The sequence below is a fragment of the Pseudonocardia sp. D17 genome (genome assembly GCF_036984265.1).
GTDB lineage: Bacteria > Actinomycetota > Actinomycetes > Mycobacteriales > Pseudonocardiaceae > Pseudonocardia > Pseudonocardia benzenivorans.
In genome coordinates, this window is the sequence record NZ_BPRG01000107.1 from 1 (window position 1) to 56,920 (window position 56,920).

Annotated in this window: 53 protein-coding genes and 1 tRNA gene (1 of these 54 cut by a window edge); 31 read left to right on the plus strand and 23 right to left on the minus strand. The window is 74.3% G+C overall.

The window, feature by feature from the left end:
* The 3 genes from PSD17_RS17455 to PSD17_RS17465 all read right to left on the minus strand — a co-directional run.
* Window positions 1-403: hypothetical protein (locus PSD17_RS17455; protein ID WP_339123543.1), on the minus strand; the 403-nt coding region annotated here is incomplete at its 3' end.
* 173 nt (window positions 404-576) lie between these two features.
* Complete coding sequence (locus PSD17_RS17460) at window positions 577-1,233, minus strand: class I SAM-dependent DNA methyltransferase (RefSeq protein WP_103384380.1); 657 nt, start codon at window positions 1,231-1,233, stop codon at window positions 577-579.
* Between the two features lie 13 nt (window positions 1,234-1,246).
* Window positions 1,247-2,401, minus strand: coding sequence for a metallophosphoesterase (locus PSD17_RS17465; protein ID WP_339123545.1), 1,155 nt, complete (start codon window positions 2,399-2,401; stop codon window positions 1,247-1,249).
* A gap of 66 nt (window positions 2,402-2,467) precedes the next feature.
* Here PSD17_RS17465 and PSD17_RS17470 point away from each other — a divergent pair, with 66 nt between their 5' ends.
* The 5 genes from PSD17_RS17470 (at window position 2,468) to PSD17_RS17490 (ending at window position 8,142) form a co-directional block, all read left to right on the plus strand.
* Window positions 2,468-3,361, plus strand: a complete 894-nt coding sequence (locus PSD17_RS17470) for an NAD(P)-dependent oxidoreductase (protein WP_339123547.1) — start codon at window positions 2,468-2,470, stop codon at window positions 3,359-3,361.
* A gap of 51 nt (window positions 3,362-3,412) precedes the next feature.
* Window positions 3,413-4,114 (plus strand): response regulator transcription factor, encoded by a 702-nt coding sequence (locus PSD17_RS17475; RefSeq protein ID WP_013672983.1) that lies wholly within the window; start codon window positions 3,413-3,415, stop codon window positions 4,112-4,114.
* Window positions 4,115-4,167: 53 nt separating this feature from the next.
* Window positions 4,168-5,574: a HAMP domain-containing sensor histidine kinase gene (locus PSD17_RS17480; protein ID WP_103384383.1), complete on the plus strand. Its 1,407-nt coding sequence runs from the start codon at window positions 4,168-4,170 to the stop codon at window positions 5,572-5,574.
* Window positions 5,575-6,400: 826 nt separating this feature from the next.
* Window positions 6,401-7,564: a S1C family serine protease gene (locus PSD17_RS17485; protein WP_339123549.1), complete on the plus strand. Its 1,164-nt coding sequence runs from the start codon at window positions 6,401-6,403 to the stop codon at window positions 7,562-7,564.
* Between the two features lie 83 nt (window positions 7,565-7,647).
* Window positions 7,648-8,142 carry a MogA/MoaB family molybdenum cofactor biosynthesis protein gene (locus PSD17_RS17490; RefSeq protein ID WP_373866048.1) on the plus strand — a complete coding sequence of 165 codons (495 nt, stop codon included), beginning with the start codon at window positions 7,648-7,650 and terminating at the stop codon, window positions 8,140-8,142.
* A gap of 187 nt (window positions 8,143-8,329) precedes the next feature.
* On the opposite strand, the gene PSD17_RS17495 is transcribed toward PSD17_RS17490, so the two are convergent.
* Both PSD17_RS17495 and PSD17_RS17500 read right to left on the minus strand, forming a co-directional pair.
* A complete protein-coding gene (locus tag PSD17_RS17495) occupies window positions 8,330-9,340 on the minus strand; it encodes an NADP-dependent oxidoreductase (RefSeq protein WP_339123554.1) in 1,011 nt (336 codons plus the stop codon).
* 706 nt (window positions 9,341-10,046) lie between these two features.
* Window positions 10,047-10,685 carry an Rv0909 family putative TA system antitoxin gene (locus PSD17_RS17500; protein WP_339123556.1) on the minus strand — a complete coding sequence of 213 codons (639 nt, stop codon included), beginning with the start codon at window positions 10,683-10,685 and terminating at the stop codon, window positions 10,047-10,049.
* Between the two features lie 118 nt (window positions 10,686-10,803).
* Between PSD17_RS17500 and PSD17_RS17505 the strand changes: the two genes are divergently transcribed.
* Both PSD17_RS17505 and PSD17_RS17510 read left to right on the plus strand, forming a co-directional pair.
* Window positions 10,804-10,968, plus strand: a complete 165-nt coding sequence (locus PSD17_RS17505; RefSeq protein ID WP_013672989.1) for a hypothetical protein — start codon at window positions 10,804-10,806, stop codon at window positions 10,966-10,968.
* Window positions 10,969-11,161: 193 nt separating this feature from the next.
* Entirely contained in the window at window positions 11,162-11,311 is a 150-nt protein-coding gene (locus PSD17_RS17510) for a hypothetical protein (RefSeq protein WP_339123558.1), read from the plus strand.
* 156 nt (window positions 11,312-11,467) lie between these two features.
* Here PSD17_RS17510 and PSD17_RS17515 read toward each other — a convergent pair whose 3' ends face one another.
* Window positions 11,468-12,373 (minus strand): LysR family transcriptional regulator, encoded by a 906-nt coding sequence (locus PSD17_RS17515; protein WP_339123560.1) that lies wholly within the window; start codon window positions 12,371-12,373, stop codon window positions 11,468-11,470.
* 70 nt (window positions 12,374-12,443) lie between these two features.
* On the opposite strand from PSD17_RS17515, the gene PSD17_RS17520 reads away from it, so the two are divergent.
* Complete coding sequence (locus PSD17_RS17520; protein WP_339123562.1) at window positions 12,444-13,310, plus strand: SDR family NAD(P)-dependent oxidoreductase; 867 nt, start codon at window positions 12,444-12,446, stop codon at window positions 13,308-13,310.
* A gap of 6 nt (window positions 13,311-13,316) precedes the next feature.
* Here PSD17_RS17520 and mscL read toward each other — a convergent pair whose 3' ends face one another.
* The 4 genes from mscL to PSD17_RS17540 form a co-directional block, all read right to left on the minus strand.
* Window positions 13,317-13,745 (minus strand): large-conductance mechanosensitive channel protein MscL, encoded by a 429-nt coding sequence (gene mscL, locus PSD17_RS17525; RefSeq protein ID WP_013672992.1) that lies wholly within the window; start codon window positions 13,743-13,745, stop codon window positions 13,317-13,319.
* A 17-nt stretch (window positions 13,746-13,762) separates the two neighbouring features.
* A complete protein-coding gene (cpaB, locus tag PSD17_RS17530) occupies window positions 13,763-14,437 on the minus strand; it encodes a Flp pilus assembly protein CpaB (RefSeq protein ID WP_013672993.1) in 675 nt (224 codons plus the stop codon).
* Window positions 14,438-14,547: 110 nt separating this feature from the next.
* The gene (locus tag PSD17_RS17535) at window positions 14,548-14,919 is read right to left on the minus strand and encodes an FmdB family zinc ribbon protein (protein WP_339123564.1); all 372 of its coding nucleotides are present in this window, start codon (window positions 14,917-14,919) and stop codon (window positions 14,548-14,550) included.
* 79 nt (window positions 14,920-14,998) lie between these two features.
* Window positions 14,999-15,601: a 5-formyltetrahydrofolate cyclo-ligase gene (locus tag PSD17_RS17540; protein ID WP_013672995.1), complete on the minus strand. Its 603-nt coding sequence runs from the start codon at window positions 15,599-15,601 to the stop codon at window positions 14,999-15,001.
* A 36-nt stretch (window positions 15,602-15,637) separates the two neighbouring features.
* Between PSD17_RS17540 and PSD17_RS17545 the strand changes: the two genes are divergently transcribed.
* From PSD17_RS17545 to PSD17_RS17575, 7 genes are all read left to right on the plus strand, one after another.
* Window positions 15,638-16,534 carry a UTP--glucose-1-phosphate uridylyltransferase gene (locus PSD17_RS17545; RefSeq protein ID WP_013672996.1) on the plus strand — a complete coding sequence of 299 codons (897 nt, stop codon included), beginning with the start codon at window positions 15,638-15,640 and terminating at the stop codon, window positions 16,532-16,534.
* A gap of 6 nt (window positions 16,535-16,540) precedes the next feature.
* Window positions 16,541-17,767, plus strand: a complete 1,227-nt coding sequence (gene glp / locus PSD17_RS17550) for a molybdotransferase-like divisome protein Glp (protein ID WP_103383338.1) — start codon at window positions 16,541-16,543, stop codon at window positions 17,765-17,767.
* A 9-nt stretch (window positions 17,768-17,776) separates the two neighbouring features.
* Window positions 17,777-18,445, plus strand: coding sequence for a GNAT family N-acetyltransferase (locus PSD17_RS17555; RefSeq protein ID WP_339123568.1), 669 nt, complete (start codon window positions 17,777-17,779; stop codon window positions 18,443-18,445).
* 217 nt (window positions 18,446-18,662) lie between these two features.
* Entirely contained in the window at window positions 18,663-19,871 is a 1,209-nt protein-coding gene (gene sepX, locus PSD17_RS17560) for a divisome protein SepX/GlpR (protein WP_339123570.1), read from the plus strand.
* 42 nt (window positions 19,872-19,913) lie between these two features.
* Window positions 19,914-19,986 (plus strand) — tRNA-Ala (locus PSD17_RS17565).
* 760 nt (window positions 19,987-20,746) lie between these two features.
* Complete coding sequence (locus PSD17_RS17570) at window positions 20,747-21,328, plus strand: hypothetical protein (protein ID WP_339123572.1); 582 nt, start codon at window positions 20,747-20,749, stop codon at window positions 21,326-21,328.
* A gap of 107 nt (window positions 21,329-21,435) precedes the next feature.
* Window positions 21,436-22,401, plus strand: a complete 966-nt coding sequence (locus tag PSD17_RS17575; protein ID WP_339123574.1) for an Lrp/AsnC family transcriptional regulator — start codon at window positions 21,436-21,438, stop codon at window positions 22,399-22,401.
* Between the two features lie 15 nt (window positions 22,402-22,416).
* Here PSD17_RS17575 and PSD17_RS17580 read toward each other — a convergent pair whose 3' ends face one another.
* Entirely contained in the window at window positions 22,417-24,000 is a 1,584-nt protein-coding gene (locus PSD17_RS17580; protein WP_445261018.1) for a dolichyl-phosphate-mannose--protein mannosyltransferase, read from the minus strand.
* A 24-nt stretch (window positions 24,001-24,024) separates the two neighbouring features.
* On the opposite strand from PSD17_RS17580, the gene rsmI reads away from it, so the two are divergent.
* Entirely contained in the window at window positions 24,025-24,873 is an 849-nt protein-coding gene (gene rsmI / locus PSD17_RS17585) for a 16S rRNA (cytidine(1402)-2'-O)-methyltransferase (protein ID WP_103383331.1), read from the plus strand.
* Between the two features lie 18 nt (window positions 24,874-24,891).
* Here the strand turns inward: rsmI and PSD17_RS17590 are convergent, their stop codons facing one another.
* Genes PSD17_RS17590 through PSD17_RS17605 form a run of 4 tightly spaced genes read right to left on the minus strand, consistent with a single transcriptional unit; the run spans window position 24,892 to window position 28,337 of the window.
* The gene (locus tag PSD17_RS17590; protein WP_339123577.1) at window positions 24,892-26,196 is read right to left on the minus strand and encodes a cation:proton antiporter; all 1,305 of its coding nucleotides are present in this window, start codon (window positions 26,194-26,196) and stop codon (window positions 24,892-24,894) included.
* Window positions 26,196-26,678: a cation:proton antiporter regulatory subunit gene (locus tag PSD17_RS17595; protein ID WP_013673025.1), complete on the minus strand. Its 483-nt coding sequence runs from the start codon at window positions 26,676-26,678 to the stop codon at window positions 26,196-26,198. The genes PSD17_RS17590 and PSD17_RS17595 overlap by 1 nt, the downstream gene beginning before the upstream one ends.
* Window positions 26,679-26,729: 51 nt before the next feature.
* Window positions 26,730-27,335, minus strand: a complete 606-nt coding sequence (locus tag PSD17_RS17600; RefSeq protein ID WP_339123580.1) for a chorismate mutase — start codon at window positions 27,333-27,335, stop codon at window positions 26,730-26,732.
* Between the two features lie 12 nt (window positions 27,336-27,347).
* Window positions 27,348-28,337: a methyltransferase gene (locus PSD17_RS17605; protein WP_339123582.1), complete on the minus strand. Its 990-nt coding sequence runs from the start codon at window positions 28,335-28,337 to the stop codon at window positions 27,348-27,350.
* 119 nt (window positions 28,338-28,456) lie between these two features.
* On the opposite strand from PSD17_RS17605, the gene PSD17_RS17610 reads away from it, so the two are divergent.
* The 10 genes from PSD17_RS17610 to PSD17_RS17655 all read left to right on the plus strand — a co-directional run bounded on the left by PSD17_RS17610 (window position 28,457) and on the right by PSD17_RS17655 (window position 40,942).
* Entirely contained in the window at window positions 28,457-29,176 is a 720-nt protein-coding gene (locus PSD17_RS17610) for a response regulator transcription factor (protein WP_013673028.1), read from the plus strand.
* 94 nt (window positions 29,177-29,270) lie between these two features.
* The gene (gene metG / locus PSD17_RS17615; RefSeq protein ID WP_013673029.1) at window positions 29,271-31,064 is read left to right on the plus strand and encodes a methionine--tRNA ligase; all 1,794 of its coding nucleotides are present in this window, start codon (window positions 29,271-29,273) and stop codon (window positions 31,062-31,064) included.
* Between the two features lie 43 nt (window positions 31,065-31,107).
* Window positions 31,108-31,992 carry a TatD family hydrolase gene (locus PSD17_RS17620; RefSeq protein WP_165965673.1) on the plus strand — a complete coding sequence of 295 codons (885 nt, stop codon included), beginning with the start codon at window positions 31,108-31,110 and terminating at the stop codon, window positions 31,990-31,992.
* A 196-nt stretch (window positions 31,993-32,188) separates the two neighbouring features.
* Window positions 32,189-34,342 carry a ubiquitin-like domain-containing protein gene (locus PSD17_RS17625; protein ID WP_339123586.1) on the plus strand — a complete coding sequence of 718 codons (2,154 nt, stop codon included), beginning with the start codon at window positions 32,189-32,191 and terminating at the stop codon, window positions 34,340-34,342.
* Window positions 34,343-34,376: 34 nt separating this feature from the next.
* Window positions 34,377-35,231 carry a 16S rRNA (adenine(1518)-N(6)/adenine(1519)-N(6))-dimethyltransferase RsmA gene (rsmA, locus tag PSD17_RS17630; RefSeq protein WP_339123588.1) on the plus strand — a complete coding sequence of 285 codons (855 nt, stop codon included), beginning with the start codon at window positions 34,377-34,379 and terminating at the stop codon, window positions 35,229-35,231.
* 354 nt (window positions 35,232-35,585) lie between these two features.
* Window positions 35,586-36,146 (plus strand): PadR family transcriptional regulator, encoded by a 561-nt coding sequence (locus PSD17_RS17635; protein ID WP_013673033.1) that lies wholly within the window; start codon window positions 35,586-35,588, stop codon window positions 36,144-36,146.
* On the plus strand, window positions 36,143-37,648 hold the full coding sequence (locus PSD17_RS17640) for a DHA2 family efflux MFS transporter permease subunit (protein WP_041759266.1): 1,506 nt from the start codon (window positions 36,143-36,145) through the stop codon (window positions 37,646-37,648). Before PSD17_RS17635 ends, PSD17_RS17640 begins: the two co-directional genes overlap by 4 nt.
* 71 nt (window positions 37,649-37,719) lie before the next feature.
* On the plus strand, window positions 37,720-38,691 hold the full coding sequence (locus tag PSD17_RS17645) for a 4-(cytidine 5'-diphospho)-2-C-methyl-D-erythritol kinase (protein ID WP_013673035.1): 972 nt from the start codon (window positions 37,720-37,722) through the stop codon (window positions 38,689-38,691).
* Window positions 38,691-40,481 (plus strand): ABC-F family ATP-binding cassette domain-containing protein, encoded by a 1,791-nt coding sequence (locus PSD17_RS17650; RefSeq protein WP_339123591.1) that lies wholly within the window; start codon window positions 38,691-38,693, stop codon window positions 40,479-40,481. Before PSD17_RS17645 ends, PSD17_RS17650 begins: the two co-directional genes overlap by 1 nt.
* Before the next feature lie 95 nt (window positions 40,482-40,576).
* The gene (locus PSD17_RS17655) at window positions 40,577-40,942 is read left to right on the plus strand and encodes an MmcQ/YjbR family DNA-binding protein (RefSeq protein WP_013673037.1); all 366 of its coding nucleotides are present in this window, start codon (window positions 40,577-40,579) and stop codon (window positions 40,940-40,942) included.
* A 174-nt stretch (window positions 40,943-41,116) separates the two neighbouring features.
* Here PSD17_RS17655 and PSD17_RS17660 read toward each other — a convergent pair whose 3' ends face one another.
* On the minus strand, window positions 41,117-41,551 hold the full coding sequence (locus PSD17_RS17660; protein ID WP_013673038.1) for a nuclear transport factor 2 family protein: 435 nt from the start codon (window positions 41,549-41,551) through the stop codon (window positions 41,117-41,119).
* A 74-nt stretch (window positions 41,552-41,625) separates the two neighbouring features.
* On the opposite strand from PSD17_RS17660, the gene PSD17_RS17665 reads away from it, so the two are divergent.
* The 3 genes from PSD17_RS17665 (at window position 41,626) to PSD17_RS17675 (ending at window position 44,125) form a co-directional block, all read left to right on the plus strand.
* Window positions 41,626-42,183, plus strand: a complete 558-nt coding sequence (locus tag PSD17_RS17665; RefSeq protein ID WP_013673039.1) for a TetR/AcrR family transcriptional regulator — start codon at window positions 41,626-41,628, stop codon at window positions 42,181-42,183.
* Between the two features lie 89 nt (window positions 42,184-42,272).
* Window positions 42,273-43,253, plus strand: coding sequence for an ATP-binding cassette domain-containing protein (locus PSD17_RS17670; RefSeq protein ID WP_103383589.1), 981 nt, complete (start codon window positions 42,273-42,275; stop codon window positions 43,251-43,253).
* Entirely contained in the window at window positions 43,250-44,125 is an 876-nt protein-coding gene (locus PSD17_RS17675; protein ID WP_339123593.1) for an ABC transporter permease, read from the plus strand. The genes PSD17_RS17670 and PSD17_RS17675 overlap by 4 nt, the downstream gene beginning before the upstream one ends.
* Here PSD17_RS17675 and PSD17_RS17680 read toward each other — a convergent pair.
* Together PSD17_RS17680 and PSD17_RS17685 are read right to left on the minus strand one after the other, a co-directional pair.
* Window positions 44,107-47,340 carry a BTAD domain-containing putative transcriptional regulator gene (locus PSD17_RS17680; RefSeq protein WP_339123595.1) on the minus strand — a complete coding sequence of 1,078 codons (3,234 nt, stop codon included), beginning with the start codon at window positions 47,338-47,340 and terminating at the stop codon, window positions 44,107-44,109. The two genes, PSD17_RS17675 and PSD17_RS17680, sit on opposite strands and share 19 nt — an antisense overlap.
* Before the next feature lie 112 nt (window positions 47,341-47,452).
* The gene (locus tag PSD17_RS17685; RefSeq protein ID WP_013673043.1) at window positions 47,453-48,805 is read right to left on the minus strand and encodes a dipeptidase; all 1,353 of its coding nucleotides are present in this window, start codon (window positions 48,803-48,805) and stop codon (window positions 47,453-47,455) included.
* A 38-nt stretch (window positions 48,806-48,843) separates the two neighbouring features.
* Here PSD17_RS17685 and PSD17_RS17690 point away from each other — a divergent pair, with 38 nt between their 5' ends.
* Window positions 48,844-50,514, plus strand: a complete 1,671-nt coding sequence (locus tag PSD17_RS17690; RefSeq protein WP_339123597.1) for a fatty acyl-AMP ligase — start codon at window positions 48,844-48,846, stop codon at window positions 50,512-50,514.
* An 83-nt stretch (window positions 50,515-50,597) separates the two neighbouring features.
* Here the strand turns inward: PSD17_RS17690 and pth are convergent, their stop codons facing one another.
* The gene (gene pth, locus PSD17_RS17695; protein WP_013673045.1) at window positions 50,598-51,179 is read right to left on the minus strand and encodes an aminoacyl-tRNA hydrolase; all 582 of its coding nucleotides are present in this window, start codon (window positions 51,177-51,179) and stop codon (window positions 50,598-50,600) included.
* Window positions 51,180-51,184: 5 nt separating this feature from the next.
* Window positions 51,185-51,835 (minus strand): 50S ribosomal protein L25/general stress protein Ctc, encoded by a 651-nt coding sequence (locus tag PSD17_RS17700; RefSeq protein ID WP_013673046.1) that lies wholly within the window; start codon window positions 51,833-51,835, stop codon window positions 51,185-51,187.
* 301 nt (window positions 51,836-52,136) lie between these two features.
* Between PSD17_RS17700 and PSD17_RS17705 the strand changes: the two genes are divergently transcribed.
* Complete coding sequence (locus tag PSD17_RS17705; RefSeq protein WP_339123600.1) at window positions 52,137-54,830, plus strand: PEP/pyruvate-binding domain-containing protein; 2,694 nt, start codon at window positions 52,137-52,139, stop codon at window positions 54,828-54,830.
* Window positions 54,831-54,837: 7 nt separating this feature from the next.
* On the opposite strand, the gene PSD17_RS17710 is transcribed toward PSD17_RS17705, so the two are convergent.
* The 3 genes from PSD17_RS17710 to glmU form a co-directional block, all read right to left on the minus strand.
* The gene (locus PSD17_RS17710; RefSeq protein WP_013673047.1) at window positions 54,838-55,257 is read right to left on the minus strand and encodes a hypothetical protein; all 420 of its coding nucleotides are present in this window, start codon (window positions 55,255-55,257) and stop codon (window positions 54,838-54,840) included.
* Window positions 55,258-55,494: 237 nt separating this feature from the next.
* A complete protein-coding gene (locus PSD17_RS17715; protein WP_013673069.1) occupies window positions 55,495-56,475 on the minus strand; it encodes a ribose-phosphate diphosphokinase in 981 nt (326 codons plus the stop codon).
* On the minus strand, window positions 56,472-56,920 hold the 3' end of the coding sequence (glmU, locus tag PSD17_RS17720; protein ID WP_339123603.1) for a bifunctional UDP-N-acetylglucosamine diphosphorylase/glucosamine-1-phosphate N-acetyltransferase GlmU. It continues 1,153 nt past the right edge of the window; only the last 449 of its 1,602 coding nucleotides appear in the window; the start codon falls outside the window, past its right edge; it ends in the stop codon at window positions 56,472-56,474. Before glmU ends, PSD17_RS17715 begins: the two co-directional genes overlap by 4 nt.

Consider the following 56,920-nt stretch of genomic DNA (forward strand, 5'->3'; position numbering starts at 1 on the left):
CGCCCCCGCCGCCGTGCGTGTAGCCGGCCTGCGGGTCGCGCCGGCCGATCCAGAGCTGCAGCTGCTGTCCGTGGTGGACATCGAGCTGGGCGATGACCTGGCCGGCGCCACCGCCCTCGCCGCCGTCCGGGTCGTGCCCGCGCGGTGTTCCGCCCTGGGACCCGGTGACGATCGCGGTGAGCCGGGAGATGCCCGGCGGGACGGTCACCGTGGGCAGCTCGCCCGATCCGGTGTAGGTGCAGCTCGTGGACGACGCGAGATCGCACGGCGCGGACGTCTGCGCCGCGGACGTCACGGGCAGGGGCACCGGAAGGGTTGCGGCGGACGCGGTGGGCGCCTCCAGCCCGGCCGCCGCCAGGATCACCGACGCGGTCACGACGGCCACTCGAAGCGCTGCGCTCATCGCCCGACTCCGCTCGGCTTGTGAACGCGCCCCCGGCACGCTTGGCGGAACGATAGGGCGTTGCCGCCGGTGGGAGCACTCGCGTTCACACCAACGAGTGGCGGGTCCATGGCTGCCATCCGGGTGCCCGGGCTCGCCGGCTCCACCACCCCGAGGGGACCTTCGGATGCTCGTCAGGCTTCGGCGACCAGGACGACCCCCGGACCGATCTCCCCCTCGGCGGGGAGCCGGAGCTCGGCTTTCGGCGTCAGGCCCGTCTGCTCGATCAGGGCGAGCAGCTGGTCGGGCTGCCAGAGGTGGGTCGTCCAGCGCACCGCGACGCCGCCGTAGGCCTCGGTGCGCTGGACGTCGCCGTCGCCGACGTGCGTCGCGACGATCAGCTGACCGCCGGGCACGAGCGCTCTCGCGAAGGCCGACAGGACCTGGGGGAGGACGTCGCGGGGGAGGTTGAACAGCGACCACCAGCCCAACAGGCCGCCCCACGACGCCTCGGCGAGGTCGAGGTCGGTGGCCGAGCCGACGCCGAACGTGCACTCCGGGTGCAACCGGCGCGCGTGCTCGATCATGCGGGGGGACAGATCGACCCCTGAGACGTCGAGGCCGCGTTCGGCCAGGTAGGCGGTGATCGTGCCCGGTCCGCACCCGACGTCGAGCACCGGACCCAGACCTCGGACCGCGTCGGCGAAGACGTCCATCGCGGCGCGCAGCCACGGCTGGTGGCGGATGTCGCCGAGGCTCGTCGTCGCGATCATGTCCACGTAGTTGTCCGCCACCCGGTCGTAGGAGTCGCGGACGACGTCGAGATCGGCAGGCTGTGTCAGGGAGGGCACGGGGACAGGGGTATCACCCGGGCCCGACGGTTCCGCCGCCCCGCGCCCGCAGCGTCAGCACGGTGATCTCCGGCGGCGACCCCACGCGCACGGGCGGGCCCCAGAACCCGACGCCGCGCGTCACGTAGAGCCAGGTGCGTCCGACGCGGGTGAGCCCGGCGAGAACGGGCTGGTCGATCAACGCGACGGTCGTCAGCGGCCAGAGCTGGCCGCCGTGGGTGTGCCCGGAGATCTGCAGGTCGACGTCGGCGCGCGCGGCCTGGTCGACCATGACGGGCTGGTGGGTCAGCAGCACGACGGGCTCGTCGGGGCCGCGGCCGGCGAGCGCGGCGTCGAGGTCGAACCCGTGCCCCGGGACGTCGAAGCGGGCGGCCGTGCGGTCGTCGCAGCCCGCGATGTGCAGGACGGCGCCGCCGCGGCGGACGGTGACGCGTTCGTTGCGCAGCACCCGGACGCCGAGCGTCGGCAGGTGCTCCACCCATTGCGCCGCACCGGAGTAGTACTCGTGGTTGCCGGTGACGAAGTAGGCAGGAGCCTGCAGGTCGCGCAACGGCTCGGCGTAGGGGCCGAGCGTCGCGACGTCGCCGTCGACGAGGTCTCCGACGATCGCGACGGCGTCGGGCGCGGCGGCGTTGATCGTCGCGACGAACCCCGCGAGATCGGCGCGGCCGACCAGCGGCCCGAGATGGACGTCGCTGATCGCGGCGATGGTGAACCCGTCGAAGGCGGGGTCGAGGCGGTCGAGCAGCAGTTCACGCCGTTCGGTGCGGACCCGGCGGGCGGCGACGGCCCCGTAGGTCACCGTCCCGAGCGCGACGACGGCCGCCGTCCCCGCGAGCACCCGGGAGAGGAAGCGGCGTCGTTCCGGGTCGGGGGCGCGGCCCGCGGCGCGCAGCCCGAGCCGGACCAGCTCGCCGACGACCAGCACACACGTCGCGTAGAGGACGACGGCGAGCCACAGGTAGCCGGCCGTGTGCAGCGGCCGCGCGGCGCCGGGGTCGAGCGCACGCTGGGTGGTGAACGCGGCCGCGACGGCGAGGCCGAGCAGCACGATCACCGTCGCTCCGATGCGCCGGGCCCGCCTGCCGTCGAACACGTCGTGCACGGCGCGCCGGTACAGGTACACGTGCGTCACGACGACCAGGAGCAACGTGAGCACGGCGAACACCGGATGATCCTCGCGTATCCACCACGTTGCGGCGAGCTCGACGGGTCGGGCCTACGCTCGCCGGACATGACGACCGTCGCGTTGCTCGGCACCGGGATCATGGGCGCGGGCATGGGCCACAACATGCTCGCCGCCGGCCTCGACCTGCGGGTGTGGAACCGCACCGCAGCGAAGACGAAGCGGCTGGAGGACGAGGGCGCGCAGGCCTTTGCCGAACCGGCCGACGCGGTGCGGGGCGCCGACGTCGTCGTCACGATGCTGGGCGACGCCGACGACGTCCGGGCGGTCATGGACCGGGCAGCCCCCGGCCTCGCCGAGGGGCAGGTCTGGGCGCAGATGACGACGGTCGGCGTCGAGCCCGTCGGGACGCTCGCCGAGTTCGCCCGCGAGCACGGCCTGGTGTTCCTCGACGCGCCCGTCCTCGGCACCCGTGCGCCCGCGGAGAGCGGCCAGCTGCAGGTGTTCGCGGCCGGACCGGCGTCGGCCCGCGAGGCGATCACGCCGGTGTTCGACGCCGTCGGCAGGCAGACCGTCTGGCTCGGCGACGACGGGGCGCAGGCGGCGGCCAGCCGGTTCAAGCTCGTCGCCAACAGCTGGGTGCTCGCGATCACGGCCGCCACCGGCGAGACGCTGGGACTGGCGAAAGGGCTGGGTGTCGACCCGCAGACGTTCCTCGACGCCATCGAGGGCGGCCCGCTCGACCTGCCCTACCTGCGGGCCAAGGCCAAGGCGATCCTCGACGACGACTGGACGCCCAGCTTCTCGGCGGCCAACGCGGCCAAGGACGCGGGGCTGATCGTGGACGCCGCGACCGCCGTCGGTATCCGGCTCGACGTCGCCGCCGCCACCCGCGACCGGCTGCTGCGGGCCTGCGACCTCGGGCACGCCGACGACGACATGGCCGTCGCGTACCTGGCCGGGTTCCCGGACGGCCACCCCACCAGCGATTCCGACGAGTAGCGCACAGACGCCTCTCAGGCGCCTCTCAGAAGTCCGGTTCAGACTGGTCTCATGCGAATCCTCGTCGTGGACGACGACCGGGCCGTCCGTGAGTCACTGCGGCGCTCGCTCGCGTTCAACGGCTACACCGTCGAGCTCGCGGGCGACGGCCAGGCCGCCCTCGACGCGCTCCAGGCCTCGCGCCCCGACGCGATGGTCCTCGACGTGATGATGCCGCGGCTCGACGGCCTCGAGGTCTGCCGACGGATGCGTGCCGCGGGCGACGAGCTGCCGATCCTCGTCCTCACCGCCCGCGACGCGGTGTCCGACCGGGTGGCCGGGCTCGACGCCGGCGCCGACGACTACCTGCCGAAGCCGTTCGCGCTGGAGGAGCTGCTGGCGCGGCTGCGGGCGTTGCTGCGCAGGCGCACGCCCGACGAGATCGCGGCGGCCGCCGCGGGTGCGAGCAAACCGCTGGAGTTCGCCGACCTGTCGCTGGACCCCGACACCCGTGACGTCCGCCGCGGCGACCGGCCGATCAGCCTGACCCGCACCGAGTTCTCGCTGCTGGAGCTGCTCCTCGCGCACCCACGCCGGGTGCTGACCCGCGCGCAGATCCTCGAGCAGGTCTGGGGCTACGACTTCCCGACCACCGGCAACGCGCTCGAGGTCTACATCGGCTACCTGCGTCGCAAGACGGAGGCGGGCGGCGAGCCCCGGCTCATCCACACCGTCCGCGGGGTCGGCTACGTGCTGCGCGAGTCGCCGCCGTGAGCCGCGCCGGGGTCGCCGACCGCGTCGCCCCGGCCACCAGGAAAACTGCGTCGGTGCGCACCCGGCTGCCTGCGCTCGAACGCATCTCGCTGCGCGCGCGCATCGGGATCCTCGCGGCGCTCGTCGCCGCGGCGGCGGTCGTCCTGGTGTCGGTCGCGGCGTTCCTCATCGTGCGCGCCAACATCCTCGCGACGCTCGACGACAACCTCCTGCAGCGGGCGTCGGCCGCGGCGCAGAGCGAGCTGGCCGACCCCGCGTCGCTCGCGGGCATCCCGCCCGAGGTGCTCGGCGCCGCCGACATCCGGATCGCGCTCCTGCAGACGGGCGGGGCGGGCATCCCCAAGGCCCTCTCGGCCGAGGGACCCGCGTCGGCGCCGCCGTTGGGGGACGACGAGATCGCCGTCGCGCGCGGCGAGGATCCCTACTCCGTGCGGACCGCCGACTCGCCCGACGGCGCCTACCGCGTCGTCGCCGTGCAGGCCGGGCAGGGTCGCGCGCTGGTCATCGGGCAACGTCTCGCCCCGACCCAGGAGGTCCTCACCAAGCTCGGCATCGCGCTGCCGATCATCGGCGCGCTCGGCGTCGGGGTGGCCGCGGCGGCCGGCGTCGCCGTCGGGCGTGCGGGCATGCGGCCGGTCCAGCGGCTCACGAACGCGACCGAACGCATCGCCGCGACCGGCGAGCTCGACCCCATCCCCGTCAGCGGGTCCGACGAGCTCGCCCGCCTCACCCACAGCTTCAACGAGATGCTCGGCGCGCTGGCGGCGTCGCAGGAGCAACAGCGCCGACTGGTCGCCGACGCCGGGCACGAGCTGCGGACACCCCTGACCTCGTTGCGCACCAACCTCGAGCTGCTGGCGGCGGCCGACCAGCCGGGCGCGCCGCTCCTCCCGGAGTCCGACCGCGTCGAGATACTCGACGACGTGCGCGCCCAGGTCGCCGAGCTGTCCCAGCTGGTCGGCGACCTCGTGGAGCTCGCCCGCGACGACCCTCCGCGCGTGATGGCCGAGCCGGTCGAGCTGACCGACGTCGTCGAACGGGCGCTGGAGCGCGCGCGGCGGCGGGCGGGGGACGTCGAGTTCGACGTCACGCTGGTGCCGTGGACGACGGTCGGCGACGCGACCGCCCTGGAACGCGCCGTGCTCAACCTGCTCGACAACGCCGCGAAGTGGAGCCCGCCCGGCGGCCACGTCCGGGTCGAGATGAAGCCGATCGACGACTGGACGGTCGTGCTGGAGGTCGCCGATCGCGGACCCGGTATCGCCGACGAGGACCTGCCGCACGTGTTCGACCGCTTCTACCGGGCCGACGGTGCCCGCACCATGCCCGGCTCCGGGTTGGGGCTGGCGATCGTCCGGCAGGCGGCCGGACGGCACGGGGGAGCGGTGTGGGCGGGGCGGGCGCCCGAGGGTGGCGCGTTGCTGGCCCTGCGGTTGCCCGGCAGGCGGCCGCCGGACTGAGCCGTGCAGTGCCGGTCTCGCGCTCGGCGGCGGGCGACCCGTCGCGGCGCGCGGGGCGTCGAGGGCTCATAGGCTGTCCCCAGGTTCGCGACACGGGGGCACCAACATGGCGAATGACGGGGCCGGGGCGTCCGGTCCGCACCGGGACGATCCTGCGGCCGGCCCGCAGGTGCCCGGGGACCCGACGCCGCCCGAGGGGACCCCTTCGGCCCCGGCCGGCCCTGCCGACGGCACGCACGCGCCCGCGCACGCCATGGGGGTGCCGCGGCCCGATCCCGATCCCGTGACGCCTCCGTCGGGGGCAGCGGTCGTGGGGCCGCCGGCCGGGGTCGCGGAGTCCGGCGTCCCGCCGGCCGGGGTCCCTGATCGAGGGAGCGCGTCAGGTTCGGCAGGTGCGGGGTCGTCGCCGGATGGTGCGACGACGGTCGAGCCGGACCCGGTCCCCCCGGGCGTGGGTGAGCCCGGTGCCGGGGTCGACCTGTTCGCCGAATCCGATGCCGCGGGAGTCACCGGAGCCGCGGCGGCCGTCGATCCGCACGCGTCCGGGGCGTCGTCGGCGGCGGACGCGGGCGTGAGCCGCTCGGAGCGGACCGGCCCGACGTCGCCCGTCGCGGCACCGGCCCAGCCGCCCGACGCCGCCCCCGGCCGTGCCGAGGCGCCGCAGCGACCATGGAACGCGCAGCCACCGGCGTCGCAGCCCGGGCCGTGGCCGACAGGTCCGGCACGGCCCGGGTCGTGGCCGACCGGTACCGCGCAGTCGGGGGCGTGGCCGTCGAGTTCGTCGCAACCCGTTGCGGCGCAACAGGGCGGTCGGCCCGACGACACCGTGCACCTGTCATCCGGACCCCGGCATGCCGGGCCGCAGCCGCCGTGGACCGCGGGCGACCAGAGCACGCGCACCCCGCCCGAGCCGGGCCGTCGACGCGGCGGGCTGATCGCGGGGCTCGTCGCGGCGCTCCTGGTCGCCGCCCTGCTGGGCGGGGGGGTCGGCGGCTGGGTCGGCTACCGGTTGGCCGACCGCGGGCAGCCGCCCGCGGCGTCGGGAAGCGTGCTCGACCAGCCACTGCCCGACGTCGACGCGAACCCCGCCGCCGCAGGTCCGGTCGAGGCGGTCGCCGACCGCGTCCTCCCGAGCACCGTCCAGCTGCGGGTCACCGGGGTACGGACGGAGGGCGAGGGCTCCGGCATGATCCTCAGCGCCGACGGGCTCATCCTCACCAACAACCACGTCGTCGCCGACGCGGCCAACGGCGGCACCGTCACCGCCGTCTTCCAGGACGGGCGCAGCGCGCCGGCGACGATCGTCGGCCGTGACCCCAGCTCCGACGTCGCGGTCGTCCGCGCGAGCAACGTCTCCGGACTCACGCCGATCGAGCTCGGCAACTCCGACGGCGTGCGGGTCGGCCAGCCGGTCGTCGCGTTCGGGTCGCCGCTCGGGCTCGGCGGCACTGTCACCACGGGCATCATCAGCGCACTCGACCGGGCCGTCGGCGTCGGCGGCGACGCGCTGTCGGGGTCCGACCCCACCGTCTTCAGCGCCCTGCAGACCGACGCGGCGATCAACCCCGGCAACTCCGGCGGCCCGCTCGTCGACATGCAGGGCCGGGTCATCGGCATCAACTCCGCGATCGCGACGACGGGCTCACAGGGTGGCTCGATCGGCGTCGGCTTCGCCATCCCGGTCAACTCCGCGAAGCGGATCGCGCAGGAGCTGGAGACGACGGGCCGCGCCACCCGCGCCGTCCTCGGCGTCGGGGTGGCCGACGACCAGACGATCACCGGCGCCCGCATTCAGAGCGTCGTGCCCGGTGGGCCCGCGGACGCGGCGGGGATCAGGCCGGGCGACGTCGTCGTGAAGTTCGGTCAGAAGCAGATCGTGACGGGTCTGGACCTGCAGGCACAGATCCGTTCCGCGGCGCCCGGCGCGGTGCTGCCGGTGCAGCTGAGCGACCGGACGGTGCAGGTCACGCTGGGTTCGGCGACCGGATGACCGACACCCGTACCGGCTCCCGGACCCTGCGCGCCGCCGGATCCGGGGCGCGCGGAGCGTCCCGCTACGGTGACCATATGGAGATGGCGCCACCCCAGATCGGCCGGGCCCTCGTCGTGATCGTCGACGACCGCGCGAGCCACGGCGAGCGGGAGGACGCGACGGGTCCGCTCGTCACCGAGCTGCTCGAGGAAGCGAACTTCGTCGTCGACGCGGTGGTGATCGTTCCCGGCGAGTCCGTCGCCATCCGCAACGCGCTCAACACCGCGGTGATCGGCGGCGTCGACCTCGTCGTGACCGTCGGCGGCACCGGCGTCTCGCCGCGCGACGTCACGGCCGACGCCACCGCCGGTGTGCTCGACCGTCCGATCCCGGGCATCGCCGAGGCCCTGCGTGCCTCCGGGCTCGCCGCCGGCGCCGTCGACGCGGGGTTGTCGCGCGGGCTGGTGGGCGTCTCGGGCAGCACACTCGTCGTGAACCTCGCGTCGTCGCGAGCCGCGGTGCGCGACGGCATGGCCACCCTCACCCCGCTGGTCACCCACGTCATCGCGCAGCTCTCGGACCTGGATCCCGACTAGGGGTCCGACGGATCGCCGTCGATGGGCTCGGTGATCCGGGCGGTTCGTGGCAGGGCGGAGCCGGGTCGGCGTACACGGTCGTGTTCGGGCCCGGCGGGGCCCGCCCAGTGGCTCGGCGACCCGCGTCGACCCGCGCGCCCGCAGCCACCTCGGCGCCCTACACCTCGCCGCCCTACACCTCGCCGCCCTACACCTCGCCGCCCTGCGCACCCGGCTTCCATGACCCGGCGGACACGTCCTGGAGGTCGATGACGACCTTCCCGTGCACGTGGCGGCCCGCCTGGAGCTCGACCGCGGCGCGGATCTGCTCGACCGGGAAGCGTGCGGCGATCGGCACCCGCAGGCGGCCCGCCGCAACCTGCCCGGCGATGTCGTCGAGGGCGCTGCGAGGAGCATTGGCGCCGTTCGCCGCCGTGATCCCGTCGATCCGGGTGGCGATGGTGGTGATGCGCTCGTCGGGCACGCCGAGCTCGCGTGCCGCGTGCGCCGTGTCCGTCCCGTGCAGGTCCATGGCCGCGGTGACGCCGGCGGGAGCCAGCGCTCGGACCCGCTCGACCAGGCCGTCGCCGTAGGCGACCGGCTCCGCCCCGAGGGCGCGCAGGGCATCGGCGGAGGTTGCCGACCCCGTCCCGATCACCCGCGCGCCGGCGAGGCGCGCGAGCTGGACGGCGAACACGCCGACCCCGCCTCCCGCGCCGCCGATGAGCACCGTGTCACCCGGACCCGGGTGGACCACGGCGAGAGCCGCGGCCGCCGTGCGGCCCGCGATGGCGAGGGTGGCAGCAGTGTGGTCGTCGACGCCGGCCGGGGTGCGGTGCGCCTCGCCGCCCACCGCGATGGGCCCCGCCTCGTCCACGACGACATAGTCGGCGACCGCGCGGGACAGGACGCCACCGAACACCCGGTCTCCGACCGCGAACTCGCTCACGCCGTCACCGACCTGGTCCACGATCCCGGCGTAGTCGGTGCCGAACCCGCACGGCAGGCTCAGGCCGAATCGCGCGGCGGTCTCCGCGTCGGAGGTCATGAACCAGTCCATCGGGTTCAGGCCGGCCGCGGTGACCCGCACGCGGATCTGTCCCGGACCGGGCTGCGGCACGGGTACCTCGCGGACGCTCAAGGCCTCCGGTCCGCCGAACGACTCGAACCGGACCGCCCGGCCCGTGGTCGTCGATGTGATGACGCTCGGTTCTTCCATGCTCCCTCGTCTCCGTAGCAGCGCGTGAAACGTCGACGGATCACGCTCGTCCCCGTGATCTCAACGTAGCGGAAGCGGATAGTCATCCGCTTTTGCTGCTGCAAGGACCCGGAGACCGTGCCCGGCAAACTGGCTGGCTCTCGAAACCGTGAGTGGCGATGGTCGCTCTAGCGACCATCGCCACTCACGAGGGTTTCGGCGCGGGTGGCGACCCCGGAGGTCACCGGGTGCGACCAGGGCAGCGGCTGTCGGGGTCGGCCGTCGGCCTCAGGGCCGGTCGGCTCCGGGGCTGCCCGCAGTCCTCGATCCCCGCGGTCGGGAGGCCGGCCGCTCGCCTGCACGGGACGGCCGGGCTCGACGAGGCCGGCCGCATGCGGCGTAGCGTCGTCGAACGCGGCTTCTGCCGATTCGACACCAGCGGCGCCCGGCAACCAGGCCTGCACGTCGGCTCGTCGCCCTGCTCGCCCGGCTTTGATGCTCCGTCCGACACTCCCCGTGGCGGCTGGTGGATCACCGTCGTGATCCGGGCCATTCCTTGCGAGGCGGAAGCGATCTCGCACAACGGACCCGAGTGTCTTCGGGCTCGGTGACGCCGTGCCGAGCGGCGCCCGAGCGCCGAGCCCCGCGGCGAGTGATCGGACCTCCCGGGTGACGATGTCGCGGCGACCCGAGCGCCGCCGCTCATCCCCGCCGGGCGAGCCCCCGATCAGGTCGTGGGGTCCGAGCCGGCGGGACGGTCGTCCGCCGACGACTTCGTCGCCGACGACGGGTCTGCGCCCGTGTTCGTCTGCGTGCTCCCGGCGGTGCCCGGCGTCGACACCGGACCCGTCGGCGCGGCAGGCTCGCTCGCCGCGGTTCCGGGTGTCGTCGTCGAGCCGGGCGTCGTCGAGCCGGCCGTCGCCGCGGTTCCGGGCGTTGGTGCGGGGCCGGGCGTCGATGCAGAGTCGGGCGTCGTTGCAGAGCCCCGGGTCGGCGCGGCTCCGGGCGGCGCGGTGTCCGCGTCCGCTGCGTCGGCAGCCCCCGCCGGGCCGCGCCGCGCCGCCGCGGCGGTGCGGTCGATGACGTCCCCGACGACGCTGCTCACCGAGTCGAGCTGGTCGTGGAAACGGCCGCCGGTGGCCTTGTCGACCTTCTGCTTGGCCTGGTCCAGGTACGGGCCGGCCTTCCTGCTCGCCTGGTCGAGATAGGGCGACGCCTTCTCCCGTGCCTGGTCGATGTAGGGCCCGGCCTTCCGCTTCGCGCTCTCGACGTGCGGCGCCGCCTTGCCCGCGGCTTCCTTCGCATACGGCGTGGCGCGCTCGATGACTTCCTCGACGATCTCGACAGCCTTGTCCAACAGTCCCATGTGGTCCCCCGATCCCTGGCCGGGCGCGACCGAGGCCCGGTCCGTCCATGGTGGCATCAGGAAGGCCGTTCCCGCAGGGCAGCGGCGTCGCGGGGCGTCGCGGTGGCACGATGGAGGCATGGCCGAGCTCTCCGAGCAGATGCGCCGCCGGATCGAGGAGATCTTCGGCGACGTTCTGCCCGCGACGACCCGTGACGAACGCGGGGAGGACGAGCCGCGTCGCGACGACGAGGGCGACGAGTGGCTGCGCGCCAACCGGCCGCCGCACCACGACCGCGACTGACCCGGATCCGGGTCGCGACTCGCGCGGATCCCGCTTGACGTCACGAGCGCGCCTGCCGGGGAGTCCCATCCGCGATCGGGCGGGTTGACCGGCACGAACGCCGTGGACGCGGCCGCGGGAATGCGAGGGGAGCCGGTCCATCGCAGCGGTATGCGCACACCCCGCTCACATGTCTGCTCGCCCGCTGCTCCGCGTGAACGCTGACGGCCGAGGAGAGCGCGACGCGCCCTGCTCGACGGTCGGGCGGCTGCTGGGTCGAGTCCACCGCGCGGGAGGCCCGGGCCGGCGCAACCTCACCGTCGTCGAGCGTGCCGAGGACAGCAGCCAGGTTGCGGCCGTCTGACGGGACGCAACCTCAGGGTCGTCGAGCGCGGCGAGGCGAGCACCCAGGTTGCGCTCGTCCGACGGGGCGCAACCTCACTGTCGTCGGGAGCGCCGAGGAGAGCAGCCTGATTGCGGCCGTCCGACGGGGGCAACCGCTGCAAGGTCCGGTCGCGGACTACGGCGGGTCGGCGTGTGCCGCGTGGAGCAGTGCGTCCGTGACGGCCGTGATGCCGGGGTGGAGGGGCCCCGGACGGCGGGCGAGGATCATCCGTCGGGACTCCTGCGGCTCGCCCCGCACCGCGACGACCCGCACGTCCGGTGGCAGCGCGGGCAGCGCCACCGGGGCGAGGGTGGTGATCGCAAGGTTCGCCGCCACCAGCCGGAGCTTGGCGTGCCAGTCCCGTACGACGTAGCGGACGTCCGGCCGCTCGGCCAGGCCGGGCCAGGCTCCGAGCATCGGCTCGGCGGCGTCCGACCGCGACGCCACCCAGACCTGACCCACCAGCTCTCCGACCTCGACCGCGCGCCGTCCCGCGAACGGGTGTCGTGGGCCGACACCGAGGACCAGCTCCTCCTCGCCGAGCAATGTCACCTCCAGGCCCGGCGACTCGGCGTCCGGCGGGCGGAACGGCGGGACCTGGGCGAGCACGGCGAGATCGAGCGTGCCGGCGCGCAGCGCACGCGTCAGCGACGGCGTGCTCCCCTCCCGCACCGTGACCAGGAGTGCGCGGGGCAATGCGGCCAACGCCCGGGGCAGCAGGCCGGCGACGGCGCTGCTGAAGGCCCCCAGCCGCACCGGCTCGGGCGTGGCCGGCGATCCCGTGAGCTCGCGCGCGGCCGCGTCGAGCTCGTCGAGGATCCGGACGGCACGGACGAGCAGGCGGTTGCCCTGCGGCGTCAGCGCGACCCCGTCGCTGCGGCGCTCGAACAATGCGCTGCCCGCGACGGACTCCAGGGCCGCGACCTGCCGGGACACGGCCGACTGGGAGTAGCCCAGCGTCCGCGCCGCCGCGCTGAACGACCCCGACTGCGCCACCTCCACGAGGACCCGCAGCCCGGTCGGGGAGAAGTCCGTGGGCATGCGTGAATGGTATGGCAGGTGTGCGTCATTCTCGCTTCCCGCATCACTGGTGCGGATCTAGCGTCGAGGTATGACGACAGGACGCATCGCGCTCGTGACGGGCGCCAACCAGGGCCTCGGCCGCGCACTCGTCGAGGGGCTGGCCGCCCGGATGGGGCCGCGGGACCGCATCCTGCTCACCGGGCGGGACCCCGAACGCGTCCGCGCCGCGGCTGCCTCCGTCGCCCGGGGTGACGCCACGGTCGAGGGCAGGGTGCTCGACGTGCGGGACGTCTCGGTGGTCGCCGGCCTGGCTGCCGAGCTCGGCGGGATCGACATCGTCGTGTCCAACGCCACGGCGCGGATGCGCCCCGAGGACGATCCGGCCGACGTGGTCGACGACGTCGTGAACACCAACGACGTCGCGACGGCCACGGTCCTGCGCGAGTTCGGTCCGCGCCTGCGGCCCGGTGGGCGGCTGATCGTCGTGGCGAGCGCGCTGGGCACCCTGGACAAGCTCGACGAGCGGGTCCGGCCCCGGTTCGCGGCCGCCGCCGACGCCGGGCTCGACGCGGTCGAGGAGCTCGTCGAGCAATGGCGGCTGGCCGTGCACGCCGGCCGGGCCGAGACCGAGGGCTTCGGGCGCTGGCTCAACATCCCGTCGAAGGTCGCCCAGGTTGCCGCGGTGCGTGCGGTCGCGCGAGGGCGCCGGACGGCTGATCTCGCCTCGAACCGGCTGGTCGCCGCGCTCTGCCCGGGGCTGATCGACACCGCGGCGTCCCGACCGTGGTTCGCCGACATGAGCCAGGCCCAGACCCCCGCCGAGGCGGCGAGGTGGCCGGTCGAGCTGGTGCTCGGTGACACCGCCGATCCCGCCTTCCACGGCGAGCTCGTGCAGTTCGGACGGGTGGTTCCGTGGACGACCGGAATCCCGGTGCCCCATCGCGCCGTCGCGTAGGCCCGCTCAGCTCCGGTCGGTGGGGGCGTGCTTGCCCGTCGGCGTGCCGTTCTGGGCGGCGAGCAGGTCGCGGATCTCGGCGAGCAGCTGGACGTCGGTCGGCTCGGCCGGGCCCGCCTCCTCGCCACGCTTGCGGCGCTCCTTGAGGCTCTTGAGCGGCAGCACGATGGCGAAGTAGACGACGGCGGCGACGATCAGGAAGTTGATCGCCGCGGTGATCACGGCTGCGAAGTCGATGTAGGTGCTCGGCTTGCCGGCGATCACCGTGATACCGAGGCCCGTCGCCGTCGGCGGCGTGATGGCGTTGAGCAGGGGTTGAATGATCTTGTCGGTGAACGACGAGACGATGACACCGAACGCGGCGCCGATGACGACTGCGACGGCCAGGTCGACCACGTTGCCGCGCAGGATGAAGTCCTTGAAACCTTTCAGCACGAGCTGCCCCCTTCAGATCATCCGGTTGACGGACGGAGGGTAATGGCGACCTGCTGGGTCAGCGACGCGGCGGCGAGCCGCGTCGCCTGGGCCGGGGGCAGCGCCACCAGGACGAGTCGCCCTTTGGCGGCGCCCGCCACCGGTCCGTTCTCGGCGGGCAGCACGGCCGTGACGGCCGCCGCGGAGGCGAGGACGACGGCCTCGTCGGCGGTGGCACCGGGCGTCACGACATCGACCAGGCTCCCGGGCGTCAGCAGCCCGGCGACCCCCGGATCGGCGAGCCGGACCGGGACGGAGACGGCGTCCGCCCGGCCGGTGGCCACCACGGCCAGCGCGGGACCGACGAGCCGCAGGTCGGTCAACGGCTCACCGGCCCGTGCGGGCCCCGCGAGGACGCGGCCCGTGACATCGGACGGCGCGGCCGCCACGCCGCCCGGGACGAGCCCTTGCGGCCAGGACCGGACGGCGACGTCGGCCGCGGCCAGCGTCGTTCCGGCCGGGAGATCGTGCACCGCGACGACCACGGGAACGCCGGGATCGGCCGCAGGCCGCAGCGCCAGCACCACGGCCGTGACCACGAGCGCACCCGCGATCACCCTGCGGGCCAGCACGGCTCGACGCCACCGGGTGGCGGGCAGCCGTGCGACGAGCGCCCGCCACGGCCGAGGCGGCGAGGCGGAGGGGGCGGGCATGGCGACCTCCCGTCGGGAACCAGAACGGTCCCGACGTTAGGTCGCGAGCACGTGCCGTCGAGCCGGGCGCGGCCGGCCTGTGGACAACTACGCCGCTTGTGGACAGCTCGTCAGGCTGCGGGGCTCGAGCCCGACGACGAGGACGACGACGAGGCACTGTTGGACCCGGACGTCTTGACCAGCTCCCCGTGCTTCGGCGGCTTGCCGGACACGGTCTGCGGGGTCGAGCCCGAGTCGGAGGAGGACGTGGAGGACGACGAGTCGGACTTGGACTCCGACGACGACGCTGCGACGCCGTTGCTGCTGCCGCGGCTGTCCGTGCGGTAGAAGCCGCTGCCCTTGAACACGATCCCGACCGAGGAGAAGACCTTGCGCAGCGGGCCACCGCACTCGGGGCAGACCGTCAACGAGTCGTCGGAGAAGGACTGCACGGCCTCGAACCGGTGGTCACAGGCGGTGCAGGCGTACTGGTAGGTCGGCAAGGGATCCTCCGGAGCTGGCACTCCCACACAGGGACTGCCAATTCTAACCCGGCGACGCGGCCCGCGGCTCGCAGCGTGGTCACGCCGGGAGCAGGGTCACGCCGGTCGCCGGGCGCAGCACGGCGCCGACGCGGACGTCGTGCGGTTCGGCGGGCACCACGTCGAGCAGCTCGTGGTCGTCGACGACGGCCGTGACCAGCGCGTCCGGAGCGGCCAGCGGCAGCGTCCGGTCGTAGTAGCCGCCACCCCGGCCGAGCCGGTGACCGCGACGGTCGACGGCGAGCGCCGGGACGAAGATCACCGCCGCCCTTGTGATACCTGACACACCGAGCCGGGGTCCGGTGGGTTCCTGCAGGCCGAGGGGCCCGTCGGTCACCGAGCACCGGCCCTCGTAACGGGCCCAGTCCAGGCTCCCGGGTTCCGGCGGGACGACAGGAAGGAGGACCACGTGCCCCGCGTCGCGCAACGCGTCGAGCATCGACGCCGAACCCGGCTCGCTGCCCACCGGGAGGTACGCGCACACCACGGCACGGCCTGCGGCCGCCGCCACGGCGCCTGCCGCCAGCCTCCGGTCGCGTTCGGCCCGCCGCTGCGGGGACACGGCGCGGCGCGCGGTCACGAGGGAGCGGCGCAGCTCGGCCTTCGCCGCATCCTGCGCCCGGGACTCGCCGCAGGCCGTCACGCGGCCAACCTACCGGCGCCGATAGGCTCGCCGACCATGAGCGAGTCCAGCGCGCGCCGGTCCTTCCGCTCCGCCGTGGTGCCCGCCGCCGGTCTGGGGACCCGGTTCCTGCCGACGACGAAGACCGTGCCCAAGGAGCTGCTGCCGGTCGTCGACACGCCGGGGATCGAGCTGGTCGCGGAGGAGGCCGCCCAGGCCGGGGCCGAGCGCCTGCTCATCGTCACCTCGCCGGGCAAGGACGCCGTCGCCGCGCACTTCGCGCCGCAACCCGCGCTGGAGGAGATGCTCAAGGAACGCGGCAAGGACGCGCTGCTGGCCAAGGTCCGGCGGGCGCCCGACCTGCTCGAGGTCGCCACCGTCACCCAGCACGAGCCCAAGGGCCTCGGGCACGCCGTCGGCTGCGTGGCCGACGTGCTGGACGACGACGAGGAGGCCGTCGCGGTCCTGCTCCCCGACGACCTCGTGCTCCCCACCGGCGTGCTCACCCGGATGGCGCAGGTCCGGGACCAGCACGGCGGGACCGTGCTGTGCGCCTTCGACATCCCCGGGCCCGAGATCTCGGCCTACGGCGTCTTCGACGTCGCCGACACCGCCGACGCCGACGTCAAGCGCGTGCACGGGATGGTCGAGAAGCCCCCCGCCGACGAGGCGCCCTCGACCTACGCAGCGGCCGGCCGGTACCTGCTCGACCGGGCGATCTTCGACGCGCTCGGTCGGATCACGCCGGGCGCGGGCGGCGAGCTGCAGCTCACCGACGCCGTCGCCCTGCTGATCGAGGAGGGGCACCCGGTGCACGTCGTCGTCCACCGCGGTGGCCGTCACGACCTCGGCAACCCGGGCGGCTACGTCAGGGCGTTCGTGGACTTCGCGCTGCAGCATCCCGACTACGGCGACGACCTGCGCAGCTGGCTCGCTGCGCGGCTGGAGGGTTAGGCGACGGTGCGGCCGGTCGACGAGCAGCTCGAGCGGGTACTCGCCGCGGCGGTCCGCCCGGCACCGGTGCGCGTTGCGATCAGTGACGCGCACGGGTTGCGATCGGCCGAGGCCGTCGTCGCGTCGCGCCCGCTGCCGGGTTTCGACCAGGCGGCCATCGACGGCTACGCGGTCCGCAGCGTGGACCTGTCCGGTGCGTCGGAGGCCGAACCGGTGTCGCTGCCGGTCGTGGGGGAGATCCCGGCGGGCTCGCGACAGCCGCTGCGGCTGCAGCCGGGCCAAGCGGTGCGCGTCGTGTCCGGCGCGCCGTTGCCGACGCTCGCCGACGCCGTGCTGCCCGCCGATCACACCGATGCCGGCACCGCGCGCATCTCGGTGCACCGGGGCGTCCCGTCGGCGGTGTTCGTGCGGCGCATCGGCGAGGACGTCCAGCCGGGCGACGTGGCCGTGGGGCGCGACCAGGTGATCGGGACCGCCCAGGTGGCGATGCTGGCCGCGGCCGGCCGCGACAAGGTGCTCGTCCACCCCCGGCCGCGGGTCTCGGTGCTGGCGGTCGGCGACGAGCTCGTCGACGTCTCGCGCGGCGCCGGGCCGGGGCAGGTGCCCGACGTCTGCACGCACGCGATCGCCGCCGCCGCTCGCGAGGCCGGCGCCGCCGTGTCCCGGCTGCGGCTGGTCAGGGCCGATGTCCGCGAGGTCCGCTCGGCGCTCGAGGACATGCTGCCGTTCAGCGAGGTACTGGTCGTCTGCGGTGCGGTTGCGGGCAGGCCGGGTGCGGAGCTGAAGTCGGCGTTCGACGGCATCGGCGAGATCGACGCCACCCGCGTCGCGATGCATCCGGGCTCGTCGCAGGGGTTCGGCGTGGTCGGCCGCGACGCGGTGCCGACGTTCCTGTTCCCGGCGCACCCGTCGACGGCGCTGCTGCTGTTCGAGGTGTTCGTGCGCCCGCTGATCCGGGTCGGGCTGGGTCTGCAGGACCCGCACAGGCGGGTGCTGTCGGCCCGGCTGACCTCACCGATCAGCTCCCGCAAGGGCCGCCGTGGCTACGTGCGCGGGCGGCTCCTGCGTGAGCAGGACACCGGCGACTATCTCGTCCAGCCCCTGGCGACGTCGGGCACCCACCTGCTCTCGTCGCTCGCCGACGCGAACGGCCTCGTCGTCGTCCCCGAGGACGTGTCCGACCTGACGGTCGACGAGCGGGTCTCGGTCGCGTTCCTCTCGGCGCGGCGCTGACGGGCGACGATGGCGCATGCAGGACCCGAGCGCCACGGCCGGCACCCGGGTTGGCCGGCGCGGCTCGGCGGCCTCCGGGTGGCGGCGGGTGCCGTCGAGCTGAGGCCGGTACGGCTGCGCGACGCCGGCACGTGGTCGGCCATCCGGCTGCGTGACGAGGAGCATCTCGCCCCGTGGGAGCCGACCGCGCCCGGGACGTGGGCGCAGCGGCACTCGGCCGCGGAATGGCCCGCGCGCTGGATGCTGCTGCGCTCGGCGGCCCGCCGGGGTGCGGCCCTACCGTTCGTGATCACCGTCGACGGGCGGCTGGTCGGGCAGGTCATGCTCGGCAACGTCGTGCGGGAGCCGTTGCTGTCGGCATACGTCGGCTACTGGTGCGACTCGACGGTCGGGAGCAAGGGCGTCACGACCGCCGCGGTCGCGCTCGCACTCGACCACTGCTTCGGTTCCGTGGGGCTGCACCGCGTCGAGGCGACGGTACGGCCGGAGAACGCGGCGAGCCTGCGGGTGCTGGCCAAGCTCGGGTTCCGGCACGAGGGGCTGTTCCGCCGCTACCTCGACGTCGACGGGGCGTGGCGCGACCATCTGTGCTTCGCGCTCACCGTCGAGGACGTCCCGGACGCGGGGATGGCGGCGATGCTCGTCGAGCGTGGGCTGGCCACGCCCGCGCAGGACTGAGCCGCTCACGGGCCGTCGTCGGGCCGGGCGCCGTGCCCGACCCTCTGAAACCACACGAGTCACTGCCGTCCCGGCCGAATCATGCGTAGATCTGGGTGGCCACGGCGCGTCGCTTCCGGGTTCCCACGATCGCGCTCGTTACCGTGACGCTCGGGCGCGATCTTGCTCGGGGGAGCGGGGCGTGTCCCACTGCGCCGATCGGGGGAGAGGAGCGGCCGTGCCGAGCTCGATGATCTTCGTGAGCCTGGTGGCGATATGGCTGCTGATCCTCGTCCCCGCCGTCGCGCGACGCAGGCAGGAGGTGGCGCGGCCGTCGGCTGCGGCCCTGTCGGGGCGGGTCATCGCGCGACCGGGTCACGAGCGTCGTAGCCAGGAGGTGGCACTGATGGATCGGACCGACGAGAGGACCGTCGCGACCGGGGTCGACGAGCCCCGGGACGCCGACGACGTGCGGACCGCGACCGCCGAGGCCGAGGTGCCGCAGGCGCGGGCGTCGGAGGACGCCCCGCGTGCCCACGAGGACGACGTCGACGACGAGTCCGACACGTACGACGCCGGCGCTCGCGACGAGGCGGACTCCTACGACCAGGCGGACTCCTACGGCGAGGCGGACTCCTACGGCGAGGCCGTCGAGGACGGCTGGGAGCGCCCCCCGGCCCGGTACCGCCCCGGCCGAGGCGGGTTCGATCCCGAGGCGGCCGCACTCGTCGCCCGGGCCAAGTACGCGGCCCGGCAGCGCATCGTCCTCGGCCTGCTGGGCGGCCTGCTGATCTCGGTGCTGCTGGCGCTGTTCGTCGCCTCGGGGCTGTGGTGGCTCACCGCGCTCATCGGGGCGAGCCTCGTCGGATACCTGATCTACCTGCGTCGTCAGGTCCGCCTCGAGGAGGCGATCCGCGCGCGTCGCGCAGCCCGCGCCGCCGGCACCCGCCGTCCGGCCGCGGCCGACGACCCCGCCCTCGACGAGTGGGCCGCCCGCGGCCGTGCCGTCGGGCGCCGGAACGAGGACGAGGACGCCGACGACCTCGACGGCGCCGGGACCGACCTCGACGCCGACGGCGGATGGGTCGACGCCGACCACGGCGCTCCCACCGGACCGGACGCCGACCGCGGGGACGGCGACCCCGACGACCGCCTCGACGACGAGGGGGGCGACGACCGGATCGAGGGACTGGACGACGACGGCGACCCGAGCCGGGTGAAGGGCGTCGGGGAGCCCGTCGGCGTGCTCCCGGCCAAGCGGCGCACCGTCGCGCCGGACGCCGACGACGAAGCCGAGCCCGAGACCGCCCTGCCGCGGCTCAAGCCGACCCCGCCACCGCCGCTGCCTGCGGGAACGAGCGTCGTCGAGCTCGACGAGGAGGAGCTCGAGCTGGGCGAGCTCGACCGCCGCGCCGGACCGGGATACCGGCGTGCGGTGGGCCAGTGAGGCCCTGCTAGGGTTTGTCACGTCCGCCGGAGACGGCGGTTCGGGGCTGTAGCGCAGTTGGTAGCGCGTCTCGTTCGCATCGAGAAGGTCAGGGGTTCGATTCCCCTCAGCTCCACTCTCCCTGCCGTGTTCGCGGGTTTCCCCGCTTCCATTCTTCGTTCCGCGTGTTTTCTGGCGGCGCAGCCCCCAGGCCCCGCCCGGCGGGGCTTCGCCCCCCGGACCCCCGCTGTGGTCGGCTCGGTTTCGGATCTTGTGTTCTTCGGTGGGTCCGGTTTCTGTTGCTCGGGTCTGTCCGGGCGGAGCTCGCAGGCCCCTCGGACCCCCGCTGTGGTCGGGTCGGTTTCGGACTTGTGTTGTTCGGTGGGCCGGTTTCGCTCGCTCGGGTCTGTCCGGGGGAGCCCGCAGCTCGATGAGCAGGGCTTCGGCTCACCGTGGTCGGCCTTGTGCGGATCTGTGTTCGCCTTGGGCCGGGCTTGCCGCCGCTCGTGCCGGGGGTTCGCGGCGTTGTCGTCGAGCGACGGGCCTTTGCTCAACCCTCCACAGTGGTCGTCTCAGCGTCGATCTTGTGTTCTCCGCGGGGTCCGCGTACACCCGCTCGGGTCGAATGTCGCGGGGCACCGGTCCTGTTCTTGTCCCGGGCGTCTGTCGGGCGGAGGCCGCAGGTCCCGCTCGGTTCGCCTCCGCGGGACCCTCGCCGTGGTCGGCTGATCCTGGACCCGGCCTTCTCCATGATCCGCCACTCACCGGGTCCCGGCTCCTCGTCCGGGGCCTGATCGGAATCGGCGCGTCGGCGCTGGACCCGTTGCCGCGCAGCACTTCGGACCCGGTACGGTCGGCCCGCGGCGTCGCGGGGGCGGCCGTGCGCATCCCGGGAGGTGGGTCCGGTCCGTCGGCGGTCGATGGTCTGCGCGATCTGCGCGTTGGTGACGGCGGCCCTCGCGGCCTTCGCGGCGGTCAACCCGTTCCACCTGCGTTGGGGCGGTCCGGCGACAGCGGTTCTCGTCGGACTGACGATCGCCCTGGTCACCGCGGCGGCGGCCGTCGTGCCGCGGCGGCGGGCCAACCGGATCGTCACCGCGGTGCTGGGCACGCTGGTACTCGTGGGGTGGTGCGCGGCGGCGATCGTCGGGCTGCGGTTCTCCGGCCCGCAGCGCGACGTGACCACGGTCGCGGCCGGGAACTACCGGCTGGTCGTGGTCGAGGGCCACGCGTTCGTCGACACCGTCTACTCCGTGCATCTGCGGCGCGGATCCGGTCCGCTGGAGCAGGACTCGTTGGTGTGGCAGGGCCTGGCCGAGGGCTCGCCGCCCGCGCAGGTGCGGTTCCATGGCGATCCGGCGGCCGACCAGCAGGTCGAGGTCGTCGCGGGGCCCGGTTGCGGCTACCGCTCCCGTTACGACTCCCTTACTCTCGCAGTGGATCCGGTACACAGACCGTTGCGACTCGACGGCTGCTGACCCCGTCGGGCTACCCCCCACGGGGGACGCCGGGCGGCAGCACCGACGCTGCGTCATCCGGCAGGATGATCTCGGCGAACGGGCACGACATGGACGGCGGGGTGTAGGTGACGGGCACCCTGGCCCCGCTGGACCGTCGCATCGTGGGGGCGTTGCAGGTCGACGGCCGTGCCTCCTGGGAGCGCATCGCCGCCGCGCTGGGTGAGCCCGAGGGCGTCGTCGCGCGGCACGGGTCGGAGCTGCTGGCCGACGGCGTCGTCCGCGTGACCGGCGCGCCGCCGCCGCCCCCCGGCGCGCTCGTCGCGCTGCGCTGCGAGCCGGGCAAGGAGCGGATCGGTGCGCTGGCACTGGCCAACCGTCGCGACACCCGGTTCGCCCACGTGCTGGCCGGCCCGTTCGGCTGCCTCGCCGAGATCGACTGCGAGCCCGGGAGGCTGCCCACCGTCGTGCTCGACGAGCTGCCGTTGCTGCCCGGCCTCGCGGGATCGACCGTGTGGACGGTGTTGCGCACGGTCCGCACCTCGGCGCAGTGGCGGCCGGGGCTGCTCACCGAGGCCGAGCACGAGGCACTCGTCGACGTCGATCCACCCCCGGAGTACGCGCCGTTCGGCGAGACGAAGGACGTCAACCGGCTCGATGCGCTGCTGCTCGCGGCCCTGTCCCACGACGGCCGCCGCGACGTCGACGAGCTCGCCGGTGTGACGGGCCTGTCGGCCTCGGCGGTGCGCAGGCGGGTGGAGCGGCTGCGCCGGGAGGGCGGGCTGCGGCTGCGCGTCGTGGTCGACCCGGCGCTGCTGGGGTTCGCGGTCCGGGCGATCGTGTCGGTGCGCTGCGCCCCGCGCGACGTCGAGGCCGTCGCGACGGCGCTGTGCCGGGAGCCGTCGGTGCGCTATGCGGGCGCCGTGTCGGGCGACAGGCAGCTGGTCGCCGAGGTCGCGCTCCCGACGGTCGACGCCCTGCACGACCTGCTCACCTCCGCGGCCTGGCTGGAGCGGGTGACGTCGGCGGAGTCGTGGCTGGTCGTCGGCACCCTGAAACGCGACGGGCTGTTCACCCTCCCCGCGGAGCACTGAGTCGCGTGGGCGGGATCAGCGCCAGGACGGGAGCCATAGCTCGGCCTGCCACTGGCTCTGCGTGATCGCGACGCCGTCGAGGATCGGCCAGAGCCACGCGAAGTTGGCGACGATCAGCCCCACCCACAGTGCGACGACCAGCAGCCCGGTCTGCCGTCGTTCCCGCTGTGCCCGCGCCCGGCCGAGGACCTCGCCCATGACCAGCACCGTCCCCAGTACGAGGAACGGCACCACCGGCGCCATGTAGAAGAAGTACATCTGCCGGTTGAGGTTGAGGAACCACGGCAGGAAGCCCGCGCCGTAGCCGACGAGGACGGCGACGTAGCGCCAGTCGAACCGGGTGACCGCCCGCCACAGCGCCCACGCCCCGATCACGGGGGCCGGCCACCACAGGGCGGGGGTGCCGATCAGCATCACCGCGGACACGCACTCGCTCTCGCCGCAGCCGGTGACGTCGGACCCGCCCGCGTAGTAGTAGAGCATCGGGCGCAGGCCCATCGGCCACGTCCACGGCTTGGACTCCCACGGGTGCGGGTTGCCCGGCGGGGTGTCGAGGCTCTCGTGGAAGGCGAGCACCTTGCCGCTGTAGTACCAGAGCGAGCGCAGCGCGTCGGGCACGAAGGAGAACGGGCCACCGGTGCCGACGTCGATGCCGACGGCGTGCCGGTCGATCGCGGTCTCGCTGCCGAACCACGCCCACCAGCACGCGAGGTAGGTCAGGAACGGGACGAGCGCGAGCGCCCAGATCGCGGGCAGCAGGTCGCGACGCACCGTGCCCACCCAGGGCCGCTGCACCCCGGCGGCACGTCGCGCCGTGACGTCCCAGAGCACGGTCAGCACCGCGAACCCGACGACCCAGTAGATGCCCGACCACTTGACCGCACAGCCCATCCCGAGCAGCACCCCGGTGCCGAAGCGCCACCAGCGGAAGCCCAGTCGCGGGCCGTACACCGTGTCGTCGACGCGGCCCTCGGCCATCACGACGGCCGTCCGGGCCCGGACGTCGTCGCGGTCGCGCAGCATCGTGGTGAAGGCGGCGAGGACGAACAGCGCGGAGAAGACGTCGAGCATCCCGATGCGCGACTGCACGTGGCTGAGCCCGTCGCAGATCAGCAGCAGGCCGGCGACCCCGCCGAGCAGCGTCGACCGCGTCAACCTGCGGCCCGCGCGGATGATCAGGACGATGCACAGGGTGCCCGCCGCCGCGGCCGCCACGCGCCAGCCGAGGCTGTCGTAGCCGAAGATCCACTCACCGATCGCGATGAGCTGTTTGGCCAGCGGGGGGTGAACCGTGAGCTCGTAGCCGGGGTTGTCCTCGACGCCGCCGTTCTGCAGCATCTGCCACGCCTGCGGGACGTAGTGCTTCTCGTCGAAGACGGGCGTGCCCTGGTCGGTGGGGTAGCGCAGGCCGGCGAAGCGGAGCACGCCGCCCAGCACGCCGAGCACGATCGTGACGACCCAGCCGCGCAGCCTGTCGTCGAGACCGTCGACGCCGAGCCGGCGCCGGGGATCGGGCGAGGGCGGGGTACGCAACGGCGGCGGTGTCCCGACGACCTCCGGACTCGCCGTCAGGACGGCTCCTTCCCCGCGACCCCCCACGCGGGCCGATCGTAGGCTCTCGGCATGAGCGCCGATTCCCCGGCGGGCCGTCTGGTCCTCGCCGCGACCCCGCTGGGCGACGCCCGGGACGCCTCGGTGCGCCTGCGCGACGCGCTCGCCGACGCCGACGTGATCGCCGCCGAGGACACCCGCCGGCTGCGCGCGCTGGCGGCCGCGCTCGACGTCACGGTGTCGGGAAAGGTCGTCAGCCACTACGACGCCGTGGAGGCCGCCCGGCTGCCGCGGCTGCTCGACGACGTGCGCGCGGGCCGCACCGTCCTCGTCGTCACCGACGCGGGCATGCCCGCCGTCTCCGATCCGGGCTACCGCCTCGTCGCCGCCGCGGCCGCCGAGGACCTGCCGGTCACCTGCCTGCCCGGGCCGTCGGCGGTGACCACCGCGCTCGTGCTGTCGGGGCTGCCCTGCGAGCGGTTCTGCTTCGACGGCTTCGCCCCGCGCCGCTCCGGTGAGCGCCGTCGCTGGCTGGCGACGCTCGCGGCCGAGCGCCGGGCCGTTGTCTTCTTCGACTCACCGAACCGGCTCGCCGACACCCTGCGCGAGGCCGTCGACGTCCTCGGCCCGGACCGGGCCGCCGCGGTGTGCCGGGAGCTGACGAAGCGCTACGAGGAGGTCGTCCGGGGCTCGTTGGCCGAGCTCGCGGAGTGGGCGGCGGGCGAGGTGCGCGGGGAGATCACCGTCGTGCTCGCGGGGGCCGACGCCGCCGAGGCGCCGTCGGTCGAGTCGCTCGTGCCCGAGGTACAGGCACGGGTGGACGACGGGGAGCGTCTGAAGGACGCCGTCGCCGCCGTCGCGGCGGCGACGAACACGTCCAAACGCGACCTCTACAACGCGGCACTCGCCGCCCGCACGTAGCCGCGGGCCGGCGTCGGGTCACGAGCGCTCCCCCGCCGAGCTCGGCGGCGGAGCAGTCGGTTCCGCGGCGGCGTCCGGCGCGGGAGCGGTGGCGTCCGGTGGCGGTACGGCCGCTTCCGCGGCGCCCGGCGGCGGCACGGTCGTGTCCACGCCGCGGCTCCCGCCGATGCGGGTGAGCCTGCGGGCCACGGGCTCCACGTAGCGCGTCACGATCGGGCCCATCACGGCCATGATCAGGACGTAGCTCGTGGTGAGCGCGGCCAGGTCGGCGGGTACCGCGGCGTACCCCACGGCGAGCCCGGCGATGACGATCGAGAACTCCCCGCGCGCGACGAGCGCGGCACCGGCACGCGCCCGGCCCAGCTTCCCGATCCCCTGCCGCTGCGCGGCCCACCATCCGGTACCGATCTTCGTCAACGTCGTCACGACGGCGAGCGCCACCGCGAACCCGAGCACCGGCGGGATGGACCTGGGATCGGTGTTGAGCCCGAAGACGACGAAGAACACCGCCGCGAACAGGTCGCGCAGCGGTTCGAGGAGCTTCGTGGCGTTCTCGGCGGTCGATCCGGAGATCGCGATGCCGAGCAGGAACGCCCCGACCGCCGCGGAGACCTGCATCGCCGACGCGAACCCGGCGACCAGCAGGGCCGCCCCGAGCACCTTGAGCAGGAAGACCTCGCGGTCGGGACTGTCGACGATCGCCGAGACGAACCGTCCGTAGCGCAGTGCGACGACCAGCACGACGGTGATCACCAGCAGCGAGATGCCGACGGCCGTGAGCCCGCCGAGGAAGCTGACCCCGGCGAGGATCGCGGTGAGGATCGGCAGGTAGAGGGCCATGACGAGGTCCTCGAACACCAGGATCGACAGCACGACCGGCGTCTCGCGGTTACCGATGCGGCCGAGCTCGGCCAGGACCTTGGCGACGATGCCCGACGAGCTGATGTAGGTGACGCCACCCATGACGATCGCGCCGACGGGGCCCCAGCCGAGCAGCAGCGCGACGGCCACGCCGGGTGCGGCGTTGAGCACGATGTCGAGCACGCCCGCGGTCCAGGACCGGCGCATCCCGGTGATCAGCTCCGACGCCGAGTACTCCAGGCCGAGCAGCAGGAGCAGCAGGACGACGCCGACCTCACCGGCCAGCGAGGTGAACTCGCCGATGTCGCCCAGCGGGACGAGCCCCCCCTGGCCGAACGCGAGACCGCCGAGCAGGTAGAGCGGGATCGGGGAGAGGCCGATGCGGTGGGCGAGCCGGCCGAGCAGGCCGAGCCCGAAGAAGATCGCACCGAGTTCGAGGAGTTCGAGCGCGGTGTGGTTCATCAGCCCCGCTTGAGGATCTTGACGGCGTTGTCCAGCCCCTCGGCCGTCCCGACCGTGACGAGCAGGTCTCCCGCGGTCAGCGTGAAGTCCGGGGTGGGCGAGGCGTGCACCTGCCCGGCCCGCATCACCGCGACGACGGAGACGCCGGTCCGGGTGCGCAACGCGGTGTCGCCGAGGGTCCGGCCGTCGAACGGGCAGCCGGCACCGATCGGGAGCTGGCGGGTGTGGATGCCGGGGAGGTCGCGGTGCTCCTCGGTGAGCTGCGCGACGAGCTGCGGCGCGCCGAGGAGGTTGGCCAGTGCGCTGGCCTCCTCCATCGTCAGCGGGAGGGAGGCGAGGGCGGCATCGGGATCGTCGGACTTGGAGACGATGAGCTCGATCTTGCCGTCCCGGTGGGTGACGACGCCGATGCGCCGGCCGGCGCGGATGGCGAAGTCCTTCCGGACACCTATTCCGGGCAAAGGGGTCACCTCGACGTTCACGCGAACACCGTATGTCGGGTCCGCGTGCCGGCGACAGGCACCCGCCCCGGGTCAGGTGCAGAGGGAGCGGACGGCGCGGGCCAGAGCGGCGCGGTGCAGCTCGTCGAACCCGGCCCGGACGGCGGCGTGCCGGGCGGCGTCCTGCACGGTCCGGCCGCACGCGGCGCCGTCGCGACGGTCGGCGGTCGCGGCGAGCTGGTCGAGCAGCCCGGTGGTGATCCGGTCGAGGACGAGCCGGACGGTCGCGAGGTCGGTGCCGGGGGCGGGGGCGGCCGCCGGCTCGGCGGTCCAGTCCGAGAACAGCCCGTACTGCACGACCTTGCTGGCGGCGATCTGGTCCGCGAACACGGCGGCGACGACGTCGGGGTCGAGACCGCGCCCGGTGGCACCGGCCCGGGCGGCGTCGAGGACGACCTGTTCCCGCGCGGGGTCCTCGACCGGACCGCGGGACGCCCACTTGGCGCGGGCGACGACGTCCCCGGTCTCGATGCGCGTCACGATCAGGTCCAGGAGCGGGTCGACACCGCTGTCGGCCGTGGAGTCGCCGACCGTCCGGACGGCCGGGCCGGCGGTCGGCGCGAGCGCGGCCAGCACGGCGAGCGCGCACACCAGGAGCGGCCCGGCGAGCAGGCGTCGACGGGGAGCGTGGGCGGGCATGGCGGAGCCTCCTCAGCAGGACTGCAGGACCAGGACGTGGCGGCTGGACGACGTCGGCAGCGCCGCGCACACCCGCAGGCCGGCGGTCGCGGCGAGCGCGGTGAACTCGGCGTGGGTGCGCTCGTGGCCGCCGAACAGCACGAGCATCCGCAGGTCCTGGTGGGTGACCTCGCGACGGTGTCCGGGTGGGCCGTCGAGCAGCCGTTCGACGACGAGCACCCTCGCACCCGGCGCGGTGGCCGCGTCGGCGGCGCGCCGCAGAACGGTGGCGGCCGTGTCGTCGTCCCAGTCGTGCAGCACGTGGGCCAGCACGTACCGGTCGCCGCCGGGCGGGAGCGCCTCGCGGAAGTCACCGACGACGACGTCGACCCGGCGGGCGAGCTCCGGCCCGAGGGTGTCGGCCGCGGCCGCGGCGGGCCTCGGCCGTTCGACGAGGACGCCGCGCAGGTCCGGCCATCGCGTGAGCAGGGCCGCGAGGAGGTGGCCGCGGCCCCCGCCGACGTCGACGACGCGGCGCGCGCCCGCCCACACGTCGAGGCCGGCGACGGCGGGCACCCACTCGGCCGCGCGCGTGGTCATGAGCAGGTCGAACGACGTCGCCAGCGCGGGGTCGGCGGCGATCTCGGCCCACGGGTCACCGGGACGGCGTCCGGTGCGCAGCACGGCGAGCATGCCGTCGGCGAACCGGCGGTCGAGGTACCCGCCTGCCCCGGTCCAGTCGAGCCTGGTGGACCAGTCCGAGCCGGCTGCGGCCAGCGGCGCCCCGATCGCCGTGAGCCGCACCGTGCCCGCCGGGTCCACGGCCACCACCCCCCGTGCGGCCAGGAACCCGACGAGCCGGCGCAGTGCCGGCGGATCGACCGCCAGCTCGTCCGCGAGCGCCCCCAGGGCGACCGACCGGCTGCCGATCGCCGCGGGCAGCCCGAGCGTCACCGCCGCCCGCAACGCCAGCGGCGTGACGAGGTCGGCGAGTCCGGCCAGTTCGGTCGTCGCCTCGTGCACGGCTCCGACGCTGCGGGATGCCGGGCGGGCCGCGCGACCCCGCGGCGAGTACTCGCCACGGACGGCGGGCGACCGTTCGGGTGCTTACCATCCCGCTACGGCGGGAGGGGGCCTGGACCGTGGACGATGCCGGAATCCGCGATCGGGTGCGAGCGGCGCTGGACGAGTCCGCGTTCCGGGCACGTGCGGGCACCGTGCCGCCGACGCGGATGGTGACGGGCGCACGGACCCGGACGTGGTCGGTGCTGCGGTCGCTGCGCGCGAACGCCGCGCGGGAGATCCTGAGCTGCGACGACACGACGAACCTCATCCGGGCCGACGTGCCCGACCGGATCCGTGAGCTGGGTCCCCAGACCCTGACCGCCGCGGCCGAACGCGGGGTGGCGATCCGTCAGGTGACCACGCGGGCCGGGCTGGCCGCCGATCGGGACCTCGGCGCGATCGTGCACCGCGCGGGCGGGCAGGCGCGGGTCGTCGAGACGATCCCGTTCAAGATCTCGATCATCGACCGGCAGGTGGCGTGCCTGGCCACCGACCATTCCGTGCTCGCCGACGGGTTCCACCTGGTCCGTGACCCGGTGTTGGTGGCCGCGCTGGTCGCGGTGCACCGCCAGCTGTGGGGGACCGGCGAGGAGGCCGACCCCGGACCCGAGCTGCCTGGGCGGCTGGCGACGCTGGTACCGGCCCTGGCCTCGGGGGAACCCGACGACGTCGCCTGCCGCCGGATCGGGCTCTCGCCGCGGACCTACAGCCGCCGCGTCGCCGAGCTGCTCGCGGTGCTGGGTGTGCAGACCCGGTTCCAGGCCGGGATCGAGGCCACCCGCCGGGGCTGGATCTGACCGGGCCGACCCCGCCCGCCGACGGTCCCGGCGCGGGTCGCCGCTTACCCGACGGCGGCGCGAGCGCCGTCGGGACGGGGAATACGCTGGCCACATGAGCTCCCGCGTGCTGACCGCCGTTGCGTGGCCCTATGCCAACGGCCCGCGGCACATCGGCCACGTCTCCGGTTTCGGTGTGCCCTCCGACGTCTTCTCCCGCTACCGGCGGATGGTCGGCGACCAGGTGCTCATGGTCTCCGGAACCGACGAGCACGGCACCCCGATCCAGGTGCAGGCCGACGCCGAGGGGCTCACCCCGCGCCAGCTCGCCGACAAGTACAACGAGGTCATCACCCGCGACCTGCAGGGGCTCGGGCTGTCCTACGACCTCTTCACCCGGACGACGACGTCGAACCACTACGAGGTCGTGCAGAACCTCTTCCTGGCACTGCACAAGAACGGCTACGTCGTCTCGAAGACGGCGATGGGCGCGATCAGCCCGTCGACGGGCCGGACGCTGCCCGACCGCTACGTCGAGGGCACCTGCCCGATCTGCGGCTACGACGGCGCCCGTGGCGACCAGTGCGACAACTGCGGCAACCAGCTCGACCCGGCCGACCTGATCAACCCGCGGTCGAAGATCAACGGCGAGGTCCCGCAGTTCGTCGAGACCGAGCACTTCTTCCTCGATCTGCCGGCGTTCGCCGAGTCGCTCGGCCAGTGGCTGTCGACGCGGACCGACTGGCGCCCCAACGTCCTCAAGTTCTCGGCGAACCTCGTCGAGGACCTCAAGCCGCGCGCCATCACGCGCGACCTCGACTGGGGCGTGCCCATTCCGCTCGACGGCTGGCGCGACCAGCCGATGAAGCGGCTCTACGTGTGGTTCGACGCCGTCATCGGCTACCTGTCGGCGTCGGTGGAGTGGGCCCGGCGCAGCCCCGACCCCGACGCCTGGAAGCAGTGGTGGACCGACCCCTCGGCCGAGGGCTACTACTTCATGGGCAAGGACAACATCGTCTTCCACTCCGTCATCTGGCCGGCGCTGCTGCTGGGCCAGAACGGTGCGGGCGACCGCGGCGGCGAGCCCGGCGTGTTCGGGACGCTGAACCTGCCCAGCGAGATCGTGTCGTCGGAGTACCTGACGATGAGCGGCTCGAAGTTCTCGACGAGCCGCGGCCGCGTCATCTACGTCGGCGACTTCCTGCGCGAGTTCGGCCCCGACGCGCTGCGCTATTTCATCGCCGTCGCCGGCCCGGAGAACCAGGACACCGACTTCACCTGGGACGAGTTCGTCCGGCGCACCAACTTCGAGCTGGCCAACGAGTGGGGCAACCTCGTCAACCGGTCGATCTCGATGGCGCACAAGAACGTCGGCGCGATCCCGAAGCCGCTGGCGCCCGAGGCGGCCGACGCCGAGCTGCTCGCCGTCTCCAGGGCCGGGTTCGACACCGTCGGCGGACTGCTGGCGCGCAACCGGTTCAAGCAGGCCGCGGGCGAGGCGATGCGCGTCGTCACCGCGGCGAACCGGTACCTGTCCGACCAGGAGCCGTGGAAGCGCAAGGACGACCCCGAGCGCCGGGACACGATCCTGCACACCGCGCTGCAGGTCGTGCAGGACGCCAACACGCTGCTGACGCCGTTCCTGCCGCACGCCGCGCAGCAGGTCCACGAGGCGCTCGGCGGCACCGGCGTCTGGGCGGCGCAGCCCGAGATCCGCGACGTCGACGACCTCGGCGACGGCCCGGGCTACAAGGTCCTCACCGGCGACTACGCGACGGAGTCGGCACGCTGGGAGTCCACGCCGATCGAGACCGGCCGCCCGCTGGCCAAGCCGACGCCGATCTTCGCCAAGCTCGACCCCGAGCTGGGCGAGACCGGGCCGTCGTGGGCCCCGATCGAGCGCCCGTGAGCGGCACTGGTCGCCATGGCGACCAGTGCCACTCACGAGCCGCGTGAGCGGCCCGTACGGGCGCAGGCCCCGGCCCGAGCCGCCGGAGCCGTTGCCGGCGCCGACGGTCGACGCCCACACCCATCTCGACGCGTGCGGCTGCGTCACGACCGACGACGTCGCCGCGGCGCTGGACCGGGCCGAGGCGGTGGGGGTCACGCGCGTCGTGACGATCGCAGACGACCTCGACGCCGCGCGGTGGGCCGTGGCCGCGGCGAACTCGGACTCCCGGGTCGCGGCGGCGGTCGCGCTGCACCCCACCCGCACGGCCGCCGTCTCCGAGGCCGACTTCGCCGAGATCGAGCGGCTGGCCGCCGATCCGCGGGTCGTCGCGGTGGGGGAGACCGGGCTCGACTTCTACTGGGACCACTCGCCGCCCGCGGCGCAGGAGACCTGGTTCCGGCGGCACGTCGACCTGGCCAAACGCCTCGGCAAGCCGCTGATGATCCACGACCGCGACGCGCACGCCGACGTGCTGCGCGTGCTGCGGGAGGAGGGCGCCCCGGAGACGGTGGTCTTCCACTGCTTCTCCGGCGACGCCGCGATGGCGCGCGAATGCGTCGACGCGGGGTACGTGCTCTCGTTCGCCGGGCCGGTGACGTTCAAGAACTCCCACGACCTGCGCGCGGCCGCGGCGCTGGTGCCCGAGGACCGGTTGCTGGTCGAGACCGACGCGCCGTTCCTCACGCCGCACCCGCACCGCGGCAGGTCCAACGAGCCCTACTGCCTGCCCTGGACCGTCCGTGGCCTCGCGGCGGTGCGCGGGGTCTCCGACGAGCGACTCGCGGACACCGCCGGGCGCAACGCCGAACGGGTCTTCCGACTCGGTGAACTGCCGCCCGTCGTGCCCGACCTCGCTCTGGGCGCGGACGGCCGTCGCTCGCCGTAGCCAGAAGGCCGTTCGGCGCTCACAGCGTGTCGCGATGCCGAGTCGATCACCCGTGCCCGTTACGGTTCCGTGATCGCCGGGATGGGGTGACGCTCCCCAGCACAAGCGGCAACGGTGGCTCGGGGCGCTCCCCTGACCGACTCGCCCTCGGGCCACCGTGACCGCAGCAGCCCCTGCCCGGTCCGTCGAGGTCTGGATGGCAGTGGTCGACGTCTCCTCTCGCCTGCCGCGGCGCCCCCACCTGGGGTACGCGCCCGAGGACGGTGCCGCAGGCTTCTTCCCCGGTCCGGATGGCCCTCGCGACGAGGACTTCGATCCGCGCGCCCGCGCCGACGCGCTGCTCGCGCGGCTCGGCGCCACCGGGGCCCCTGCGACCGGTGGCTGGTTCGCCGAGCCCCGGCGCGCGGCCCCGCACCTGGGCTACCTCGACGACGAGGTCGACGACCTCGGCGCCTGGGACGAGGACCACTCGTGGGACGACGACCCTCGCGGCGCGGCGGACCCCCTCGACCCTCCGCTCCCCGGCGGTGCGTACCGGCAGCAGCCGTACCTGGCCGTCGACCCCCGGGACGAGCCGGACGGCCCCGTCGGCGGGTACGACCCGGACGAACCCGTGACCGGCTGGTTCCCGGTCGCGCGGCTCGACGAGGCGCCGCCCGTCGAGCGCCGGGTGCACCTCGACCCGCCGACGCACGAGGCGATCGACCCGTCGGCGCACCCCGCGTACGCGACCGACTGGTTCGCGGTCCCCGCGCCCTCGCGCCCCGTCGACGACCACCCCAGCACCGACCACCCCAGCACCGACCACCCCAGCACGGACCGCTTCCGCCGGGTCGACGCGCGCTCCGGCCCGTCGTCGTGGGCGGAGCCCGGCACGGTCACCCTCGACCCGTTCGCCGGGGCGCCACGGACGCGTCCCGTCGACCCGTCGACCGTCGAGGGTCTCGCCGGGCATCCTGCCGAGCTGGACGAGGAGCAGGACACCGCCGTCGGTGTCGATCCTCTCGGTGTCGATCCTCTCGGTGTCGATCCTCTCGGGGCCGCTCCCGCCGACGTCGGTGCGGCGGACACGGCGGTCGACGTCCCGGCCCGGACGCGTCGCGACCTCCCCGCCGGCCTCACCGACCCGGCCGACGTCGAGCGCCTCACCCGGCCCGCCCGCCCGCGCACCGCAGGGCGTCCGGCGCCCCCCACCCGCACCGAGGCGGCTCCCGCCGAGACCGCCGAGGACACCGGCGGCCGCTCGCGCACCGTCGTCCGGGCCACGGCACTGGCCGCGCTCGTCACGCTCACCGCCGGCAGCGGCACCGCCCTCGCGATGGACAAGACCGTCACGGTGACCGTCGACGGCAAGGAACGCGTCGTCCACACGTTCGCGGGCGACGTCGAGGGCGCGCTGGCCGCGGCGGGCGTGCAGACCGGCCCGCAGGACAAGGTCTCCGCCGCCCCGGACGCACCGATCGCGAGCGGCGACACGATCACCGTCGACCGCGGCCGCCCGTTGACCCTCATCGAGGGCGGCCAGCGTCGCGAGGTGTGGACGACCTCGGACATGGTCTCCGAGGCGCTCGCGGGCCTGGGCCTGGATGCGAAGCCGATCCAGATGTCCGTCGCCCCGGGCACGGAGATCCCGCTGAGCGGCATGCAGCTGGTGCTCAACGTCGAGCGGACCGTGACGATCACCGACGGCTCCGGCGCCCCCGTCCAGGTCACGACGATGGCCGGCACCGTCGGGGGGCTGCTCGCCGAGCGCGGCATCACCCTCGGCGCCGACGACGCCGCCACCCCCGGCATCGATGCCCCGCTGACCGACGGCATGACCATCGGCGTCGTGCGCAACACCGTGGGCGACATCGTCGTCACGCGGTCGATCCCGCCGCCCGTGCAGACGATCGAGGACCCGTCGATGCCGCGCGGCACGCAGCAGGTCGTCGACCCCGGCAAGGCCGGCGAGCAGTCGTCGGTCGTGCGGGTGTACAGCCAGAACGGCAAGGAGATCCGTCGCGAGCAGGTCAGCGCCGGCTCGACCGTGCCGCCCAAGCCGAAGATCGTCAAGGTCGGCACCGGCAACACTGCTCCGGCCGCCCCCGCCGTCTCCGGCGGCGGGGCGTGGGACGCGCTGGCCAAGTGCGAGGCCGGCGGCAACTGGGCCATCAACACCGGCAACGGCTACTACGGCGGCCTGCAGTTCGACGCCCAGACCTGGCGCGCCTACGGCGGGACGCAGTACGCGCCGCTGCCCCACCAGGCCACCCGCGAGCAGCAGATCGCCGTCGCGACCAAGGTCCGCGACGCCCGCGGCGGGTACAGCGCCTGGCCCGCCTGCTCGCGCAAGCTGGGACTGCGGTGACGGCCCGGCCGATGCGGCCGGGCATGATCCGAGGGTGAACGACGCACGGCTGCTCGGTCCTGCCGAGGTCCGCGGCCTTGCCGAGCGCCTCGGCATCCGCCCGACGAAGAAGCTCGGGCAGAACTTCGTGCACGACCCGAACACGGTGCGCCGCATCGTGAAGGCCGCCGAGCTCGGCTCCGACGACGTCGTCGTCGAGGTGGGGCCCGGCCTCGGGTCGTTGACGCTGGCGCTGCTGCCGGCGGTCGCGGCCGTGCACGCCGTCGAGATCGACCCCGTGCTCGCGGCGCAGCTGCCCGCCACCGTCGCGGAGTTCGCGCCCGGCCTCGCCGACCGGTTGACGGTCACGACCGCCGACGCCGTGCGCGTGCGCGCAGCCGAGCTCGCCGGCCCTGTCCCGACCGCGATCGTCGCCAACCTGCCCTACAACGTCGGCGTCCCGGTCCTGCTGCACCTGCTGGCCGAGCTGCCGGGTATCCGGCGCGGGCTGGTGATGGTGCAGGCCGAGGTGGCCGACCGGCTCGCCGCGCCCCCGGGCTCGAAGACCTACGGGGTGCCCAGCGCCAAGCTGGCGTGGTTCGCCGACGCCCGCCGCGCGGGCCCGGTGCCGCGGGCGGTGTTCTGGCCGGTGCCCAACGTCGACTCCGGCCTGCTCGCGTTCACCTGCCGTCCCGCACCGTCCGACGTCCCGCGGGCCGACGTCTTCGCCGTCGTCGACGCCGCGTTCGCCCAGCGTCGCAAGGCCCTGCGCTCCGCGCTGGCCGAGTGGGCGGGTTCGCCGCCCGCTGCGGAACAGGCGCTCACCACGGCGGGGATCGACCCCCTGACCCGGGCCGAACGCCTCGGCATCACCGACTTCGCCCGCATCGCCGCCGCCCGCCCCGCCTGAGCCGCCCGGGCGGTCGGTCGTCTCGCGCCGGCCGGACTGCCTGCGCGTCCCGGGCGACGGTGGTGGGGTTGCGCGCCCCCGGCCGCGCGCAACCTCAGTGCTGCCGACGCCCACGGACGACTGTGGGGTTGCGACCGGAGGTATGTCGCGTGCCTCGCGCCGGGCCGGTCGATTCCGCAGCAGGGCGTTCGTCGTCAGGCAGGAGCAGCGGATCGGCCCGGGGGATCGGCCCGGGGACCGTGAACTGTCGGTGTCGCGTGCCACGGTCGGGTGACAGGGAGGGCGGATGCGCTTATATTCCACGCGGAATAGTCCACGTGGGGTGATCGGGAAGGGAGTCGGGGGACCGTGTCGATGACGGCGCTGGGGACGTCCGTGCTCGCCCTGCTCTGCGAGAAGCCGATGCACCCCTACGAGATGTACCGGCTGATGATGGAACGGCACGAGGGACGGGTCGTGAAGGTCCGGCCCGGCTCGCTCTACCACACCGTCGCCAGGCTGGCCGACGCGTCGCTGGTCGAGGCCGTCGGAACCGACCGGGAGGGCGGGCGTCCCGAGCGCACGACCTACCGGGTGACACCGGCCGGCCGCGACGCCCTCCGGGCCTGGATCACCGAGAACCTCGGCGTCCCGGTCAAGGAGTACCCGCGGTTCCCGCTCGCGCTGGGGGAGGCGCACAACCTGCCCCGCGCCGAGGCGATCGCCCTGCTGCGCGCGCGGATCGACGCGCTGCAGGCCGACGTCGACGAGAGCGAACCCCTGCTCGCGGAGGCGATGACCCGCGTGCAGGAGGCCCACCTGCTGGACAACCACTACCTCATCGCGATGGCACGGGCCGAGATCGGCTGGTTGACCCGGCTGGTCGAGCGGCTCGAGACGAAGGAGCTGACATGGCCGTCGGAGGACAGGCTGTGACCGGGAGGACGGACCTCCCCGCGAGCCCGTGGCCGGCCCTCTGGGCGATGGTCGTCGGGTTCTTCATGATCCTGGTGGACTCGACGATCGTGTCGGTGGCGACGCCGGCGATCCAGGAGAGCCTGGGCGCGGGCGTCGACGCGGTCGTCTGGGTGACCAGCGCGTACCTGCTCGCGTACGCGGTCCCGCTGCTGATCACCGGGCGGCTGGGCGACCGGTTCGGCCCCGGCCGGGTGTACCTGGTCGGGCTGACGATCTTCACCCTCGCCTCGTTGTGGTGCGGGCTCACGCACTCGATCGGCGGGCTCGTCGCGGCGCGGGTGGTGCAGGGTCTCGGCGCCTCGCTGATGACCCCGCAGACCATGGCCGTCATCACCCGGACGTTCCCGGCCGAGTCGCGGGGCCGCGCGATGAGCCTGTGGGGAGCGGTCGCAGGCGTCGCGACGCTGGTCGGCCCGATTCTCGGCGGCGTGCTCGTCGACGGGCTCGGCTGGGAGTGGATCTTCTTCATCAACGTCCCGGTAGGGGTGGTCGCGTTCGTGCTGGCGGTGCGGCTGGTGCCCGCGCTGGAGACCCACGTCCACAGGTTCGACCTGCTCGGCGTCGCGCTCAGCGCGGTCGGCATGTTCCTGCTGGTCTTCGGCATCCAGGAGGGCCAGACCTACGACTGGGGCACGATCGCCGGGCCGATCTCGGTGTGGTCGCTGATCGGCGCGGGTGTCGTCGTCATGGGCGTGTTCCTGTGGTGGCAGGCGCGCAACCGCGGCGAGCCGCTCGTCAACCTGGCCCTGTTCCGCGACCGGAACTTCAGCCTGGCCAACGTCGCGATCACCACGGTCGGGTTCGCGATCACCGCGATGGCGTTCCCGCTGATGTTCTACGCGCAGGGCGTCATGGGCCTGTCGCCGACGCGTTCGGCGCTGCTGTTCGTGCCGATGGCCGTGCTCTCCGGCGGCCTCGCGCCGTGGGTCGGGCGGATCACCGACACCGTGCACCCGCGCTGGATCGCGGGCTTCGGGATGCTCTGCTTCTCGGCCGCCCTGTTCTGGATCGGCGCGATCCTGCGGCCCGGCCTGGCGGTGTGGGAGCTGCTGCTGCCGATCGCGCTGCTCGGCGTGGCCAACGGCTTCGTCTGGGCGCCGATCGCGACGACGGCGACGCGCAACCTGCCGATGTCGAGCGCCGGGAGCGGCGCGGGCATCTACAACACGACGCGGCAGGTCGGGGCCGTTCTCGGCTCGGCGGCGATCGCGACGCTGATGGCCTCCCGGATCGCGGCGAACCTGCCTGCCGCGGGTGCAGCGGGCGGCGGCGGCGCGGATGTGGCCACCCTCCCGCCGTTCCTGCACGCCGGGTTCGCGTCGGCGATGGGGCAGGCGATGTACCTGCCGGCAGCGGTGCTGCTCGTCGGGTTCGTCGCGACCGCGGCCTTCGCCGTGCCCCGCCACCTCGCGGCCCGGCGTGCCGCGGCCGCCGCACAGCCGGCCCCGGCGGCGGCCTGAGGAGCGGACGGACGCCCCGGCGCGCGGCCGGTCCACGGACGGGCGCGCGCCGGGCCACGTAGTGTTGTCGGGTGCTCGCCGCCGTCCCCTCCCCGGTCACCGTGCGTGTGCCGGGGAAGATCAACCTGCATCTCGCCGTCGGCGACGTGCGTGACGACGGTTTCCACGAGCTGGTCACCGTCTTCCACGCGGTGAGCCTGTTCGACGAGGTCACGGTCACCGCCTCGGAGTCGCCGGGGATCGAGGTCCTCGGGGACTCGGCGGCCGAGGTCCCGGCCGACGGCACCAACCTCGCGTGGCGGGCCGTCGAGCTGCTGGGCCGCCACGTCGAGCACGACACCGACGTCCGGGTGGTGCTGCGCAAGGGCATCCCGGTCGCGGGCGGCATGGCGGGCGGCAGCGCCGACGCGGCGGGCACGCTCGTCGCGCTCGCGGCGCTCTGGAAGCTCGACCTCACCCGCGACGAGCTGGCCGTCCTGGCCGCAGACCTGGGCAGCGACGTGACGTTCGCGCTGCACGGCGGCACCGCGCTGGGCACCGGGCGGGGGGAGCGGATCGTGCCCGTGCTCGCGCGACACCCGCAGCACTGGGTGATCGCGCTGCACCGGCAGGGGCTGTCGACACCGACCGTCTTCGGTGAGCTCGACCGGCTGCGGGCCGCGTCGTCGGACCCGACGCCGGTGCGCGCCGTCGAGCCGGTGCTGGAGGCGCTCGCGGGCGGCGACCCGCGACAGCTCGCCCTCTCCCTGGGCAACGACCTGCAGGCGGCGGCCGTCAGCCTGGCACCCGACCTGCGCCGGACCCTGCGCGCGGGGGTCTCGGCGGGCGCGCTCGCGGGGCTGGTCAGCGGGTCCGGCCCCAGCTGCGCGTTCCTGTGCGACAGTGCCGACTCCGCCGTCGAGGTCGCCGCCGAGCTGGCGGGCGCGGGCGTGTGCCGCACGGTCCGCGTCGCGCACGGCCCGGTGCCCGGCGCGCGGGTCGTCGACGAGAACGAGCCGCCGTCGGGCCCCCCGACCGGCTCCTGGCCGAAAGTGCGTGCCTGATGCCCCCGGTTCGGCAGAACCTGGTCAACCTCGAGTCCGTCACCGCGCACGTCCCGGGCGACGCCTCGCGCGTCCTGCTCGACGCCGTGTCGCTGGGCGTGGAACGCGGCGAGCGGATCGGAGTCGTCGGCCTCAACGGCGGCGGCAAGACGACGCTGCTCGACATCATCGCGGGCCGCCGCGAGCCGCAGGGCGGGCGGATCAGCCGGCTCGGTGGCCTGAAGCTGTCCCACCTCGCGCAGGGGGACCCGCTCCCGGCGGGCGCGCGGATCCGTGACGTCGTGCTCGCCGACTACGGCGCCGAGCACGAGTGGGCGTCCGACCCCCGGGTGCGCGACGTCCTCACCGGACTCGGTGTCACCGACCTGGACCGCACCGTCGACGGGCTCTCCGGCGGCGAGAAGCGCCGCGTCGGGCTCGCGGCGACCCTGATCGGCGAGCCCGACCTCGTCGTCCTCGACGAGCCGACCAACCACCTCGACGTCGAGGGCGTCGGCTGGCTCGCCCGGCACCTGCTGGGGCGCAACTGCGGGCTCGTCGTCGTCACGCACGACCGCTGGTTCCTCGACGCGGTCTGCACCCGGACGTGGGAGGTCGCGGGCGGACGCGTGGAGAGCTACCTCGGCGGCTACGCCGACTGGGTCTACGCCCGGGCCGAGCGGTCCCGGCAGGCCGACGCGGCCGAGGCCCGTCGGCAGAACATGGCGCGCAAGGAGCTGGCCTGGCTGCGGCGCGGGGCCCCGGCGCGCACGTCGAAACCCCGGTTCCGGATCGAGGCCGCCGAGGCACTCATCGCCGACGTCCCGGCGCCGCGCAACACCGTCGAGCTGCTCGGGTTCGCGACGAACCGGCTGGGCCGCACCGTCCTCGAGCTCGAGGACGCGACCGTCCGGATCGGCGACCGCACGCTGCTCGACGGCGTCACCTGGCGGCTCGGCCCCGGCGACCGGATCGGCATCGTCGGCGTCAACGGTTCGGGGAAGACGACGCTGCTGCGCTCGCTCACCGGCGAGCGGCCGCTCGACGCCGGGCGCCGCGTCCAGGGCACGACGGTCCAGCTCGCCGAGCTGACCCAGGAGCTCGTCGACCTGCCGCGCGAGATGCGGGTGCTGGAGGCGACCGAGGACGTCGCGAAGTTCGTCCGGTTGGGCAAGCTGGAGCTGTCGGCGTCGTCGGTGCTGGAGCGGCTGGGCTTCCCGGCGGCGCGGCAGTGGACGCCGGTCGGGCAGCTCTCGGGCGGCGAGCGGCGGCGCCTGCAGCTGACCCGGCTGCTCATGGCGGAGCCCAACGTCCTGCTGCTCGACGAGCCCACCAACGACCTCGACGTCGACACCCTGTCCAACCTCGAGGACCTGCTCGACGGCTGGCCCGGCACGCTCGTCGTCGTCAGCCACGACCGGTACCTGGTGGAGCGGGTCTGCGACACGGTCGTGGCCCTGTTCGGCGACGGGCGCATCACCCACCTGCCGGGCGGCATCGACGAGTACCTGCAGCGGCGGGCCGCGGCCGGCGACGCGGTCGCGACGATCACGACGTCCGGCCCCGCCGCGAAGGCGGCGCCCGCGGTGTCGGCCGCCGAGCAGCGTGCCGCCCGCAAGGACGCGGCGCGCCTGGAACGGAAGATGGAGTCGTTGGCGGCCAGGGAGTCCGAGCTCCACGACGCCCTCGCCGCCGCGGCCACCGACCCGGCGAAGCTCATGGAGCTGGGGGCCCAGCTCAAGGCCGTGACCGCCGAGCGTGAGGCCGTCGAGATCGACTGGCTCGCCGCCGCGGAGCTCGCGGAGTCCTGAGCACCCGTCGCGCCGATGAGTTCGGGGCGCCGGCGGGGTCCTTCTCCTCGGGGACGACGCCGGGGACGACGCCGGGGACGACGCAGGAGGCGGGTATGGCCGTGGTCGAGGACGTCCGGCCGCTGGGGGCGGGCCTGGCGCGCTCGTACGAGGTGTACGTGCGCGGCAGGTTGAAGTTCCGCGTGGGACAGCTCGTCTACGTGGCGTTCTCCCTCGACGGGAGCGGGATGGGGTTCGCGTCCCCCCGGGAGGAGCGGGCGGGGCTGGTCGCGAGCGACCCGCGCCGCTTCCGGCTGCCGTCGGCGTCGGACATGCGCTTCAACTGGGTCGAGGCGGATCTCGCCGTGCTGGACGCGGCCGAGGCACGGGAGCTGGTCGTCGACGCGTGGCGGATGGTCGTCCCGCAGAAGCTGTCCCGTGCCTACGACCTCGCCCACCCCGACGGGCCGGGGGCGGGCTGACGCCGGACGACGGGCGGTGGAGCGTGGATCCACCGATCGATCGACTCGACGCCGCCGCCCCACCCCTAACGTGTCCTGTGTGCGGCCGCGGCCCGAGTGCCGGGCCGCACGACGGGCCGGCCGTCTGGGGGGAGGGCCGGCCCGTGGCCGTCGGCGACGGGCCGACCCTGCCACTCACGACTGCAGGGCCGCCACCAGGTCCGGCGTCCGCCCGAGCAGGGTCGCGAGGGCGAGGGGATCCATGTAGTCGTCGTACTGCACGATCTCGCCGTCGCGGACCCGGACGACGCCCAGCGCGCGGAACCGGTAGGGCGCGGCGGTCGCCCGGGCGGTCCCGTGGTGCTCGATCTCCACGACGACGACCTCGGGGTCGTCGGTGGTGCGCACGACCATGTCGACGCCGTCCATCGCGAACATGTCGCGCCGGTCGGCGTGGTCCCCGTGGTAGGCGCGGATGGCGTCGCGTCCGCGCAGCTCGCGGGGCATTCCTGGCGGGGCGAACGGATAGGTGAGCACGCCGTCGGGAGCGAAGAGGTCGGCGAACACGACGTTCTCGCCGGCGACCATCCGCCGAACCTCCTCGACGACCTCACGCGGGCTTCGGGACACGGTGCCTCCAGGGATAGAATCCGGAACGATGACTCCGATTGAACGATACGGAACGCACGCCCCGGTTGGCAACGATGGCTGAGGTCCCGGACCGGCCCCTGCGTGCCGACGCCCGGCGCAACCGTGAGAAGGTCCTGCGCGCCGCGCAGGAGGCGTTCGCCGAGCACGGCATGGGCGTCCCGCTGGACGAGATCGCCGGCCGGGCGGGGGTCGGGCCCGGTACGGTCTACCGCCACTTCCCGACGAAGGAGGCCCTCTTCGAGGCCGTCGTCGCCGCGCGGATGCAGGACCTGATCACCGCGGCCCGAGCGGGGGCCCACGCGGCCGACCCGGGCGAGGCGTTCTTCGGCTTCCTCGCGCTGCTCGCCGACGAGGCCGGCGTCAAGCGTGACCTCTCGGATGCGCTGGTGGCGCCACCGGCTGTCGCGACGTCGTTGCGCACGGACCTGCGGGCCGCGCTCGAGGTCCTGCTGACACGAGCGCAACAGGCGGGCGCGGTCCGCGACGGGATCCGCGTCGACGACCTCTTCGCCCTGCTCAAAGGCTTGATGGCGGCACTGGTCGAGACAGCGGACGACGCGCGTGACCGGCTGATCGCTGTCGTCGTGGACGGGTTGCGGGCGCCGCGCTGACATGACGTCATAGTGACGTCGCGGATCGGTCGACGTGGTGTCAGCCGCATATCAGCGCGGCGTCAGTGGTGCGGGTCAGAGTCATCGTCATGGACACCGTCATCCACGTCGAGGGACTCGAGAAGTCCTTCGGCGCCACGAAGGCCCTCGCCGGGGTCGACCTGACCGCCCGGCGCGGCACGGTGCTGGGCCTGCTCGGTCCCAACGGCTCGGGCAAGACCACGACCGTCCGCGTGCTGGCCACCCTGCTGCGTCCCGACGCCGGCCGCGCCACGGTCCTCGGCCACGACGTCGTCGCCGCACCCGCGGCCGTCCGGGCCCGCATCGGGCTCACCGGCCAGTACGCCGCCGTCGACGAGGCGCTCTCCGGCACCGACAACCTGATCCTCATCGCCCGGCTGCTCGACATGCCCCGCCGTGCCGCCCGCACCCGGGCCGCGGAGCTCATCGAACGGTTCGGCCTGACCGACGCCGCCACCCGGCGCGTCCGCACCTACTCCGGTGGCATGCGCCGCCGGCTCGACCTCGCGGCCAGCCTGATCGGGCGGCCCGACGTCCTGTTCCTCGACGAGCCCACGACGGGCCTGGACCCACGGCACCGCAACGAGGTGCTCGACCAGGTCCGCGCACTCGCCGCCGACGGCGTCACCGTCCTGCTCACGACGCAGTACCTGGAGGAGGCCGACCAGCTCGCCGACGACCTCGTCGTCATCGACACCGGACGGGTCATCGCGTCGGGCACCCCGGCGTCGCTCAAGGCAGAGGTCGGCGGCCAGCGCCTGCACGTGCGCCCGTTGCACCGCACCGACATCCCGGCCGCGTCGGCGATCCTCGCCGGACTGGCCGGGGAGACCCCGGTCGTCGACGCCTCCGGGGAGCTCACCGTCGCCGCCCGTGAACCTGGCCTGCTGCACGTCGCGGGCGGGCGGTTCGACGAGGCCGGCCTCGCGATCGCCGAGCTCGGCCTGCGCCTGCCGAGCCTCGACGACGTCTTCATGACCCTCACCGGCCGCTCGACGGAGGACGCCGAGAAGCAGGCCGGCCCTACCGACCAGGAGGTGGCTGCATGACCACCGCCGACGCACTCGTCTCCGCGGAGGCGGCAGCCGGCACGACCCCCGTCGCACACCGCACCGACGTCCGTCCGCCGCTGCCCCCGTCGGACATCGAACGCGGCAGGCGCGGGCCCTCCACGATCCGGCACGGCCTCACCTTGGCCTGGCGGGGCGTGATCAAGACGATCCATTCCCCCGAGGCGCTCATCGACGTGACGCTGCAGCCGGTGATCTTCCTGCTGCTGTTCGTCTACGTCTTCGGCGGCGCGATCGCCGGCAACACCACCGACTACCTGCAGTTCGCGCTGCCGGGTGTGCTCGTGCAGACCGTGGTGTTCGCGTCCGCCGGCACCGGCGTCGGGCTGGCGGAGGACCTGCACACCGGCATCTTCGACCGGTTCAGAAGCCTCCCGATCTCGCGCTCGGCACCGCTCGTCGGCGCGATCATGGCCGACCTCGTGCGCTACCTGACGTCCGGCGTGATCATGCTGGTCCTCGGTGTGATCCTCGGCTTCCGGATGCACACCGGTCCGCTGGCCGTGCTCGCCGCGATGGGTCTGGTCATGGTGTTCGCCTTCGCGCTGTGCTGGGTGTTCACCGCGCTCGCGATGCTCGTCCGCCAGCCGCGCTCGGTGCAGGGCATCGGCGCGATGATCATGCTGCCGCTCACCTTCGGCAGCAACGTGTTCGTCCCGTCGAGCTCGATGCCGGGGTGGCTGCAGGCGTTCGTCGACGTCAACCCGGTCTCCAAGGTCGCCGACGCGGTCCGCGGGCTGCTCACCGGTGGGCCGGTCGCCGGGCCGGCGACGACGTCGCTGATCGCCGCCGCCGTCATCGTCGCGGTGTTCGCGCCGATCGCGGTGACGCTCTACCGCAAGCGGGCCTGAGCCCGGACGTGGTCCCGGACGGCCGTGAGGCCCTCGGGACGGGGGAGGTCCCGACCCCGCCGCAGCGCCTCGTCGGCCGCGGCGGGGCCGAGGGCGTCGCGGACCCCGTCCACCACGGCGACGACGTCGGGGTTGCCCTGGTCGAGCGTGCCGCGCTGGGTCAGTGCGACCCCGAGCAGGAACCCGGCGCCCGCCGCGTCGCCCCCGGCGAGGACGAACGCCGCAGCGCACTCCGCGACCATCGCCGCGACCGGTCCGTCGTGGCTGTCGGCCGCGGCGTCGACCGCACGCAACAGGGTCGCGGTCGCCGCGTCGAGCTCGCCGCTCGCCGTCTCGAGCTGGTGACGCACCAGCTCGGTCAGCGCCAGTCGCTGCTCGCGCGCGAGGCCGGTCCCGACGTCCCGCTCGGCCGCGGCCAGATGTCGCCGCGCCGCCGGGAGGTTGCCCGCCCGGCGCTCGACGTCGGCGAGGGTGCCCCGCACGATCGTCTGCATCCCGAACGGCCCGGACGCGAGGTCGGCCGCGGACTCGCAGAGCTCGCGGGCCCGGTCCAGGTCGCCCCGACGGACCGCGAGCCGGGCCTGCTGCAGCATGAACTGGGGCAGGTCGTCGTCGTTGCCGAGCTCGGTGGCCAGCGCGACGGCCTCGTCGTAGGCGGCGGCCGCCGCGTCGTGGTCACCGGCGAGCTCCTCGAGCTCGCCGAGCGTCCCGAGGGTCATGCCCAGCCCGAAGCGGTCGCCCGTCGCGGTGAACAGCTCGTGGGCGACCCGGACGAGGGCTCGCTGGCGCTCGATGTGCCCGTCGTTCTCCGCGAGCTGCGCGAGGACCTGGGTGGCGAACGCGCGCACCCACGTGTCCGTCGAGGACCGGGCGACCTCGTCGAGCAGCGTCGTGTCGCCGGTGAACGCCCGGCCGATCGGCGCGACGAGCTGCAGTGTGGGATGGCGCGGTTCGGGCGCGGCAGCAGCGGCGGCGATGGCGTCGTCGATGAGCGCCGTCGCGGCCTCGACGTCGCCGCGGGCGATGCAGGTGAGCACCCGGTACGCGACGTTGCGGGCACCGATCGCCGGCAGGTCGACGGGCGACGGCAGCTCGGCGACGGCCTCGACCCAGCCGATCGACTCCTCGTAGCGGCCGCGGATGAACCACGACCAGCCCATGGCCGCGACGATGCGGTGCGCGGTCGGACCGTCGCGCCGGTCGACGGCCCGGCGCAGGGCGGCGGCGATGTTGCCGCTCTCGGCGCGCAGCGAGGCGAGCCAGCGCAGCTGGTCGGCCCCGCGCAGGTGCGGCTCGGCGGCCTCGGCCAGCGCGGTGACCCACGCCGCGTGTGCCGCGACGACGTCGTCGGTCTCGCCCGCCTCGGCGAGCCGCTCGCTCGCGTAGTCGCGGATCGTCTCCAGCAGCCGGTAGCGCGTCGGCTCCGCGCCGCCGGACGGGACGGCGACCACGAGGGACTTGTCGACGAGCGCTGCCAGCAGGTCGAACGCGTCGGCCGGGTCCGGGCCACCGCGGCCGGTGCACACCCGCTCGATCGTCGCCGCCGTCGCGCCGCCCGCGAAGACACCCATGCGGCGCAACAGGATCCGCTCCGGCTCGCCGAGCAGGTCCCAGCTCCAGTCGACGACGGCGCGCAGCGTCTGGTGGCGCGGCAGCGCGGTGCGCGCGCCGGAGGTGAGGAGCCGGAAGCGGTCGTCGAGCCGGGCGGCGATCTCGGTGAGCGACAACGTCCGCAGCCGCGCCGCGGCCAGCTCCAGCGGCAGCGGCTGGCCGTCGAGCCGGGTGCAGATCTCGGCGACGACGGGCTCGGTGGCCGCGTCGAGGCGGAAGCCGGGGTCGACGGCAGCGGCGCGGTCGGCGAACAGCCGCAGGGCCGCGGCGGTGTCGAGCGGCTCGACGGGGTGCAGCACCTCGCCAGGAACGGCCAGCGGCTCCCGGCTCGTCGCCAGGATCCGCAGCCGGGGCGCCGCCTCCAGCATGCGCTGGGCGAGCAGGGCGACGTCGTCGACGAGGTGCTCGCAGTTGTCCAGGACGAGGACCATGTCGCGGTCGCCCAGCGCGGTCAACAGCCTGGCGGTGGTGTCGGGCGGGCCTTCCTCGGGGTTGCGCACCACCAGCTCCGGTTCGCCGACGGCCGCCAGCACCGTCCCGACGAGCTGCTCGGGCCCGGTCAGCGGCGCCAGCTCGGCGAGGGGCGTCTCGTCTGCGCCCTTCCCCGGACGCCCGCCGCCCGGCCAACCGACGATCTCGCGGGCCAGGCGGGTCTTGCCCGACCCGCCGGGGCCGAGCAGCGTGACGAGCCGGGCCGTGCCGAGCAGGCTGCGGACCCTGGCGACGTCGGCGGCGCGCCCGACGAAGCTGGTGAGTGCCACGGATCCGTTGCGGCGCAGTTCGGGGGAGCGCTGCAGTTCCTGCAGTTCCGGGGAGCGCTGTGGTTCCGGGCTCGCCGCGGCAACCGCAGGTGCCGCAGCGGGGGCGCCGCGCAGCACGTCGAGCCGGGCGCGGACGAGCTCCGGGCCGGGATCGACGCCGAGCTCGTCGGCGAGGCGCTCGCGGGTGCGGTCGAGCACGGCCAGCGCGTCGGCCTGCCGGCCGGTGGCGTGCAGCCCGCGGGCCAGTACGACGGCCGCGCTCTCCCGCAACGGTTGCGCGGCCAGCAGGTCGCCGACCGCCGCCAGTCCGGCGGCCGGGTCGCCCGTGCGCACGCCCAGCGCGGCGCGGGCCTCGACGGCCGTCGCCCGCTGCTCCTCGAGCCGGCCCGCGACGACGTCGGCGAACGGGAGCCTGCGGACGTCGGCCAGTGCGGGCCCCCGCCACAGGGCGAGCGCGTCGTCGAGCGCGACGACGGCGCGCGCCGGGTCGGGCGCGGTCCTGGCGGCGGCGAGCAGCGTGCCGAACCGCCCGGCGTCGACGTCGGCGGGCGCCACGTCGAGCAGATAGCCGCCCGGGACGGTCGTGACCAGCGCGGACCCGAGCGCCCGGCGCAGCCGCGACACGAGCGACTGCAGGGCGTTGCCGACGGCGTCGGGCGGCTCGTCGCCCCAGAGGTCGTCGACGAGCGTCTCCGTGGTGACGGGCCGGCCGGCGTCGAGGGCGAGCCGGGCGAGCAGCCCGCGCAACCGCAACCCGGGTGGAGCCGCGTCGGCATCGGCGGGCGTGCCGGACCCGTTCGCCGACGGCCACGCCGCGACGCTCCCGAGCACCCCGATCCGCACGCGATCAGTCTGCCGTGCCGCGGCGGGCGGCCGCAGGGAATCCCCCTCGTGGCCGGGCGATATGGGGCGTGCGCGGCAATGGTCGCCATAGCGACCATCGCCGCGCACAGGGTCACTCGGCCAGCGTCTGCAGGAAGTACGCCTCCGCGAGCACCCCGCGGCCGAACATCGCGAGGTCGAGGCTCTCGTCGATGCCGTGCCAGCGGCTCGCCGGGTCGCCCACGCCGGTCACCAGCACCGCGGCGCCGGGGAACGTCCGGGCGAACTCCGCGATGAACGGGATCGAGCCGCCGATGCCGGTCTCCACGACCGAGTTGCCGTAGGCGCGCGAGAACGCGGACCGGGCGGCGTCGTAGGCCGAACCGGTGGCGTCCAACGCGAACGGCTCCGCCACGCCGGTGCCCGGCTCGACGGTGACGTGCGCGCCCCACGGGACGTGCGCCCGCAGGTGCTCGGCCAGGGCCTGCTGCGCGGTCGCGGCGTCGTCGCCGGGGGCCAGCCGCAGGCTGACCATCGCCCGCGCCCGCGGCAGCAGCACGTTCGACGCCTCGGCGACGCGCGGCGCGTCGATCCCCAGCACGGCGACGGCCGGCTTGAGCCACGCCCGGTCCGGGATCGACCCCGAGCCCAGCAGCTCGACGCCGTCGAGCAGGCCGACGTCGGACCGGAAGGTCTCCTCGTCCATGTCGGGCACGTCGGACTCGGTGCCCATCAGCCCGGGCACGGCGACGTGGCCCTTGTCGTCGTGCAGCGACGCGAGCGCCCGGCACAGCGCGGTCAGCGCGTCGCCGACCGGGCCGCCGTACACCCCGGAGTGCACCGGCCGTTCCAGCATCGACACCTCGACGACCACGTCGACCAGGCCGCGCAAGGTCGTCGTGAGGGCGGGGACGTCGGTCGCGGGGTTGGCCGAGTCGGCGATGACGATGACGTCGGCGGCCAGCAGGTCGCGGTGCTCGGACAGCAGCGCGGTGAGCGTCGGGGAGCCGGACTCCTCCTCGCCCTCGACGAACAGCGTCACCCCCACGGGCGGCTTCCCGCCGAAGGCGCGCAGTGTCGCCAGGTGCGTCATGACGCCGGCCTTGTCGTCGGCGGCGCCGCGACCGTAGAGGCGCCCGGCGCGCTCGGTCGGCTCGAAGGGTGGGCTGGTCCAGTGCTCGTCGCCGCCGGTGGGCTGCACGTCGTGGTGGGCGTAGAGCAGGACGGTCGGCGTCCCGGCCGGACCGGGGAAGCGGGCGACGACGGCGGGCGCCCCACCCTGCGCCTGCAGGATCTGGACGTCCGCCGCACCGGCCTCGCGCGCCAGCGAGGCGACGGCGTCCGCGCTGCGCCGGGTGTCGTCGGCGTGCGTGGGATCGGCCCAGATGCTGGGGATCCGCACGAGCCGTTCCAGGTCGGTGCGGGCGCCGGGGAGCTCGGCCTCGACGGCGGCGGCGAGCGGGTCGTTCGCGTGCTGATCGGCCACGGAGCCGGATGCTACGCGCAGGTCGTAGGCTCCTGAGCATGTCGCGGTTCCTGACGATGTTGCTGGACAGCGCGGCGCGGTCCGCCAAGGGAATGGTCACCGGCGAGCCGTCGGCTCCCGTCCGGACGCCGTGGAGCGAGGTGCACACCAAGGCCCGCGCGCTCGCCGGGGCGCTCGCGGCGGGCGACGGGTCGGCGCCGGGCCTCGCGCGCGGCTCGGCCGTCGCCGTCCTGGCGGCCGAGCCCGCCGTCATCGCCCCGACGGCGCAGGCCGTCTGGCTCCTCGGCGGCACCGTCACCATGCTGCACCAACCCACCGCGCGCACCGACCTGGCCGTGTGGGCCGCCGACACCGTGACGGTGCTCGGGATGATCGACGCGAAGCTCGTCGTACTCGGTGCGCCGTTCGACGCGCTGGCCCCGGTGCTGGCCGAGCGCGGCATCGCCCACCGGCTGCTGTCGGACGTCGACGCGTCCGACGCGGCGCCGATCGTCGCCGACGAGGCCGTCGCCGACGAGGGCGACACCGCGTTGCTGCAGCTCACGAGCGGGTCGACGGCCGAGCCCAAGGCCGTGCGGATCACCCACGCCAACCTGTACGCCAACATCCGCGGGATGATCGCGGCCGCCCAGCTCGACGCCGGGCGCGACGTGATGGTGTCGTGGCTGCCGCTGTTCCACGACATGGGGATGGTCGGGTTCCTGACGATCCCGATGGTCGCCGGCATCGAGCTGGTGACGGTCACCCCTGCGGACTTCCTGTCGCGCCCGCTGCTGTGGGCGGAGCTGATCTCGAAGTACCGGGGCAGTGTCACCGCGGCGCCCAACTTCGCCTACTCGGTGCTCGCGCGCCAGCTCGCGCGTGCCGAGGACGGCTCGCTCGACCTGTCGTCGATGCGCTTCGCGCTCAACGGCGCCGAGCCGATCGACCCCGACGCCGTCGACGCGCTCACCGCCGCCGGCAAGCGGTTCGGCCTGCGCGAGGACTCCGTCGTGTGCGCGTACGGGATGGCCGAGACCGCCCTCGGGGTGTCGTTCGCGCCGTGCGACACCGGAATGGTCGTCGACCACGTCGACGCCGAGCAGCTGGAGCTCCACCGGGTCGCGCAGCCCGCGATCTACGGGCCGAGCAGGCGCTTCCCGCGGCTGGGCCCGCCGCTGCCGGGAATCGAGGTGCGGGTCGTCGGCGACGACGGCCGGGTCCTCGGCGAGCGGGAGGTCGGCATCCTGCAGCTGCGCGGCGAGTCGGTGACGCCCGGCTACCTCACCGTCGACGGCCCGCGCCCCGCTCAGGACGCCGATGGCTGGCTCGACACCGGTGACGAGGGCTACCTCGCCGGGGTCGAGGTCGTCGTGTGCGGCCGGCGCAAGGACGTGATCATCATGGGCGGCCGCAACATCTACCCGACCGACATCGAGCGCGCCGCCGCCGACGCCCCGGACGTGCGCGCGGGCAACGTCGTCGCCGTCCGGTTGGAGGCGGGTGCCGGCCGGCACCGGGAGTCGTTCCTGGTCGCCGTCGAGTCGCGGCGGGCCGGTGACGAGGAGGCCGAGGCCGTGATCCGCAAGGACGTCACGTCGCGCGTGGTCGCGGCCTGCGGGGTGCGGCCGGCCGACGTCGTCGTGCTCCGCCCGGGCACGCTGCCGAAGACGCCGTCGGGCAAGCTGCGCCGATCCGCCACGGGCCACCTGCTGGCGGCCCGGGCCTGACCCCTTGACGCAGGAACGGCACTTTCCCGCGACTGGATTGCGGGAAAGTGCCGTTCCTGCAGGAGGACGGGGCGGGCGGGGCCTCAGCCCGACAGCGCGTGGAACCGGTTCTGGGCCGGTTCCAGCCCGTCGGACAGCAGGGCCTCGGCGGCGTCGGCGGCCAGGTCCACCGCGAGATCCAGTTCCTTGCGCTCGACGGCGGAGAACCGCTTGAGCACGAAGTCGGCCGGGTCCTGGCGCCCGGGCGGGCGGCCGATGCCGAAGCGCACCCGCAGGTAGTCGCGGGTGCCGACCGACGAGCTGATCGAACGCAGCCCGTTGTGCCCGCCCTCGCCGCCACCCTGCTTGAGCCGGATCACGCCGAACCCGAGGTCGAGATCGTCGTGCACGACGACGAGCTCGGCCGCGGGGACCGAGAAGTACCGCAACAGCCCGGCGACCGGGCCGCCCGAGACGTTCATGTACGTCCGGGGCTTCGCGAGCACGACCTTGCGGCCGGCGAGCCGGCCTTCGAGCACGTCGGCGTTGCTCTTGTGCTTCGAGAACCGGCCACCGCCGGCCCGCGCCGCCAACAGCTCGACGACGCGGAAGCCGACGTTGTGCCTGGTCTCGGCGTACTCGGGACCGGGGTTGCCGAGCCCGACCACCAGGGCGGGACCCGGCACGGCCGTCAGCCCTCCGAGGACGCGGCGGAGTCGCCCTCGGCCGGGGCCGACTCGGGCGCGTCCTCGACCACGCCGGCACCCTCGATGTCGAGCTCGCCCTCGAGATCGGCCTGGGTCGGCGCGGCCACGACGTTGACGACGAGCGCCTCGGGGTCGGTCTGCAGCGTGACGCCGTCGGGCAGGGCGACCGAGCCCGCGAGGATCTGGGTGCCGATCTCGACGTCCTGGACCGAGAGCTCGATCGACTCGGGGATGCTGAGGACGTCGGCCTCGACCTCGATGGTGTTGAGCTCCTGGGCGATCATGCTGCCGGCGGCGGCCTCGCCGGTGACGACGACCTGCACGTCGACCACGACCTTCTCGCCACGCTTGATGACGAGCAGGTCGACGTGCTCGATGTACGGGCGGATGGGGTGCACGACCACGGTCTTGGTCAGCGCGAGCTGCGGGGTGCCGCCGATGTTGATCTCCAGGACCGCGTTGCGGCCCTGCTCGCGCACGACGCGCGCGAACTCCAGCGACGGCAGCGACAGGTGCTGCGGGTCGGTGCCGTGCCCGTAGAGGACGGCGGGGATCTTGCCCGCACGGCGGGTGCGCCGGGCAGCGCCCTTGCCGAACTCGGTGCGGGTCTCGGCGTCGATTCGGGCCTGGGCCACGGTACTTCTCCTCGGTGAATGCGGTCTGAGCGAGCGCGCGGCGAGGAGCGCATGGAACCGGCGGGACCGGTCCAGCGTCGATCACGGCGGGCAACACGGACGCCCGCCCTCGCCGCGGAACTGGGAAGAGCGTACGCCGCGCCGAGTGGACACCGACCCCCGGGTCGGGCAGGCCGGACGCGCTCCGCGGTCCGCCCACGACGGGCGCCGCCGCGCGCTCGCGCCCGGTCGTGGACCTCGTGTGTCGCACGATCGGCCGGTTCGGCCGCCGCGGCCGGGTGCGAGGAGCAGACTGCCGGTCATGGGCCACATCCGTGCCTTCTCCGAGATCGGTCGTGGGGACGTCGAGACCGCGGGCGGCAAGGGCGCCAACCTCGGCGAGCTGACCCGGGGCGGCCTGCCGGTGCCGCCGGGCTTCGTGGTGACGACCGATGCCTACCGGGCCTTCGTCGACGCCACGGGGATCGGACCGCGGGTCCTGGAGCTCGCGACGCCGCCGCCCGGCTCCACCGCCACCGACGGGGACGTCGACCGGTCGGCCGACGCGATCCGGGCGCTGTTCCGCGCCGAGATCCCCGCCGCGATCGCCGACGAGATCCGCGCCGCCCACCGGATGCTCGGGGACGGGCCCGTCGCGGTCCGGTCGTCGGCGACGGCGGAGGACCTGGAGGGCGCGAGCTTCGCGGGGCAGCAGGACACGTTTCTCGACGTCCGAGGCGACGAGGCACTGCTCGCCGCCGTCCGCGCCTGCTGGGCCTCGCTGTGGACGGCGCGCGCCATGGCCTACCGCGCGCGGCACGGCATCGCACCCGCCGACGTCGCGCTCGCGGTCGTCGTGCAGCGCATGGTCGACGCCGACGCGGCGGGTGTGATGTTCACGGCCAACCCGACCAACGGCCGCCGCGACGAGACGGTCGTGTCCGCGGCGTGGGGGCTGGGGGAGTCGGTCGTCAGCGGCGCGGTGACCACCGACGACGCGGTCGTCAGCGGCGGGCGGGTCACCTCGCGCACGACGGCGGACAAGGCCGTCATGACGGTGGCGACGGGCGCGGGCACCGTCGAGCAGCCGGTGCCGGACGCCGACCGCGGCCGGGCCGTCCTGTCCGATGCCGACGTCGTGGCCCTCGCCGCGCTCGGGGAGCGGATCGCCGACCACTTCGGCGCCCCGCAGGACGTCGAGTGGGCCCGCGGGCCCGACGGGTTCGCGATCGTGCAGTCCCGCCCGATCACCGCGTTGCCCGAACCGGAGACGGCCCCGCCGACGGACTGGTCGGTGCCCGACGGCGCCCTCTACGCCAGGGCCAGCATCGTCGAACAGCTGCCCGACCCGCTGACCCCGCTGTTCGAGGAGCTGATCGACCCGGCCGTCACGCGCTCGCTGACCGCGATGGTGCGCGAGTTCCTCGGCGAGGACGTGCTGGCCGACGGCGACATCGGGTTGCCGACCGTCAACGGCTACGCCTACTACCGCTACACGCGGGCCGCGATGTGGCGGATGACCAGTCGCACGGTCTCGGCCGTCAGGCTGATCCTCGGCCGCGGCGACGACGGCGCGCAGGCGCGCTGGCGCGACCGGGCGCACCCCGCCTACGTCGAGGCTGTCGCCCGCTGGGCCGACCGCCCGTTGGCCGGGCTCTCGATCCCGGAACTGCTCGACGGTGTGGAGGAACTGCTCGGGGCGGGGGCGACGTACTACACGGCCGTGCAGACGATCATCCCGATCGCGGCGTCGAGCGAGATCCTCCTGACGCGGTTCTACGAGACCGCCGTCCGGCGCGACGGCGACCCGCCCGCCGCGACGTTGCTGCTCGGTTTCGACAGCGCGCCCCTCCGCGCCGAACGCTCGCTGTACACGATCGCCGGCTGGGCCCGCGGGCACGACGCGCTCGCCACCGTCCTGCTCGCGGACCATCCCGCCGCGGCGCTGCTCGATCCCGCGCACCCGCTCGGCGGCGTCGACCCGGCGGTGTGGCGGGAGTGGACCGACCGCTTCCACGCCCACCTGCGGGCGCACGGGCACACCGTCTACAACCTCGACTTCGCCAACGCCGTCCCGGCCGACGACCCGGCCCCGCTGCTCGACGCGCTGCGCTTCTTCCTGCGCGGCGAGGGCGCCGATCCGGTCGAGCGGCAACGACGGTCGGCCGCACGTCGTGACGAGACCGCCGCGGCCGTACGGGGCCGGCTCGATCCGTTGCGGCGCAATCTGTTCGACCGCCTGCTCCGCTGGGCGCAGTCGGCGGCGCCGCTGCGCGAGGACGCCCTCGCCGACATCGGGCTCGCCTGGCCGCACCTTCGTCGGCTGCTCCGCGAGATCGGCGGCCGTCTCGTCGGAGCGGGCACGATCGTCGCGGCCGACGACGTGTACTGGCTGCGATCGGCGGAGATCCTGGCGCCGCCGCAGGACCGGTCGGCCGACGTCGCGGCGCGGCGGGCGCAGTGGCGCGGTCGTCGCCGGGCCACGCCGCCGGGGCTGCTGCCCCAGGGGTCGCGCTGGGAGGCCATGGAACGCTTCATGCCGACGGCGACGACCGAGCAGACCGGGCCGGTGATCCGGGGGGTCGGCGCCAGCGCGGGACAGGTCACGGCGCCCGCCCGGGTGCTCGGCGGGCCGGCCGACTTCGGACGCATGCGGTCGGGCGACGTGCTCGTCGCGAGCATCACGACGCCCGCATGGACGCCGCTGTTCGCGATGGCGTCGGGCGTGGTGACCGACGTCGGCGGACCGCTGAGCCACAGCTCGATCGTGGCCAGGGAGTACGGGATCCCCGCGGTGCTCGGGACCGCCGTGGCGACGCGGCGGATCACCGACGACGAGCGCATCCGTGTCGACGGTGACGCGGGCACCGTGACGCTGCTCGACGCCCCCGACACACCCGACGCGGACGCCGCCACCCGGCGGATCTCCGGCCCGGCGTGGCCGGGTCTGGTCGTCGCCGGCGCGGCCGTCGGTGCGGTCGCCCTGCTGGTGAGGCGGCGCCGACGGCGCTCGTGAGGCGCCGCTACGACTTGGGCAGGCGGGCCGCCGCGAACGTCGCGCCCAGCAGCGCGAGCACGCCGAGGCCCTCGACGATCAGCGTCGTCACCACCAGCTCGCCGCCGAGCTGCTCGCGCACGCCGAGGAACCCGCCGGGCAGCAGCAGCGCCAGTACCAGCGAGAGGAGGGTGCCCGCCGTGAACAGCAGCGAGAGCAGGCTGACGAGCGGCAGCTGCCGGTCCCGGGCGCCGACCATCGCGATCGCCAGTATCAGCGCACCGATCGCGTTGATCACGAACAGCGTGCCGACGAGGCCGTCGAACCCGCCGAACAACACCAGGTAGAGGTGGATGCCGCCCATGAGGAGCAGCAGGATCGCGCCCGCCACCCGCCATGCGGGCAGCGACCTCGTCCGGGCCGCGATGCCTCCGGTCTGCGATGCCATGTCGGTCGACCTCCCGCCGTGCCGGGCGTCGTCGGTCCGGACGCCCCCTGCGCCCTCCACGACGGACCGCGGCCCCGCGCGGTTCAGCGGATCCGGACCTTTCGGGAGCGGGAACTCTACGCGGCTCACGCCTCGCCGTCGACCGCCTCGGGCGTGCCGGTGCCCCGGCGCCCTGTACCGGGCGCCCCCGTACCGGGCGCCGGGGGATCAGGCGCCGGGGGATCAGGCGCCGCGGGATCAGGCGTTGCCGTCGAACAGGCTGGTGACCGAGCCGTCGTCGAAGACCTGGTGGATGGCCTCGGCCAGCAGCGGGGCGATCGAGATGACCGTCATGCCGGGGAAGCGCTTCTCCTCGGGGATCGGCAGCGTGTCGGTGAAGATCACCTCGGAGGCGCCGCACGTCGACAGGCGCTCGACGGCCGGCCCGGACAGCACCCCGTGGGTGGCGGCGATGACGACGTCGCGGGCGCCCTCGCGCAGCAGCACCTCGGCCGTCTTCGAGACCGTCCCGCCGGTGTCGATCATGTCGTCGATCACGACGCATGTGCGCCCGTCGACCTCGCCGACGACCCGGTTGGCGACGGCCTCGTTGGGCTTGCGCGGGTCGCGCGTCTTGTGGATGAACGCCAGCGGGGTGCCGCCGAGGGTCTCCGCCCAGCGCTCGGCGAGCCGCACGCGGCCGGAGTCGGGTGAGACGACGGCGAGATCGCGGTCGGCGTACTTCTGCTTGATGTGGTCGGCCAGCACCGGCAGCGCGAACAGGTGGTCCACGGGCCCGTCGAAGAAGCCCTGGATCTGTGCCGTGTGCAGGTCGACGGTCATGATCCGGTCGGCGCCCGCGACGAGGAACATGTCGGCGATCAGCCGCGCGGAGATCGGCTCCCGGCCGCGGTGCTTCTTGTCCTGCCGGGCGTAGCCCCAGAACGGCATCACGACGGTGATCCGCTTGGCCGAGGCGCGCTTGAGCGCGTCGACCATGATCAGCTGCTCCATCACGGCGTCGTTGATCGGCGCGGAGTGCGACTGCAGGACGAACGCGTCGCAGCCGCGGACCGACTCCTCGAAGCGGACGAAGATCTCGCCGTTGGCGAAGGTGTAGGCCGACTGCGGCGTGATGGTGACGTCGAGCTCCTTGGCCACCTGGTCGGCCAGCTCGGGGTGTGCCCGCCCGGAGAAGAGCATCAGGTTCTTCTTCGGGGTCGCGAAGATCGCGCTCACCGTCGTGTGCCTCCTCGGCCGGTTCGGCCGGCGTCGTCCGTGGCGGGTGCGGCGGGGGCCGCTCCGTCGAGCTGGGCGGCGGCCGCCTCGGCGCGCTCGGCGGCCTCGGCCGCCGGCGTCCCGGGGCGCTTGCGCCGGACCCACCCTTCGATGGTGCGCTGTGACCCGGCCGACACGGCGAGCGCCCCCGGTGGGACGTCGTCGCGCAGCACGGTGCCCGCGCCGGTGTACGCACCGTCGCCGACCTGCACGGGAGCGATGAACATCGTGTCGGAACCCGTGCGCACGTGCGATCCGACCACCGTCCGGCGCTTGGTCACGCCGTCGTAGTTGACGAACACCGACGAGGCGCCGATGTTGCTCATCTCACCGATCGTCGCGTCGCCGACGTAGGTCAGGTGCGGGACCTTGCTGCCCGCACCGATGTCGGAGTTCTTGACCTCGA

What these genes read in the sequence shown, in the direction of transcription:
- PSD17_RS17505 (WP_013672989.1), top strand. Translation starts at nt 10,804, where the DNA reads ATGGCCGAGCTCTCCGAGCAGATGCGCCGCCGGATCGAGGAGATCTTC.
- PSD17_RS17690 (WP_339123597.1), top strand. Translation starts at nt 48,844, where the DNA reads ATGTCGCGGTTCCTGACGATGTTGCTGGACAGCGCGGCGCGGTCCGCC.
- PSD17_RS17520 (WP_339123562.1), top strand. Translation starts at nt 12,444, where the DNA reads ATGACGACAGGACGCATCGCGCTCGTGACGGGCGCCAACCAGGGCCTC.
- PSD17_RS17655 (WP_013673037.1), top strand. Translation starts at nt 40,577, where the DNA reads ATGGCCGTGGTCGAGGACGTCCGGCCGCTGGGGGCGGGCCTGGCGCGC.
- PSD17_RS17545 (WP_013672996.1), top strand. Translation starts at nt 15,638, where the DNA reads ATGAGCGAGTCCAGCGCGCGCCGGTCCTTCCGCTCCGCCGTGGTGCCC.
- PSD17_RS17470 (WP_339123547.1), top strand. Translation starts at nt 2,468, where the DNA reads ATGACGACCGTCGCGTTGCTCGGCACCGGGATCATGGGCGCGGGCATG.
- PSD17_RS17555 (WP_339123568.1), top strand. Translation starts at nt 17,777, where the DNA reads ATGGCGCATGCAGGACCCGAGCGCCACGGCCGGCACCCGGGTTGGCCG.
- PSD17_RS17600 (WP_339123580.1), bottom strand. Translation starts at nt 27,335, where the DNA reads ATGCCCGCCCACGCTCCCCGTCGACGCCTGCTCGCCGGGCCGCTCCTG.
- PSD17_RS17625 (WP_339123586.1), top strand. Translation starts at nt 32,189, where the DNA reads ATGGCAGTGGTCGACGTCTCCTCTCGCCTGCCGCGGCGCCCCCACCTG.
- cpaB (WP_013672993.1), bottom strand. Translation starts at nt 14,437, where the DNA reads ATGCCCGCCCCCTCCGCCTCGCCGCCTCGGCCGTGGCGGGCGCTCGTC.
- PSD17_RS17635 (WP_013673033.1), top strand. Translation starts at nt 35,586, where the DNA reads ATGACGGCGCTGGGGACGTCCGTGCTCGCCCTGCTCTGCGAGAAGCCG.
- PSD17_RS17710 (WP_013673047.1), bottom strand. Translation starts at nt 55,257, where the DNA reads ATGGCATCGCAGACCGGAGGCATCGCGGCCCGGACGAGGTCGCTGCCC.
- PSD17_RS17490 (WP_373866048.1), top strand. Translation starts at nt 7,648, where the DNA reads ATGGCGCCACCCCAGATCGGCCGGGCCCTCGTCGTGATCGTCGACGAC.
- metG (WP_013673029.1), top strand. Translation starts at nt 29,271, where the DNA reads ATGAGCTCCCGCGTGCTGACCGCCGTTGCGTGGCCCTATGCCAACGGC.
- PSD17_RS17475 (WP_013672983.1), top strand. Translation starts at nt 3,413, where the DNA reads ATGCGAATCCTCGTCGTGGACGACGACCGGGCCGTCCGTGAGTCACTG.
- PSD17_RS17705 (WP_339123600.1), top strand. Translation starts at nt 52,137, where the DNA reads ATGGGCCACATCCGTGCCTTCTCCGAGATCGGTCGTGGGGACGTCGAG.
- PSD17_RS17590 (WP_339123577.1), bottom strand. Translation starts at nt 26,196, where the DNA reads ATGAACCACACCGCGCTCGAACTCCTCGAACTCGGTGCGATCTTCTTC.
- PSD17_RS17515 (WP_339123560.1), bottom strand. Translation starts at nt 12,373, where the DNA reads ATGCCCACGGACTTCTCCCCGACCGGGCTGCGGGTCCTCGTGGAGGTG.
- rsmI (WP_103383331.1), top strand. Translation starts at nt 24,025, where the DNA reads ATGAGCGCCGATTCCCCGGCGGGCCGTCTGGTCCTCGCCGCGACCCCG.
- PSD17_RS17675 (WP_339123593.1), top strand. Translation starts at nt 43,250, where the DNA reads ATGACCACCGCCGACGCACTCGTCTCCGCGGAGGCGGCAGCCGGCACG.
- PSD17_RS17500 (WP_339123556.1), bottom strand. Translation starts at nt 10,685, where the DNA reads ATGGGACTGTTGGACAAGGCTGTCGAGATCGTCGAGGAAGTCATCGAG.
- PSD17_RS17495 (WP_339123554.1), bottom strand. Translation starts at nt 9,340, where the DNA reads ATGGAAGAACCGAGCGTCATCACATCGACGACCACGGGCCGGGCGGTC.
- PSD17_RS17665 (WP_013673039.1), top strand. Translation starts at nt 41,626, where the DNA reads ATGGCTGAGGTCCCGGACCGGCCCCTGCGTGCCGACGCCCGGCGCAAC.
- PSD17_RS17650 (WP_339123591.1), top strand. Translation starts at nt 38,691, where the DNA reads ATGCCCCCGGTTCGGCAGAACCTGGTCAACCTCGAGTCCGTCACCGCG.
- PSD17_RS17670 (WP_103383589.1), top strand. Translation starts at nt 42,273, where the DNA reads ATGGACACCGTCATCCACGTCGAGGGACTCGAGAAGTCCTTCGGCGCC.